General features: G+C 68.9%; 45 protein-coding genes and 2 tRNA genes. 30 read left to right on the top strand and 17 right to left on the bottom strand.

Going from position 1 to position 57,671, the window contains the following annotated elements; translation table 11 throughout:
- Positions 1 to 173 precede the first annotated feature (173 nt).
- Positions 174 to 680: an HD domain-containing protein gene (locus LK06_RS09945; protein WP_039649566.1), complete on the top strand. Its 507-nt coding sequence runs from the start codon at positions 174 to 176 to the stop codon at positions 678 to 680.
- On the opposite strand, the gene LK06_RS09940 is transcribed toward LK06_RS09945, so the two are convergent.
- Positions 667 to 1,860, bottom strand: coding sequence for an acyltransferase family protein (locus LK06_RS09940; RefSeq protein WP_043408062.1), 1,194 nt, complete (start codon positions 1,858 to 1,860; stop codon positions 667 to 669). The two genes, LK06_RS09945 and LK06_RS09940, sit on opposite strands and share 14 nt — an antisense overlap.
- A gap of 440 nt (positions 1,861 to 2,300) precedes the next feature.
- On the opposite strand from LK06_RS09940, the gene LK06_RS09935 reads away from it, so the two are divergent.
- Positions 2,301 to 2,495 (top strand): hypothetical protein, encoded by a 195-nt coding sequence (locus LK06_RS09935; protein WP_039649565.1) that lies wholly within the window; start codon positions 2,301 to 2,303, stop codon positions 2,493 to 2,495.
- Between the two features lie 403 nt (positions 2,496 to 2,898).
- On the opposite strand, the gene LK06_RS09930 is transcribed toward LK06_RS09935, so the two are convergent.
- Positions 2,899 to 2,969, bottom strand: a tRNA-Gly gene (locus tag LK06_RS09930).
- A gap of 161 nt (positions 2,970 to 3,130) precedes the next feature.
- Here LK06_RS09930 and LK06_RS09925 point away from each other — a divergent pair.
- The 5 genes from LK06_RS09925 (at position 3,131) to clpX (ending at position 7,917) form a co-directional block, all read left to right on the top strand.
- Positions 3,131 to 3,207, top strand: a tRNA-Pro gene (locus LK06_RS09925).
- A 180-nt stretch (positions 3,208 to 3,387) separates the two neighbouring features.
- Positions 3,388 to 4,761 (top strand): trigger factor, encoded by a 1,374-nt coding sequence (tig, locus tag LK06_RS09920; protein WP_039649563.1) that lies wholly within the window; start codon positions 3,388 to 3,390, stop codon positions 4,759 to 4,761.
- A 357-nt stretch (positions 4,762 to 5,118) separates the two neighbouring features.
- Positions 5,119 to 5,724 (top strand): ATP-dependent Clp protease proteolytic subunit, encoded by a 606-nt coding sequence (locus LK06_RS09915; RefSeq protein WP_052269761.1) that lies wholly within the window; start codon positions 5,119 to 5,121, stop codon positions 5,722 to 5,724.
- Between the two features lie 69 nt (positions 5,725 to 5,793).
- On the top strand, positions 5,794 to 6,459 hold the full coding sequence (locus LK06_RS09910) for an ATP-dependent Clp protease proteolytic subunit (protein WP_039649559.1): 666 nt from the start codon (positions 5,794 to 5,796) through the stop codon (positions 6,457 to 6,459).
- A 171-nt stretch (positions 6,460 to 6,630) separates the two neighbouring features.
- Positions 6,631 to 7,917, top strand: a complete 1,287-nt coding sequence (clpX, locus tag LK06_RS09905) for an ATP-dependent Clp protease ATP-binding subunit ClpX (protein ID WP_039649557.1) — start codon at positions 6,631 to 6,633, stop codon at positions 7,915 to 7,917.
- Positions 7,918 to 7,996: 79 nt separating this feature from the next.
- Here clpX and LK06_RS09900 read toward each other — a convergent pair whose 3' ends face one another.
- Positions 7,997 to 9,088: a hypothetical protein gene (locus tag LK06_RS09900; protein WP_043433647.1), complete on the bottom strand. Its 1,092-nt coding sequence runs from the start codon at positions 9,086 to 9,088 to the stop codon at positions 7,997 to 7,999.
- Between the two features lie 292 nt (positions 9,089 to 9,380).
- Between LK06_RS09900 and LK06_RS09895 the strand changes: the two genes are divergently transcribed.
- The 11 genes from LK06_RS09895 (at position 9,381) to LK06_RS09845 (ending at position 24,783) form a co-directional block, all read left to right on the top strand.
- Positions 9,381 to 12,005, top strand: coding sequence for a valine--tRNA ligase (locus LK06_RS09895; protein WP_039649552.1), 2,625 nt, complete (start codon positions 9,381 to 9,383; stop codon positions 12,003 to 12,005).
- Between the two features lie 91 nt (positions 12,006 to 12,096).
- Entirely contained in the window at positions 12,097 to 13,611 is a 1,515-nt protein-coding gene (gene folC, locus LK06_RS09890) for a bifunctional tetrahydrofolate synthase/dihydrofolate synthase (protein ID WP_039649550.1), read from the top strand.
- A gap of 7 nt (positions 13,612 to 13,618) precedes the next feature.
- Positions 13,619 to 13,978, top strand: coding sequence for a DUF4233 domain-containing protein (locus LK06_RS09885; RefSeq protein WP_039649547.1), 360 nt, complete (start codon positions 13,619 to 13,621; stop codon positions 13,976 to 13,978).
- Positions 13,979 to 14,081: 103 nt separating this feature from the next.
- The gene (gene ndk, locus LK06_RS09880) at positions 14,082 to 14,495 is read left to right on the top strand and encodes a nucleoside-diphosphate kinase (protein ID WP_039649545.1); all 414 of its coding nucleotides are present in this window, start codon (positions 14,082 to 14,084) and stop codon (positions 14,493 to 14,495) included.
- A 272-nt stretch (positions 14,496 to 14,767) separates the two neighbouring features.
- On the top strand, positions 14,768 to 15,787 hold the full coding sequence (locus LK06_RS09875; protein WP_014672705.1) for a rod shape-determining protein: 1,020 nt from the start codon (positions 14,768 to 14,770) through the stop codon (positions 15,785 to 15,787).
- Positions 15,788 to 15,951: 164 nt separating this feature from the next.
- Positions 15,952 to 16,887 (top strand): rod shape-determining protein MreC, encoded by a 936-nt coding sequence (mreC, locus tag LK06_RS09870; protein ID WP_039649541.1) that lies wholly within the window; start codon positions 15,952 to 15,954, stop codon positions 16,885 to 16,887.
- A gap of 13 nt (positions 16,888 to 16,900) precedes the next feature.
- Positions 16,901 to 17,578: a rod shape-determining protein MreD gene (mreD, locus tag LK06_RS09865; RefSeq protein ID WP_039649539.1), complete on the top strand. Its 678-nt coding sequence runs from the start codon at positions 16,901 to 16,903 to the stop codon at positions 17,576 to 17,578.
- Between the two features lie 114 nt (positions 17,579 to 17,692).
- Positions 17,693 to 19,954, top strand: a complete 2,262-nt coding sequence (mrdA, locus tag LK06_RS09860) for a penicillin-binding protein 2 (protein WP_043433648.1) — start codon at positions 17,693 to 17,695, stop codon at positions 19,952 to 19,954.
- Complete coding sequence (gene rodA / locus LK06_RS09855) at positions 19,951 to 21,147, top strand: rod shape-determining protein RodA (RefSeq protein ID WP_039649536.1); 1,197 nt, start codon at positions 19,951 to 19,953, stop codon at positions 21,145 to 21,147. Before mrdA ends, rodA begins: the two co-directional genes overlap by 4 nt.
- Before the next feature lie 107 nt (positions 21,148 to 21,254).
- A complete protein-coding gene (locus LK06_RS09850; RefSeq protein ID WP_039649534.1) occupies positions 21,255 to 22,751 on the top strand; it encodes a CYTH and CHAD domain-containing protein in 1,497 nt (498 codons plus the stop codon).
- Positions 22,752 to 22,821: 70 nt separating this feature from the next.
- The gene (locus tag LK06_RS09845) at positions 22,822 to 24,783 is read left to right on the top strand and encodes a TIGR03960 family B12-binding radical SAM protein (RefSeq protein WP_043404893.1); all 1,962 of its coding nucleotides are present in this window, start codon (positions 22,822 to 22,824) and stop codon (positions 24,781 to 24,783) included.
- Between the two features lie 501 nt (positions 24,784 to 25,284).
- On the opposite strand, the gene LK06_RS09840 is transcribed toward LK06_RS09845, so the two are convergent.
- The gene (locus LK06_RS09840; protein ID WP_039649530.1) at positions 25,285 to 26,493 is read right to left on the bottom strand and encodes an alpha/beta hydrolase family protein; all 1,209 of its coding nucleotides are present in this window, start codon (positions 26,491 to 26,493) and stop codon (positions 25,285 to 25,287) included.
- Positions 26,494 to 27,042: 549 nt separating this feature from the next.
- Here LK06_RS09840 and LK06_RS09830 point away from each other — a divergent pair.
- The 7 genes from LK06_RS09830 to obgE all read left to right on the top strand — a co-directional run bounded on the left by LK06_RS09830 (position 27,043) and on the right by obgE (position 36,695).
- Positions 27,043 to 27,813 (top strand): TIGR03936 family radical SAM-associated protein, encoded by a 771-nt coding sequence (locus tag LK06_RS09830; RefSeq protein WP_039649529.1) that lies wholly within the window; start codon positions 27,043 to 27,045, stop codon positions 27,811 to 27,813.
- Between the two features lie 261 nt (positions 27,814 to 28,074).
- Complete coding sequence (locus LK06_RS09825) at positions 28,075 to 32,340, top strand: Rne/Rng family ribonuclease (protein ID WP_043433650.1); 4,266 nt, start codon at positions 28,075 to 28,077, stop codon at positions 32,338 to 32,340.
- A 199-nt stretch (positions 32,341 to 32,539) separates the two neighbouring features.
- On the top strand, positions 32,540 to 33,292 hold the full coding sequence (locus LK06_RS09820) for a phosphocholine cytidylyltransferase family protein (protein WP_039655443.1): 753 nt from the start codon (positions 32,540 to 32,542) through the stop codon (positions 33,290 to 33,292).
- Positions 33,280 to 34,341 carry an iron-containing alcohol dehydrogenase family protein gene (locus LK06_RS09815; protein WP_043434580.1) on the top strand — a complete coding sequence of 354 codons (1,062 nt, stop codon included), beginning with the start codon at positions 33,280 to 33,282 and terminating at the stop codon, positions 34,339 to 34,341. The genes LK06_RS09820 and LK06_RS09815 overlap by 13 nt, the downstream gene beginning before the upstream one ends.
- A 186-nt stretch (positions 34,342 to 34,527) precedes the next feature.
- Positions 34,528 to 34,848, top strand: coding sequence for a 50S ribosomal protein L21 (gene rplU, locus LK06_RS09810; RefSeq protein ID WP_030653874.1), 321 nt, complete (start codon positions 34,528 to 34,530; stop codon positions 34,846 to 34,848).
- Positions 34,849 to 34,862: 14 nt separating this feature from the next.
- Positions 34,863 to 35,117 carry a 50S ribosomal protein L27 gene (rpmA, locus tag LK06_RS09805; RefSeq protein ID WP_039649526.1) on the top strand — a complete coding sequence of 85 codons (255 nt, stop codon included), beginning with the start codon at positions 34,863 to 34,865 and terminating at the stop codon, positions 35,115 to 35,117.
- Positions 35,118 to 35,249: 132 nt separating this feature from the next.
- Positions 35,250 to 36,695 carry a GTPase ObgE gene (gene obgE / locus LK06_RS09800; protein ID WP_043434583.1) on the top strand — a complete coding sequence of 482 codons (1,446 nt, stop codon included), beginning with the start codon at positions 35,250 to 35,252 and terminating at the stop codon, positions 36,693 to 36,695.
- Between the two features lie 18 nt (positions 36,696 to 36,713).
- Here obgE and LK06_RS09795 read toward each other — a convergent pair whose 3' ends face one another.
- On the bottom strand, positions 36,714 to 37,460 hold the full coding sequence (locus LK06_RS09795; RefSeq protein ID WP_089516724.1) for a hypothetical protein: 747 nt from the start codon (positions 37,458 to 37,460) through the stop codon (positions 36,714 to 36,716).
- A gap of 63 nt (positions 37,461 to 37,523) precedes the next feature.
- Complete coding sequence (locus LK06_RS09790) at positions 37,524 to 38,615, bottom strand: phage baseplate protein (RefSeq protein WP_234367386.1); 1,092 nt, start codon at positions 38,613 to 38,615, stop codon at positions 37,524 to 37,526.
- A gap of 368 nt (positions 38,616 to 38,983) precedes the next feature.
- On the opposite strand from LK06_RS09790, the gene LK06_RS09785 reads away from it, so the two are divergent.
- On the top strand, positions 38,984 to 45,928 hold the full coding sequence (locus tag LK06_RS09785; RefSeq protein WP_086083254.1) for an RHS repeat-associated core domain-containing protein: 6,945 nt from the start codon (positions 38,984 to 38,986) through the stop codon (positions 45,926 to 45,928).
- 13 nt (positions 45,929 to 45,941) lie between these two features.
- Positions 45,942 to 46,271, top strand: a complete 330-nt coding sequence (locus LK06_RS09780; RefSeq protein WP_052318855.1) for a hypothetical protein — start codon at positions 45,942 to 45,944, stop codon at positions 46,269 to 46,271.
- Positions 46,272 to 46,377: 106 nt separating this feature from the next.
- On the opposite strand, the gene LK06_RS09775 is transcribed toward LK06_RS09780, so the two are convergent.
- From LK06_RS09775 to LK06_RS09755, 5 genes are all read right to left on the bottom strand, one after another.
- Positions 46,378 to 47,646, bottom strand: a complete 1,269-nt coding sequence (locus tag LK06_RS09775) for a tyrosine-type recombinase/integrase (protein WP_043432601.1) — start codon at positions 47,644 to 47,646, stop codon at positions 46,378 to 46,380.
- Positions 47,643 to 47,828 (bottom strand): helix-turn-helix domain-containing protein, encoded by a 186-nt coding sequence (locus LK06_RS09770; RefSeq protein ID WP_043432604.1) that lies wholly within the window; start codon positions 47,826 to 47,828, stop codon positions 47,643 to 47,645. The genes LK06_RS09775 and LK06_RS09770 overlap by 4 nt, the downstream gene beginning before the upstream one ends.
- Positions 47,821 to 49,176: a replication initiator gene (locus LK06_RS09765; protein WP_043432608.1), complete on the bottom strand. Its 1,356-nt coding sequence runs from the start codon at positions 49,174 to 49,176 to the stop codon at positions 47,821 to 47,823. Before LK06_RS09765 ends, LK06_RS09770 begins: the two co-directional genes overlap by 8 nt.
- A gap of 138 nt (positions 49,177 to 49,314) precedes the next feature.
- The gene (locus LK06_RS09760; RefSeq protein WP_052318856.1) at positions 49,315 to 50,643 is read right to left on the bottom strand and encodes an FtsK/SpoIIIE domain-containing protein; all 1,329 of its coding nucleotides are present in this window, start codon (positions 50,641 to 50,643) and stop codon (positions 49,315 to 49,317) included.
- The gene (locus tag LK06_RS09755) at positions 50,643 to 50,969 is read right to left on the bottom strand and encodes an SCO3933 family regulatory protein (protein ID WP_234367591.1); all 327 of its coding nucleotides are present in this window, start codon (positions 50,967 to 50,969) and stop codon (positions 50,643 to 50,645) included. Before LK06_RS09755 ends, LK06_RS09760 begins: the two co-directional genes overlap by 1 nt.
- A gap of 236 nt (positions 50,970 to 51,205) precedes the next feature.
- Between LK06_RS09755 and LK06_RS09750 the strand changes: the two genes are divergently transcribed.
- Positions 51,206 to 52,075, top strand: coding sequence for a GntR family transcriptional regulator (locus tag LK06_RS09750; RefSeq protein WP_234367385.1), 870 nt, complete (start codon positions 51,206 to 51,208; stop codon positions 52,073 to 52,075).
- A 70-nt stretch (positions 52,076 to 52,145) separates the two neighbouring features.
- On the opposite strand, the gene LK06_RS09745 is transcribed toward LK06_RS09750, so the two are convergent.
- Positions 52,146 to 52,868, bottom strand: coding sequence for a GntR family transcriptional regulator (locus tag LK06_RS09745; RefSeq protein ID WP_043432614.1), 723 nt, complete (start codon positions 52,866 to 52,868; stop codon positions 52,146 to 52,148).
- Positions 52,869 to 53,024: 156 nt separating this feature from the next.
- Here LK06_RS09745 and LK06_RS09740 point away from each other — a divergent pair, with 156 nt between their 5' ends.
- Together LK06_RS09740 and LK06_RS09735 are read left to right on the top strand one after the other, a co-directional pair.
- Positions 53,025 to 53,222 carry a hypothetical protein gene (locus LK06_RS09740; protein WP_043432616.1) on the top strand — a complete coding sequence of 66 codons (198 nt, stop codon included), beginning with the start codon at positions 53,025 to 53,027 and terminating at the stop codon, positions 53,220 to 53,222.
- Positions 53,219 to 53,449, top strand: a complete 231-nt coding sequence (locus LK06_RS09735) for a DUF7848 domain-containing protein (RefSeq protein ID WP_043432618.1) — start codon at positions 53,219 to 53,221, stop codon at positions 53,447 to 53,449. The genes LK06_RS09740 and LK06_RS09735 overlap by 4 nt, the downstream gene beginning before the upstream one ends.
- A 1,599-nt stretch (positions 53,450 to 55,048) precedes the next feature.
- On the opposite strand, the gene LK06_RS09730 is transcribed toward LK06_RS09735, so the two are convergent.
- The 5 genes from LK06_RS09730 to LK06_RS09710 all read right to left on the bottom strand — a co-directional run bounded on the left by LK06_RS09730 (position 55,049) and on the right by LK06_RS09710 (position 57,646).
- Positions 55,049 to 56,314: a tyrosine-type recombinase/integrase gene (locus tag LK06_RS09730; RefSeq protein WP_086083252.1), complete on the bottom strand. Its 1,266-nt coding sequence runs from the start codon at positions 56,312 to 56,314 to the stop codon at positions 55,049 to 55,051.
- Positions 56,314 to 56,538: a helix-turn-helix domain-containing protein gene (locus tag LK06_RS09725; RefSeq protein ID WP_052269735.1), complete on the bottom strand. Its 225-nt coding sequence runs from the start codon at positions 56,536 to 56,538 to the stop codon at positions 56,314 to 56,316. The genes LK06_RS09730 and LK06_RS09725 overlap by 1 nt, the downstream gene beginning before the upstream one ends.
- Positions 56,538 to 56,735 (bottom strand): hypothetical protein, encoded by a 198-nt coding sequence (locus LK06_RS34255; RefSeq protein WP_107067943.1) that lies wholly within the window; start codon positions 56,733 to 56,735, stop codon positions 56,538 to 56,540. Before LK06_RS34255 ends, LK06_RS09725 begins: the two co-directional genes overlap by 1 nt.
- A gap of 426 nt (positions 56,736 to 57,161) precedes the next feature.
- Positions 57,162 to 57,407, bottom strand: a complete 246-nt coding sequence (locus LK06_RS09715) for a DUF7848 domain-containing protein (RefSeq protein ID WP_039649178.1) — start codon at positions 57,405 to 57,407, stop codon at positions 57,162 to 57,164.
- Positions 57,395 to 57,646 (bottom strand): hypothetical protein, encoded by a 252-nt coding sequence (locus LK06_RS09710; protein WP_039649377.1) that lies wholly within the window; start codon positions 57,644 to 57,646, stop codon positions 57,395 to 57,397. The genes LK06_RS09715 and LK06_RS09710 overlap by 13 nt, the downstream gene beginning before the upstream one ends.
- Between the last annotated feature and the right edge of the window lie 25 nt (positions 57,647 to 57,671).

Raw genomic sequence — 57,671 nt, 5'->3', positions numbered from 1 at the left:
AAGGCGGACCGGATCGGCTCCGCCGGGCGAAGGGGGCGGTGTGCGGGCCGCCGGCAGGGCCCGGTGGTCTCCCTGTCCCGCCGGAGCGGCACCGGCCGGACGACTGCGCCAGGGACCGAAACCACCAGAGGTGACTTTGCCGGTGGACGGTTGTCCTGGGGGAGACTGGGGCGATGACAGACCAAGCCACCGGGCGGACGCCACGAGGAGCCACCGGCGTCGGACCGCAGCTCACCCTCGCCGAGGTCGAGGCAGTCGCGCGTGCCGCTCACCAAGGGCAGACCGACAAGGCCGGACGGCCGTACAGCGAGCACCTCGCGGCCGTCGCCGAGGGCGTTCGGGTCCGCGGCGGCGATCCGGATCAGATTGCGGCGGCCTGGCTGCACGACTCCGTCGAGGACGACGCGCTCACGGCGGAGTGGCTGGACGCTGCCGCCCTGTCCCCACGCACCAAGGCCATCGTGGACGCCCTCACCAAACGACCGGGTGAGGAACCGGAGGTGTACGCCCGCAGGATCCTGGCAACCCCGGGCGCGCCGTTGGTGAAGGAGTCCGACCTGGCACACAACGCCGACCCCCGGCGGCTCGGCGTCCTGCCAGAACCGACCCGGGTGCGGCTGACCGAGAAGTACGCCCGGATGCGTGCGCTGCTCGGCCTCGGACCGGTCAGGAACGGCTGAGCGCGGCCTTCTCCGGCTCGCGCATCTCCTGCCGCCCGCGTGCCAGTGCGGCCGCGTCCTGGGCGAACGCCCATTCCATCCGCGGTTCCACGGCGAAGCGGAAGACCCGCTGCACTGGCCGGCTGCACAGCACCGTGACGGCGGAGCCGGCGAGGGCGGTCACCAAGAGCTCGCCGAGCGGACGGTGCAGCCAGTCGTAGTCGAACCAGCCGCGGTAGTCGGCGAACTTCACCAGGAACCCGTGCAGCAGGTAGCCGTACAGCGTGCCCGCGCCGAGCGCCGTGAACCACGTCTTCCGGCGGGGTACCCAGGCGAAGAAACAAACCGTCAACAGCAGTGCACAGGCCATCAGCGCGAGCGTCATCACCGGGCCGCACCACCAGGGGGCGCCCAGTTCCTGTGCGGAGTCACGATGGTAGAACCACGCGGTTTCCACGTGCGGCACCGCCCACCAGGCAGCCGCCAGTGCCGCCGCGAACACCGGAACCGAGGCGATCCGCACCGCGCGGCGGCGCATCCGCCGGAAATGCTCGGGCTTCATATACAGGCCGAGCACGAAGTACGGCAGGAACTGCAGGACACGCTGCAGGTCGAGGTCGTTGCCGATGTCCGGGGCGATGGTCGCCAACATGGCGATGCCGACGGCCAGTGGTAGCGGCCGGCGCAGCAGCCTCCAGATCGGTGTGGTGAGCCGCCAGACGAACAAGGCGATCAGGAACCAGGTCAGGTACCAGGGATCGAGGAGGCTGATCGCGTCATGGGAGCCGGTGACGAGGTTCTTGAAGAGCGTGTACGCGGTCTCGAACAGGATGTACGGCACGGCGACGCCGGTGATCAACCGCTTCAGCTGGTCCGGGCGCATGTCGAAAGTGCGCGAGAAGTAGCCGGAGATGACGATGAACGCCGGCATGTGGAAGGCGTACACGACCATGTACATGCCTGCCAGGAACCGGCTCTCGCTCTTCAGCGGCTCCCATGAGTGCCCCATCGCGACCAGCACGATGGCCAGGTACTTGGCGTTGTCGAAGAACGCGTCGCGCTGCTTGCCGGGTCTGTCCGGCCCCGGCCGGTGCTCCTGCGCACTCACGGGCATGCGCGGGCCGGTCGCTCCGGCCGCCGGCGGCCGTGCCGGGGGGAGCGGTTCGGTGTTCTGACCGGGGGACGAGGCGGCGTCAGACATCTCAGGCACCATAGCGGCGTCCCTGGGATTCCGTAAAACTCCCGCAGTCATTACTGTCTATCGCCTTCGAGGCCCGCCGATTTAACGGACTCGACTTCTCGATTCAGGGCACGATGTCCGGGGAAGGGTCGCCAGTTCACCCTTGATGTCCCGATTCATCCCGACTAATTGGGGCATATCTTGCCCTCTGTGTCATCAATTCGAATCACCTGTGCGAGAGTTGTGCGGCAGTGAAAATGAAGGCGCCCAATTCTTGGGGGAGTCATGGGTGGGCGCCCTGTCGAATTGCTGTGCGGAGCGTCGCCCGCGCCGGGCGGTTACCCGATGTTGTGTCACGAGCCGCATACGGGGGCCGGGTTGGTGGCACGATGGTTCTGGCGGGGGTGCGCGGGCCGTACCTCCGGGCCGGGAGAGCGGACCGACCTAGGGTGTGATCAGTTGTGGCCATTTCACTGTCTGTGGTGCTGCTGTTGGCGATCATCCTGGCGGTGTTGATCCGAGGGGGGAACATCAAGGCCGGCCCCGCCATCGTCGCCATCCTCCTCGGCTTCTTCCTCGCCTCGACCGGCATGGCGCCCTCCATCACTCGCTTCCTGAACTCGATAGCGGACTCCATCAACTCGATCAAGTTCTGACCCGGCGAGGTGGCCCTCGGGCGAACGGGGACTCGGCGGGGGACGCAGGGGCGTGGCGCCGCGCGACTCCGGCCTGGCGGGGAGCGTCGATCGTGGGTCGGGGCCGCGTCGTCGGTTTGGCATCGGTGTGGGCCGTGTGGCGCCCCCACTCCCGGCACCGCTCGCCCGGGAGGGCGCTCCCACCACCTCGTCCGCGGACATGTCCTGGAGGGCGTGCCCCCAAGACGGTTCCGGCCGCGACTCGGGCGGCACCGCCGTCCCGTCGCGTACCCCTGGCCGGTCACGCTCCGTGTCCCAGGTCGGGAGCCCGGATCTGGAGTTCCCGGGAAAGGCCGGGTCCTGGTGGAACAGCCCGGGGCCGGGCCGGAGGCACGATCCTCCGGTCCGGCCCCGGGCTGGACAGAGCGGGCGACGGGAATCGAACCCGCGTAGCTAGTTTGGAAGACTAGGGCTCTACCATTGAGCTACGCCCGCACGAGTGCGCCGCAGGTCGGTGACCGCGGCACTGGAGGCATCCTAGCGGGTCGCCCGCCGCTGAGGCCAACGAGTGCGGTCACGAGGGGGCGACGCGCGCCGCCGCGGAGAATGCGGCCGACGCGAGCGGCCAGGGCATGTACCCTACGTGTCGCACCAGACGGGGTGTGGCGCAGCTTGGTAGCGCGTCCGCTTTGGGAGCGGAAGGCCGTGGGTTCAAATCCCGCCACCCCGACCACCGGCTCGCGGGGCCGTGAAGATCGCCTTTTGGGGCGCTGACCGGCTGCGGTTACTATGCAAGCTGCGCGCCCGTGCGGCCCGGCCCATTCGGCCTACGAACTCCTTCGGGCGGCGAAATCCGCCGGAACCAGTCTGGCTCCGGCAGAACCCAAGCAGTCAGCCACAAGGAGACCGAACCGTGAAGAGCGCCGTGGAGACCCTGAACCCGACCCGGGTTCGGCTCACTGTCGAGGTGCCCTTCGAGGAGCTCAAGGACAGCCTCGACGCGGCGTACAAGAAGATCAACCAGCAGGTCACGGTGAAGGGGTTCCGCAAGGGCAAGATCCCGGCCCGCGTCATCGACCAGCGGTTCGGCCGGGGTGCAGTGCTGGAGGAGGCCGTCAATGACGCCCTGCCCAAGTTCTACACCGAGGCGGTGAACGAGGCCGAGCTGAGCCCGCTCGGTCAGCCCGAGGTCGACATCACCGAGCTGAAGGATGGCGAGACGCTCAACTTCACCGCCGAGGTCGACGTCCGCCCCGCCCTGGAGATCCCGGACTACTCCGGCATCGAGGTCGAGGTCGACGCCGTCGAGGTCACCGACGAGGACCTTGAGAAGTCCGTCGAGCAGCTGCGTGAGCGCTTCGCCTCCACCTCCCCGGTCGAGCGGGCCGCCGAGGACGGCGACGTCGTCACCATCGACCTTGAGGCCAAGGTCGACGGCGAGGTCCTGGAAGACGGCATCGCCAGCGGCGTCTCCTACACCATCGGCTCCGGTGAGCTGCTGGACGGCATCGACGACGCCGTCAAGGGCCTGGAGGCCGGCGGCGAGGCCACCTTCACCTCCGAGCTGAAGGGCGGCTCCGCCGCGGGCAAGGAAGCTGAGGTCACCGTCAAGGTCACCCAGGTCGCTGCCCGTGAACTGCCTGAGCTGGACGACGAGTTCGCACAGCTCGCGTCCGAGTTCGACACCCTGGAGGAGCTGAGGGCCGACAGCCGCAAGCGCCTCGCGGACATGAAGCAGTTCGACCAGGCCACGCAGGCGCAGGAGCGCGTCCTGGAGAAGCTGCTCGAGCTGGTCGAGGTCCCCGTCCCCGAGAAGCTGCTCGAGGATGAGATCAACACCCGCAAGCACAACCTGGAGCACCACCAGCTCGGCCAGATGGGCCTCGACCTCGACAAGTACCTGGAGATCCAGGGCAAGACGGCCGAGGAGTTCGACACCGAGACCCGCGAGGCCGCGGTCAAGGGCATCAAGACCCAGTTCGTCCTCGACGAGCTGGTCAAGAAGGAGCAGCTGAACGTCAACCAGGAGGAGCTCACCGAGCACCTCATGCGACGTGCGGCGTCCTCCGGCATGTCGCCCGACCAGTTCGCCCAGGCCGTCGTCGAGGGTGGCCAGGTGCCGCTCCTGGTCGGCGAGGTGGCCCGCGGCAAGGCCCTGGCCGTCGTGGTCGAGTCCGCCACGGTCAAGGACACCAACGGCGAGATCGTCGACCTGGACGACGAGGAGGAGACCGAGGCCGCCGAGTCCGAGGTCGCCGAGTCCGCCGCGGAGAAGACCGAGGGCTGAGCGGTCCCGCGGCATCTCCGACGTACCTACGACGGGCCCTGGGGACTTCCCCGGGGCCCGTTCGTCGTGCACGGACGGGGCGCGGATTCCGAGGCGGCGGAGCCGCCCGGCGGGCCCGGCTCGGCGGTGGTCCGGGGATTCCCGCACCACTCCCCGCAAACCGCACCGGACCCCCTCGGCGGAGTCCGTCGCTACGCCCCCGGCGAACACTCCCATCTCCGGGATTCCCCGAAGGGGCCTGAGCGTTAGGGTCCATGAATACGAGGGCAGGGGAGTCCCCTGAAGCCCCCGGCACGAACACGTGAAGACGGCCCCGGCGCCGTCGTAAGACGAGCAGGTGGATACGTGACGAATCTGATGCCCTCCGCCGCCGGCGAGCCTTCCATCAGTGGTGGTCTCGGCGACCAGGTCTACAACCGGCTGCTCGGCGAGCGGATCATCTTCCTCGGCCAGCAGGTCGATGACGAGATCGCCAATAAGATCACCGCGCAGCTGCTGCTGCTCGCCGCCGACCCGGACAAGGACATCTACCTCTACATCAACAGCCCGGGCGGCTCGGTGACGGCTGGCATGGCGATCTACGACACCATGCAGTACATCCCGAACGACGTGGTCACGATCGCCATGGGCATGGCTGCCTCGATGGGCCAGTTCCTGCTCACCGGTGGTGCCGCGGGCAAGCGCTTCGCGCTGCCGCACGCCGACATCATGATGCACCAGGGCTCCGCGGGCCTCGGCGGCACGGTCTCGGACATCAAGATCCAGGCCGAGTACCTGATGCGCACCAAGAAGCGCATGTCCGAGTTGACCGCACTGCACTCCGGCCAGACGGTGGAGACGATCGTCCGCGACGGTGACCGCGACCGCTGGTTCACCCCGGAAGAGGCCAAGGAGTACGGTCTCATTGACGAGATCATTACGCACGCCTCGGGTGTTCCGGGAGGCGGCGGCACCGGTGCCTGACCGGCCCGGCCACGCCACGCACCGCCGAGACCCCAGCCCCCAGAACGCCATCAGGACGGTGAACACACCATGAGTAACTTCCCCGGCGCCGCGAGCGGCATGTACGAAGGGCCCCGCCCCGACAGCCGCTATGTCATTCCGCGCTTCGTCGAGCGCACCTCCCAGGGCGTCCGCGAGTACGACCCCTACGCGAAGCTCTTCGAGGAGCGCGTGATCTTCCTGGGCGTCCAGATCGACGACGCCTCCGCCAACGACGTCATGGCGCAGTTGCTGTGCCTGGAGTCGATGGACCCGGACCGGGACATCTCCATCTACATCAACAGCCCCGGCGGCGACATGACCGCCCTGACGGCGATCTACGACACGATGCAGTTCGTGAAGCCCGACATCCAGACGGTCTGTATGGGGCAGGCGGCCTCCGCCGCGGCCATCCTGCTGGCCGCCGGCACCCCGGGCAAGCGCATGGCGCTGCCGAACTCACGCGTGCTGATCCACCAGCCGGCCGGCTCTACCGGCCGCGGCCAGCTCTCCGATCTGGAGATCATCGCCAACGAATTCACCCGAATGCGTGAGCAGCTGGAGAACATGCTGGCCAAGCACTCGAACCAGCCGATCGAGAAGATCCGCGAGGACATCGAGCGCGACAAGATCCTCACGGCCGAGGAGGCGCTGGAGTACGGCCTCGTCGACCAGATCATCTCCACCCGCAAGCTCAACAACTCCGAGGTCCGCTGACCCGGAGGGCGTACTTTCTGCCCCCTCTTGGCACGGTGCACGTCAAAGTGAACCCTGCCAAGGGGGGCCCGAACACGGGGCCCGGCAAGGTACCGTCGGACATAAGGCAGCACCAGGAGCCGCTGGATTCGAAAGTGTCCAGGCGGCTCCCAGGCGAAGGGGAAGCACACCGTGGCACGCATCGGTGACGGCGGCGATCTGCTCAAGTGCTCGTTCTGCGGCAAGAGCCAGAAGCAGGTCAAGAAGCTCATCGCAGGGCCCGGTGTGTACATCTGCGACGAGTGCATCGACCTCTGTAACGAGATCATCGAGGAAGAGCTCGCGGAGACCAGCGAAGTCCGCTGGGAGGAACTGCCCAAGCCCCGTGAGATCTACGAGTTCCTGGAGGGCTACGTAGTCGGTCAGGAGGCAGCCAAGAAAGCGCTCTCCGTCGCGGTGTACAACCACTACAAGCGCGTCCAGGCAGGCGAGAACGGCGGCGCGGCCGGCAGGGACGACGCGATCGAGCTGGCGAAGTCCAACATCCTCCTCCTCGGCCCCACGGGCTCCGGCAAGACCCTCCTCGCACAGACCCTGGCACGCATGCTGAACGTCCCCTTCGCGATCGCCGACGCCACGGCGCTCACCGAGGCGGGCTACGTCGGCGAGGACGTGGAGAACATCCTCCTCAAGCTCATCCAGGCGGCCGACTACGACGTCAAGAAGGCCGAGACCGGGATCATCTACATCGACGAGATCGACAAGGTGGCCCGCAAGAGCGAGAACCCCTCGATCACCCGGGACGTCAGCGGGGAGGGTGTTCAGCAGGCCCTGCTCAAGATCCTGGAGGGCACCACCGCCTCGGTCCCGCCGCAGGGTGGCCGCAAGCACCCGCACCAGGAGTTCATCCAGATCGACACGACGAACGTCCTGTTCATCGTGGGCGGCGCCTTCGCAGGGCTGGAGAAGATCATCGAGGCGCGGGCCGGCGCCAAGGGCATCGGCTTCGGCGCCACCATCCTCTCCAAGCGCGAGCTGGACTCCAAGGACGTCTTCGAGGACGTCATGCCGGAGGACCTGGTCAAGTTCGGCATGATCCCCGAGTTCATCGGCCGCCTTCCGGTGATCACCTCGGTCCACAACCTGGACCGCGAAGCCCTGCTCAAGATCCTGGTGGAGCCCCGCAACGCCCTGGTCAAGCAGTATCAGCGGCTCTTCGAACTCGACGGTGTGGAGCTGGACTTCGAGCGTGAGGCCCTGGAGGCCATCGCCGATCAGGCCATCCTCCGCCAGACCGGCGCCCGCGGCCTGCGCGCCATCATGGAGGAGGTCCTCCAAGGCGTGATGTACGAGGTCCCGTCCCGGAAGGACGTCGCCCGCGTCGTCATCACGGCCGACGTGGTCCTGTCCAACGTCAACCCGACCCTGATCCCCCGGGACGCGCGGGGTCGTGGCTCGGGGGAACAGAAGACGGCGTAGGCACAGTCGCACGCACGACCGACGTGGGAAGGGCCCAGGTCCATGGACCTGGGCCCTTCCCACGTCGCCGCCGTCGGGGTCAGGCCTTGACCCGAACCTCGTTGCGGAGCTTCGCCGTCAGTTCGGCATCCGTGGCGGGGTCGCTGGACCGGCCGGCCGCAAGGGTGGCGATGTCCATCGGCATGACGACGCCGAGGGTGCTGTGGTCACCCCAGATGCAGAAGTCGACGCTGAACTCCTTGGGCCCTCCGGAGTCGCTCTCGGAGTTCGCGCCCTTGGCCTGCTGGCACTTCAGGACCGCACCGTTGAGTCCCGCCGGCTTGTACGTCACCGGTTCGCCCTGCAGCGTGTACTTGTCCTCGTCGTCCTTCGTGCTCTGCGCCTTCAGGTAGGCGAACATCGCGTCGACGGTCTTCTCGGGGTCGTCGATCGTGCCGTAGACGCCGGCGAACTCGATCATCTTCTTGCTCAGCGGGTTGTTGTCGTCCCCGGACTCGTACTCGGCGGTGACGTCCTTCGGGTTGTGCACGCCCCACTTCTCGGCGTCCTTCAGGTCCTTCTCCGTCATGCTGCCGCTGTCGCTCTTCGACTTCTTGTACTCGCTGAGCACCGTTGCCGGAGTCGTCAACTTGTGCGGTCCGTCGTCCGCGATGCCGCCCCCGCTGCTCCCACCGCTTCCGCTGACCACGAAGTACACGCCCACCGCCACGGCGGCTACCACGGCCACCGTGCCTATGATCAACCCGGTCTTCTTCTTGCCGCCACCCGGCACCGGTGCCTGAGGCATGCCGTAGGGCTGCTGGCCGTAAGCGGGCTGCTGCTGCCCATAAGGATTCGGCTGCTCCGGCACGCCCTGCTGCGGGTAGCCGTAGCCGTAGCCGGGCTGAGGGGCTTGCGGCTGTTGGCCGTACGGGCCGGGCTGAGGGGCTTGCGGCTGTTGGCCGTACGGGCCGGGCTGAGGGGCTTGCGGCTGTTGGCCGTACGGGCCGGGCTGAGGGGCTTGCGGCTGTTGACCGTACGGGCCGGGCTGAGGGGCTTGCGGCTGTTGACCGTACGGGCCGGGCTGAGGGGCCTGCGGCTGTTGACCGTACGGACCCGGCTGTCCCGGCTGGCCGTACGGGCCCGGCTGCTGTGGCTGCTGACCGTATGGACCCGGCTGGTTGCTGCTCATGACGTTCTCAGTCCCCTCCGTTGTTTATGCGCTTTTCACATCTTGGCGTGCCGTGCCCGGAGGCAGAATGGCGGGGGTTCGGTTGGTCCTGGGGGTTCGGTCGGTACCCGGTCGTCGACGTGCTGCGCCGCTCGCCGGTCGTGCACGACCGGCGAGCGACTGCGGGCACGGGCGCCGCCGACGGGCCCGGGGCAGGACGGAGGCCGGGAACCCGCAGCGGATCGTGCAGGAGAGGACGCCGGAGAGCAAACGCGTTTCGGGACCGCACGGCGACACCTCTAAACTGACCCCCGTGACCGAGAACGCTCAGCAGCAGCCACCCGCGCCCGACCCCGAACTGCCGACCCAGTACGCGCCGGCCGATGTAGAGGGGCCGCTGTACGAGCGCTGGGTAGAGCGCGGTTACTTCGAGGCGAACGCGCAGAGCGACAAGCCGCCTTACACGATCGTCATCCCGCCCCCGAACGTCACCGGCAGCCTGCACCTGGGGCACGCCTTCGAGCACACCCTCATCGACGCGCTGACCCGCCGCAAGCGCATGCAGGGCCACGAGACGCTGTGGCAGCCCGGCATGGACCACGCGGGCATCGCCACGCAGAACGTGGTCGAGCGCGAGCTGGCCAAGGAGGGCAAGTCCCGCCACGACCTGGGCCGTGAGGCGTTCGTCGACCGGGTCTGGCAGTGGAAGGCCGAGTCCGGTGGCCAGATCGGCGGGCAGATGCGTCGCCTCGGTGACGGCGTCGCCTGGTCCCGGGAGCGCTTCACCATGGACGAGGGCCTGTCCCAGGCCGTCCAGACCATCTTCAAGCGTCTCTACGACGACGGCCTGATCTACCGTGCCGAGCGCATCATCAACTGGTGCCCGCGCTGTCTGACGGCCATCTCGGACATCGAGGTCGAGTACCAGGACGACGACGGCGAGTTGGTCTCGATGCGTTACGGCGACGGGGAGGACTCCATCGTCGTCGCCACCACCCGTGCCGAGACGATGCTCGGCGACACCGCCGTCGCCGTCCACCCGGACGACGAGCGCTACAAGCACCTGATCGGCCAGCTCGTCAAGCTTCCGCTGACCGACCGTTCCATCCCGGTCGTCGCGGACGCCCACGTCGACCCGGAGTTCGGCACCGGCGCCGTCAAGGTCACCCCGGCCCACGACCCGAACGACTTCGAGATCGGCCAGCGGCACGACCTGCCGTCCATCACCGTGATGGACGAACACGCGGTCATCACGGCCCACGGACCGTTCCAAGGCCTGGATCGGCTGGAGGCCCGCTCCGCCATCGTCGCTGCCCTGCGCGCCGAGGGGCGGATCGTCGCCGAGAAGCGGCCCTACGTCCACTCCGTCGGCCACTGCTCGCGATGCAAGACCAGCATCGAGCCGCGCCTGTCCATGCAGTGGTGGGTCAAGGTCGGCCCGCTGGCGAAGGCGGCGGGCGATGCCGTCCGCGACGGTCGCGTCAAGATCCATCCCCAGGAGATGGAGAAGCGGTACTTCGACTGGGTCGACAACCTCCACGACTGGTGCATCTCACGGCAGTTGTGGTGGGGCCACCGCATCCCCGTCTGGTACGGCCCGAACGGTGAGACCGTGTGCGTCGGTCCCGACGAGGAGCCTCCGGCCGGCGAGGGCTGGCACCAGGACACCGACGTCCTCGACACCTGGTTCTCCTCCGGCCTGTGGCCCTTCTCCACCCTCGGCTGGCCGGAACAGACCGAGTCGCTCGCGAAGTTCTACCCGAACTCCGTCCTCGTCACCGGCTACGACATCCTCTTCTTCTGGGTCGCCCGGATGATGATGTTCGGTCTGTACGCGATGGACGGCACCCCGCCGTTCCACACCATCGCCCTGCACGGCATGGTCCGCGACCAGTTCGGCAAGAAGATGTCGAAGTCCTTCGGCAACGCGGTCAACCCGCTGGACTGGATGGACAAGTACGGCTCCGATGCCCTGCGCTTCACTTTGGCCCGCGGCGCCAACCCGGGCGTCGACGTTCCGATCGGCGAGGACTGGGTCCAGGGCTCCCGCAATTTCGCCAACAAGATCTGGAACGCCACTCGCTTCGCGCTGATGAACGGCGCCACGGTCCAGGGCCCGCTCCCCGCGCCGTCAGCGATGTCGGCGACGGACCGCTGGATCCTCTCCCGTCTCAACTCCGTCGTCGCCGAAGTCGACGCGCACTACGACGACTTCCAGTTCGCCAAGTTGTCCGACACCCTCTTCCACTTCGCGTGGGACGAGGTCTTCGACTGGTACGTCGAGCTGTCCAAGACCGTCTTCCAGGCGGGCGGCGAACCGGCTGAGGTCAGCAAGCGCGTCCTGGGCGAGGTCCTCGACGTCACCCTCAGGCTGCTGCACCCGGTGGTCCCGTTCGTGACCGAGACCCTGTGGACGACGCTGACCGGCGGCGAGTCGGTCGTCATCGCCGACTGGCCGCAGGACAGCGGCTTCCGTGACGCCGACGCCGAGCGGGAGATCGAGACCCTCCAGTCCGTCATCACGGAGGTCCGCCGTTTCCGCGCCGACCAGGGCCTCCAGCCCGGCCAGCGCGTCCCGGCCCGCCTGATGCTGGACGGCACCGCCCTCGCCCCGCACGAGGCCGCTATCCGCCAACTGCTGCGCCTGCAGCCGGAGGGCGAGTCCTTCACGGCCACGGCCACCTTGCCGGTCGCCGGTGCCGAGGTCGCCCTCGACCTCTCCGGCACGATCGACGTGGCCGCCGAGCGCAAGCGCCTCGCGAAGGACCTGGCGGCGGCAGAGAAGGAGCGCCAGCAGGCCGATGCCAAGCTGGGCAACGAGGCGTTCCTCGCGAAGGCACCGGACCATGTCGTGGACAAGATTCGCACGCGTCTGGCCAAGGCCGAGGAGGACATCGTGCGCATCGAGAACCAGCTGGCCAAGCTGCCGGCCAGCTGATCGGCAGCTGCTCCCCGCAGACGCGGAGGAACGCGGGCCCGGCGCGGAGTAGGCGCCGGGCCCACAGCCGTGAGTACGTACACTGGGCCCCGTGAGCGACCACCCCGGCACCAGTGACACGCCCGACCCCCTCGACCACTTTGACGAGATCGTCGCGGCCGAGACCGACCGCGACCCCGACCTTGCGGTGATCGAGGCGGGCAGCCGCACCCTGCGCACCCAGGGCGGCCCGCCGCAGGCCGATGCGCCCGCGCGGCCGGAGGATCCCGAGGTCGACAAGGCCCTGCGCGAGGTCGAGACCGAGCTGGCCGGACGCTGGGGGGAGACCAAACTGGAGCCGTCCGTCAGCCGTATCTCCGCCCTGATGGACGTGCTGGGCGAGCCGCAGCGGTCGTACCCGTCCATCCACATCACGGGAACCAACGGCAAGACCTCCACCGCCCGCATGATCGAGGCCCTGCTCGGCGCCTTCGAATTGCGCACCGGCCGCTACACCAGCCCCCACGTGCAGTCGGTGACCGAACGGATCAGCCTGGACGGCGCCGCGATCTCCGCCGAGCGGTTCGTCGAGACGTACAGGGACGTCAAGCCGTACGTGGAGATGGTCGACTCCGCGCAGGACTACCGCCTGTCCTTCTTCGAGGTGCTCACCGGTATGGCATACGCGGCCTTCGCTGACGCGCCGATCGACGTCGCCGTCGTCGAGGTCGGCATGGGCGGCAGCTGGGACGCCACCAATGTCATCGACGGCGATGTCGCCGTGATCACCCCCATCGACCTGGACCACACCGACCGCCTCGGCGAGACTCCCGCGGAGATCGCCGCAGAGAAGAGCGGCATCATCAAGCAGGATGCGACCGTCATCCTGGCCCAGCAGCCGGTGGACGCGGCGCAGGTGCTGCTGAAGAAGGCCGTCGAGGTGGACGCCACGGTGGCCCGCGAGGGTCTGGAGTTCGGGGTCGTCTCCCGGCAGGTCGCCGTCGGCGGGCAGTTGCTCACCCTGCGCGGCCTGGGCGGCGAGTACCCGGAGGTGTACCTCCCGCTGCACGGCGCTCACCAGGCGCACAACGCGGCCGTCGCCCTCGCCGCCGTCGAGGCGTTCTTCGGCGTCGGTGCGCAGCGCGCCGAACCCCTGGACATCGACACCGTCCGCAAGGCCTTCGCGTCCGTGTCCTCGCCGGGTCGCCTTGAGGTCGTGCGGCGCTCTCCGACCATCGTCCTGGACGCCGCGCACAACCCGGCGGGCGCCCGGGCCACCGCGGAGGCGGTGCGGGAGGCGTTCGACTTCACCCGGCTGATCGGGGTCGTGGGCGCGAGCGGCGACAAGAACGTGCGGGGGCTGCTGGAGGCCTTCGAACCGATCTTCGCCGAGGTCGTCGTCACCCAGAACTCCACGCACCGCGCCATGGACACGGACGAGCTGGCGGCGCTCGCCGTCGAGGTGTTCGGCGAGGAGCGGGTGCAGGTCGAACCGCGGCTGCCGGACGCCCTGGAGGCCGCGATCACCCTGGCCGAGGAGGAGGGCGAGTACGCCGGCGGTGGCGTACTGGTGACCGGTTCCGTCATCACGGTGGGCGAGGCCCGGCTGCTGCTGGGGAAGGGCTGAGGCTCCGGTGCGTACGCTTTGTGCATCCACGCTCGTCGGCGAGTTCTTCATCATCGGCTTCGCCGGGCTCGTCGCCATGAAGGACCCGGGCCTGTCCGTGTCGACGGTCTGGCTGGTCAGCGGCATCGCCATGCTGCTGTGCGTGCTGCTGTGCGGCATGGTGACCCGCCCCGGTGGGGTGGCCCTCGGCTGGGCCCTGCAGATCGCGCTGATCGCCTCCGGTGTCTTCGTCCCGACCATGTACTTCATGGGTGCGGTGTTCGCGGCGCTGTGGTGGGCGTCGGTGCACTTCGGGCGGAAAGTGGACGAGGCGAAGGCCCGTTTCGCGGCCCAGCGCGACTCCTCCTCCGCACCCGGTGCCGTGTAGCGCGGTCGTAGCCGAAAGTTATGACTGACGCTGTGTAACGGGCTCCCCGACACGCCCTGTAACCTCGTTACACCGCACACGCCCGTCGCGTAAGGAGCCTTCCGTGAGCCAGCGCACCCTCGTCCTCCTCAAGCCCGACGCCGTCCGTCGGGGCTTGACCGGCGAGATCGTCAGCCGTATCGAGCGCAAGGCCGGCTGGCAGATCACCGCGCTGGAGCTGCGCACCCTGGACCGCGCCACGCTGGAGCAGCACTACGCCGAGCACGTTGGCAAGCCGTTCTACGAGCCGCTGGTCGAGTTCATGTCCTCCGGCCCGGTCGTCGCCCTGATCGTGGAGGGCGAGCGGGTCATCGAGGGGGTACGCCAGCTGGCCGGCCCGACCGACCCGATCGCCGCCGCCCCCGGTTCGATCCGCGGCGACTACGGCGTCATCGTGCGAGAGAACCTGATCCACGCCTCCGACTCCGAGGAGTCCGCCGAGCGCGAGGTGAAGATCTTCTTCCCCGGCCGCGCCTAACTTCGCGGCAGTCGAGACGGAGCGTCCGGCGGGCGCGGCTCACTGACCTCCGTCTTCTGCTAGGAGTACCGGCGATCGAGGGAACGAGCCTCCCCGAACGCCCGTCTCCACAAGCGAGGTGGCCCGCCATCTGGTGACAATGGCGGAGACCCTCGCGCAGTGTTCGTGCAGGCCCGTTTACGATGGAACCCTTCACGTCACAGCACCCGCCTCGCCGTCCTGACATGTCCTCAAAGCTCGGGAAGGCCAGATGAATCCGGATGGGGAACTCAATGTCGTTCATCGGCCGTGACATGGCTGTCGACCTCGGGACCGCCAACACGCTGGTGTACGTCAGGGGTCGCGGGATCGTACTCAACGAACCGTCCGTCGTCGCGATCAACACCAACACCGGTGGGATCCTCGCGGTCGGTGCCGAAGCCAAGAAGATGATCGGCCGGACGCCGGGCAACATCGTGGCCGTCCGCCCGTTGAAGGACGGCGTGATCGCCGACTTCGAGATCACCGAGCGGATGCTCCGCTACTTCATCCTGAAGATCCACAAGCGGCGCTATCTCGCCCGGCCGCGGGTCGTCGTCTGCGTGCCCTCGGGCATCACGGGCGTCGAGCGCCGCGCGGTCATCGAGGCGTCCTCCCAGGCCGGTGCCCGCCAGGTGCACATCATCGAGGAGCCCATGGCAGCCGCCATCGGCTCCGGTCTGCCGGTCCATGAGGCCACGGGCAACATGGTGGTGGACATCGGTGGCGGCACCACGGAGGTCGCGGTCATCTCGCTTGGCGGCATCGTCACCGCCCAGTCCATCCGCGTCGCGGGCGACGAACTGGACAACGCGATCATCCAGTACATCAAGAAGGAATACAGCCTTCTGCTGGGTGAGCGCACGGCCGAACAGATCAAGATCACGATCGGTTCGGCGTACGACCTCGACACCGACGAGCACACCGAAGTCCGCGGCCGGGACCTGGTCTCCGGGCTGCCCAAGACCGTCGTCATCTCGGCCGCCGAAGTCCGCAAGGCGATCGAGGAGCCGGTCAACGCGATCGTGGACGCGGTCAAGACGACCCTCGACAAGTGCCCGCCCGAGCTGTCCGGCGACATCATGGACAGAGGAATCGTTCTGACCGGCGGCGGCGCGTTGCTGCGCGGACTGGACGAGCGGTTGCGGCGGGAGACCGGCATGCCGATCCACATCGCCGAGGACCCGCTGGACAGCGTCGCACTCGGATCCGGCAAGTGCGTCGAGGAGTTCGAGGCACTGCAGCAGGTCCTGGACGCCCAGCCCCGCAGATGACGTAACTCTTCGATTCCGCCGTACGAGACACACTCCTCTCGTACGGCGGATCGTTGATATAGAGGCAGAAGCTCCCCAAATGGGCTCCTCGGTTTCGCGATTCGCCGATTGCGACCGCTGGGGGGCTCCCGATTTCCTACTGAGGAAGGGCACGGCCGCCGCACGTGAGGGACACGAAAGAGAGCCGGCTGCTCCTGGTCCTGCTGATTGCCGTCGCGTTCGCGCTGATCACGGTGGACATCCGCGGGGGCCGGAATTCTCCGGTCGACGGTGCCCGGCAGGCCGCAGCAGCGGTGTTCGGCCCGGTCGAGAACGGACTGGCCTCGGCGGTCGACCCGGTCGGCAACGCCGTCTCCGCGATCCGTGACTCCGGCAGCCGGCACGACCGCCTCGCCGCCCTGGAGAAGGAGAACGCGGCCCTCAAGGCGAAGCTCGGCAGCGACGACCGCAACCGCAGCCGCCTCAAGCAGCTCGACAAGATGCTCAAGATCGCTGGTGAAGGCCAGTACGGCATCAAGGGCGCCCAAGTCATCGCCATAGGGTCTGCACAGGGCTTCTCCTGGACCGTCACCATCGACGTCGGCGCCCGCGACGGAATCAAACGGGACATGACCGTCCTCAACGGCGACGGACTGGTCGGCCGGATCACCACGGTCGGCCCGGAAACCGCCACCGTGCTGCTCGCCAACGACCCCGACTTCACCGTCGGTACCCGCATGGAGGCCAGCGACGAACTCGGCTTCGCCTCCGGACAGGGCGACCGCCCGCTCCGGGTCGAACTGCTGAACGGCAAGGCCGACGTCAAGAAGGGCGACCGGCTCGTCACCTTCGGCTCGCAGGCCGACAAGCCGTTCGTGCCCGGAGTCCCGGTCGGCGTGGTCTCCCGGGTCGACCCCTCCGGCGGCGGCCTCACCCGCACCCTCTACGTCACCCCGTACGTCAGTTTCACCAAGCTGGACATCGTCGGTGTCGTCGTCGAGGCCCCGAAGAAGGACCCCCGTGACACCGTCCTCCCGGCCAAGCCCAAGCCGGTCCCGACGCCGACGGTGACCGTCACGGTCACACCCCCCGCCGACGGCCAGCAGCAAGCGCAGCAGTAGGAGCTGACTTCCCATGCGTGTCAACCGGATCCTGCTCTCCACCGCGCTGGTCGTCGTGGCCCTGGTGATCCAGGTGAGCGTCCTCGCCCGCCTGCACCTGCCGGGTGCCGTTCCCGACCTGCTGCTGCTCACCGTCCTCGGTCTGGCGATGGTGTACGGCCACGTCGGCGGCGCCCTCATCGGCTTCGGTGCGGGACTCCTCGCCGACCTCGCCCCGCCCGCGGACCACGCGGCCGGCCGCTACGCGCTCGTCCTGTGCGTCACGGGCTACTTCGCTGGCCTCGTCAAACCCGAGAACGGCCGCCTGAAGTCGGCGACCGGCCCGATGACGGTCGTGGTCGCCGCCGCCGTCGGCTCCACACTGCTGTACGCCGGCGTGGGCGCCCTGGTCGGAGACACCGCCGCCCGTCACGTCGGCCTGCCCAGCCTGCTCTTCTCGGCCGCCCTGTACGACCTGCTGCTCGCCCCGTTCGTGGTACCCGCGATCATGTGGCTGGCCCGCCGGGCCGACAACGATCCGCTCACCGAGAGCGGTCCCTCCGCCAAGTCCGGCGACATCTCGTCCGGTTGGCTCTCCTCCGGGACCGGTCTGCGCATCGGTTCCCAGCGCGGCGGCCTCGGCGCCCTGAAGGCCAAGGCTCGCAGCCGCTCCGCCCGGGTCGGCCGGATCAAGGGGGTCAAGCGGCTGTGAGTCCGGGCGAGTTCACCCGAACGGGGCAACCTTCACGGAACGCGACCTCACAGGCTGGTCGTTCATCATCCGTACACGCCGACACATCCGCGCACTGAGAGGGGGGCAACCGCAGTGACCAACATTCCCGAGACCGGCCGGACCCCACGCGTCCAGATCCGGCTCGTAGTGATTCAGATCCTCGTCCTCTCCCTGCTCGGCACGCTCGGCGCCCGGCTGTGGTACCTGCAGATCCGGGAGGGCGCCGAGTACCAGAGGAAGGCCTCCGGCAACCACGTCCAGCAGGTCGTCCAGCCCGCCGTACGCGGTGACATCCTGGACGCCCGTGGCGTACCCCTCGCCGACAACGAGACCCGGCTCGTGGTCTCCGCCTCCCGCACCGACCTGCTCAAACAGAAGGACAACGGCAAGGCGGTCCTGACCAAGCTAGCCGGCATCCTCGGCATGAAGCCCGAGGAGGTCATACAGCGAGTCCGGCTGTGCGACGCCAAGACCCCCCAGCCCTGCTGGAACGGCTCGCCCTACCAGCCGATCCCCATCACCGACGAGGCAACCCCGAAGCAGGCCCTGCAGATCCGTGAACGCTCCGAGGACTTCCCCGGCATCACCGCCGAACCCGAGGCCGTGCGCCGCTACCCGGGCCCCGGCAAGTCCAACACAGCGCAGGTGCTCGGCTACCTCTCACCCGTCACCGACGACGAGATCCAGAAGGCCAAGGACACCGACTCCCCCTATCTGCGCTCCGACGTGGTCGGCCGCTCCGGCCTGGAGCGTGAGTACGACAAGGACCTGCGCGGCAAGGCCGGCGTCACCCGCTACGAGGTGGACAACCTCGGCCGTGTGATCGGCAAGGCCAAGTCCGACCCCGCCGAGGCCGGCTCCAACCTGGTCACCAGCATCGACTCGCGCGTCCAGCGGGTCGCCGAGTACGAGCTGGACAAGGCGATGAAGACCGCCCGCCAGCAGTTCGACAGCATCACCGGCGAGAACTACAAGGCGGACTCGGGCGCCGTCGTCGTCATGGAGGCCAAGACCGGCCGGATCGTCGCCATGGCCTCCGCGCCGACGTACGACCCGAACGTATGGGTCGGCGGTATCTCAGCCAAGGACTACAAGGCCCTCACCGGCAAGGGTTCCAACTACCCGCTCCTCAACCGGGCCATACAGGGCCAGGCTGCACCCGGCTCGACCTTCAAGGTGGTCTCCACGTCCGCCGCGGTCAGAGCCGGCTACCCGTTCGACGGCCGCTACCCCTGCACCAGTTCGTACTCCGTGGGCAGCCAGGTCTTCAGGAACTTCGAAGGGGAGAACTTCGGCGACATCTCCCTCGGCCGCGCCCTGGAGGTCTCCTGCGACACCGTGTTCTACGGCCTCGCCGACAAGGAGTGGAAGAAGGACGGCGGCATCAACCCCAAGAAGGGTCAGCCGAAAGACTACTTCTTCACGACCGCCCACCTGTTCGGCCTCGGTAGCGAGACCGGCGTCGACCTGCCCAACGAGGTCACCGGCCGTGTCCCCGACCGCCAGTGGAAGGAGAGCTACTGGAAGGCCAACAAGGACGCCTGGTGCAAGAGCGGCAAGAAGGACGGCACCTACGTCCAGAAGATCGCCTACGAGAACTGCCTCGAAGGCAACAAAATGCGCGAGGGTGACGAGATCAACTACTCCATCGGCCAGGGCGACACCCTCGTCACACCGATCCAGGAGGCCGTGATCTACGGCGCCGTCGCCAACGGCGGCACCATGTACAAGCCGACGATCGGCAAGGCGATCATCAGCGCCGACGGAAAGACCGTGCGGGAGATCAAGCCCAGGAAGCGCGGCAGGCTGCCGGTCAGCCAGGCCACCATCAAGGGCATGGACCAGGCCTTCGCGGGCGTCATCACCCGTGGTACGGCCGCCTGGAAGTTCGGCGGCTGGCCGCAGGACAAGATCCCGCTGCACGCCAAGACGGGTACGGCCGAGGTCTGGGGCAAGCAGACCACGTCCTGGCTGGCCACCTACTCCAAGGACTACACGGTGATCATGACGATCTCCCAGGCCGGTACGGGTTCCGGGGCCTCCGGTGAGGCCGTGCGCAACATCTACAGTGCCCTTTACGGCGTCCGGAGCGACGGTTCCATCGACAACAAGAAGGCGCTGCTGCCCCACCCGCAGAAGGGCTTGCCGAAGGTCCGCACGGACGGCACGATCGCCGCCCCGAAGATGACCGGCGACCCGGCCAAGGACGCCGAGGCGGCCCAGAAGGACAACCCCACCAACGGGGACACCCCGCAGCCGCCCGCCACCACGGCCTCGCCCAGCACGGGCAACCGCAACACCCGTCGGCGGTCACGCAGGAACCGCAGGAGGGGAAGCCGGAGGATGCCCTCATGACCGGCGCGAACAGCTTCTCCGTCTCCAGGTACGGCCCCGAGCGGTCCGGCTGGACCAGGATCTTCGCCCGCGACTCTCTGACCCGCCGGCTCGACTGGCCGATACTCTTCGCGGCCACCGCCCTGTCACTGCTGGGCTCCCTGCTGGTGTTCTCGGCGACCCGCAACCGCACCGCGATCAACCAGGGCGACCCGTATTTCTTCCTGTTCCGGCACCTGATGAACCTCGGCATCGGCCTCGCCCTGATGATCGCCACCATCTGGCTTGGCCACCGCGCCCTGCGCAACGCCGTGCCCGTCCTCTACGGCCTGTCGGTACTTCTCGCGCTGGTGGTCCTCACCCCGCTCGGTGCGACCATCAACGGTCAGCGCAACTGGCTCGTCATCGGTGGCTTCTCGCTCCAGCCCGCCGAGTTCCTCAAGGTGGCGATCATCCTGGGCATGGCCATGCTGCTGGCCGCCCGGGTGGACGCGGGTGACAATCCGTACCCCGACCACCGAACCGTGATGCAGTCCCTGGGTCTGGCCACCGTGCCGATCCTGGTCCTGCTGCTCATGCCCGACCTCGGCTCGGTGCTGGCCATGGTGGCGATCATCCTGGGCGTGCTGCTCGCCTCCGGAGCCTCCAACCGCTGGATCTTCGGCCTGCTCACCGCCGGCGTCCTCGGCTGCGTCGCCATCTGGCAGCTGCACGTCCTGGACCAGTACCAGATCAACCGCTTCGCCGCCTTCGCCAACCCGGACCTGGATCCCTCGGGCGTCGGGTACAACACCAACCAGGCCCGCATCGCCATCGGCTCCGGCGGGTTGATGGGAGAAGGACTCTTCCACGGCTCGCAGACCACCGGCCAGTTCGTCCCCGAGCAGCAGACCGACTTCGTCTTCACCGTCGCGGGGGAGGAACTGGGCTTCGTCGGCGCTGGCACCATCATTTTCCTGATCGGCCTCATCCTGTGGCGTGCCTGCCGGATAGCACGTGACTCCACCGGGCTGTACGGGACGATCGTCGCTGCCGGGATCGTCGCGTGGTTCGCCTTCCAGTCCTTCGAGAACATCGGCATGACACTCGGCATCATGCCGGTCACCGGCCTTCCGCTGCCCTTCGTGTCATACGGAGGATCCTCGATGTTTGCGGTGTGGATAGCTGTGGGGCTACTGCAGTCGATCAAGGTACAGCGCCCCATGTCGGCATAAGGATCCCGCCACCCGGCCCGCCAGCCGCCCGGCTCACCACCTTCGAAGGGGCCGGACGGCGGCGGCGCCCTCTGCCGTATCGGCCCTCCGCCCACTAGATTCGGTGCATGGCGGATGCGAAACGCGAGATCGAGCGCAAGTACGAATCCGACGACAGCGGGCTGCCAGACCTGACCGGCGTCGCCGGAGTGGCGGCCGTCCTCGACAAGGGCCTGATCGAACTTGACGCCACGTACTACGACACCGCCGACGAGCGTCTGGCCGCCGCCGCCATCACCCTGCGCCGCCGCACCGGAGGCGCGGACGCCGGCTGGCACCTGAAGTTCCCCGTCGCCCCCGGCGTCCGCGACGAGATCCAGGCCCCGCTCTCCGACACCGTGCCCGGGGAGATCGCGGCCCTCCTGCGCTCCCGCGTCCGGGACGCCGAGCTGATCCCCCTGGTCCGGCTGCGCTCCGCCCGCGATGTGCGCCATCTGGTCGACGCCGACGGAACCCTGCTGGCCGAGGCGAGCGTCGACGCCGTGACCGCCGAGCGGCTCACCGGCAAGGGCAGAGCCGCCCAGTGGACCGAGATCGAGGTGGAATTGGCCGACGGCGGCGACCCTGCCTTCCTCGACCAGGTGGAGAAACGACTCCGCAGGGCAGGCGTGCGTCCCTCCGCGTCGCCGTCGAAACTCGCCCGCGCCCTGGAGCAGACCACTGGCCGCCGCCGGAAGGCGAAGCCCCGGCGGCCGGTGACCGCCGGCGACCACGTCCTCGCCTATCTCCGCGTCCAGCGGGATGCCCTGGTCGAACTCGATCCAGCCGTCCGCCGCGACCTCCCCGATTCCGTGCACCGCATGCGGGTCGCCACCCGGCGCGCCCGCAGCACCCTGCGCACCTTCCGCGCGGTCCTCGACCCGGTCGTCACCGACCCCGTCGCCGCCGAGCTCAAGTGGCTCGCCGGCGAGCTGGGTGTACACCGTGACCGGGAGGTGCTGGCCGAGCGTCTGACGACCGCCCTGGCCGCCCTCCCACCCGATCTGGTCACCGGCCCCGTCCCCGAGCGGCTGACCACCTGGGCGAACGCCCAGCACGGTGGTGCCAGCAGCCACCTGAACGGCGTGCTGGACTCCCGCCGTCACCTGACCCTGCTGGACACCCTGGACCGCCTCCTCGCCGATCCACCGCTCGGCAAGGCGGCCGCGAAGAGACCGGAACGGGTCCTCGCCCGGGCCGTGCACAAGGACCTGGCGAAACTGTCCGGACTCATCGGGCACGCGCTGGACCTGCCGCCCGGCCCGGAGCGAGACCTGGCCCTGCACGAGGCCCGCAAGAAGGCCAAGCGCACCCGGTACGCGGCCGAGGCCGCGACGCCCGCCCTCGGCGCCCGTGCACGTTCGCTCACCAGGTCCATGAAGTCCCTGACCACGCTCCTCGGCGACCACCAGGACAGCGTCATGGCCCGTCGTACCCTGCGTGAGCTGTCCGCGGTGGCACACGCGGCGGGGGAGAGCAGCTTCACCTACGGGGTGCTGTACGGCAGGGAGGAAGTCCGGGCGGCGACGGCGGAGGCGCAGCTGCCCGACCTGTGGCGGGAGATCGTCCCGGAAGCGTCTGGCTGAGGGTCCGGGGCAGTCCGCCGGGCGGGTTACGCTTGATGGTCACCCCTGTCAGCTCATGAAGGTTCGCGAGATGCCTGTCGAGTCGGTTTTCCCGCAGCTCGAAGCTCTGCTCCCCCACGTGCAGAAGCCGATCCAGTACGTCGGCGGAGAGCTCAACTCCACCGTCAAGGACTGGGACGAGTGCGACGTCCGCTGGGCGCTCATGTACCCGGACGCGTACGAGGTGGGGCTGCCCAATCAGGGCGTCATGATCCTCTACGAGGTCCTCAACGAGCAGGAGGGCGTCCTCGCCGAGCGCACCTACAGCGTGTGGCCGGATCTGGAGGCGCTCATGCGCGAGCAGGGCGTGCCGCAGTTCACGGTCGACAGCCACCGTCCGGTGAAGGCCTTCGACGTGTTCGGCCTCAGCTTCTCCACGGAGCTGGGCTACACGAACATGCTCACCGCCCTGGACCTGGCCGGCATCCCACTGGAGTCCAAGGACCGCACGGTGGACGATCCGATCGTCCTGGCCGGCGGCCACGCGGCGTTCAACCCGGAACCGATCGCCGACTTCATCGACGCGGCGGTCATCGGCGACGGAGAGCAGGCCGTCCTGGACATGACCCGTGTCATCCGTGGCTGGAAGGCACAGGGCCGTCCCGGCGGCCGCGAGGAGGTCCTCCTCCGCCTGGCCAAGACCGGCGGTGTGTACGTCCCGGCCTTCTACGACGTCGAGTACCTCCCCGACGGCCGCATCGCCCGCGTGGTGCCCAACAGGTCGGGCGTCCCGTGGCGCGTGTCCAAGCACACGGTCATGGACCTGGACGAGTGGCCGTACCCCAAGCAGCCCCTCGTCCCCCTGGCCGAGACCGTCCACGAGCGCATGTCGGTGGAGATCTTCCGCGGCTGCACGCGCGGCTGCCGTTTCTGCCAGGCGGGCATGATCACCCGCCCGGTGCGCGAGCGCTCGATCACCGGCATCGGTGACATGGTCGACAAGGGGCTGAAGGCGACCGGCTTCGAAGAGGTCGGTTTGCTGTCCCTCTCCTCCGCCGACCACTCGGAGATCGGTGACGTCGCCAAGGGCCTGGCGGACCGCTACGAGGACGACAAGATCGGCCTCTCGCTCCCCTCGACCCGCGTGGACGCCTTCAACATCGACCTGGCGAACGAGCTGACGCGCAACGGGCGCCGCTCGGGCCTGACCTTCGCCCCGGAGGGCGGCTCGGAGCGCATCCGCAAGGTCATCAACAAGATGGTCTCCGAGGAGGACCTGATCCGTACGGTCGCCACGGCCTACGGCAACGGCTGGCGCCAGGTGAAGCTGTACTTCATGTGCGGCCTGCCCACGGAGACCGACGACGACGTCCTGCAGATCGCCGACATGGCGACCCACGTGATCCAGAAGGGACGCGAGGTCTCCGGCTCCAACGACATCCGCTGTACTGTCTCGATCGGGGGATTCGTACCCAAGCCCCACACCCCCTTCCAGTGGGCGCCCCAACTCTCCGCCGAGGAAACGGACGCGCGCCTGGCCAGGCTCCGGGACAAGATCCGCGGTGACAAGAAGTACGGCCGTTCCATCGGCTTCCGCTACCACGACGGCAAGCCGGGCATCATCGAGGGCCTGCTCTCCCGTGGTGACCGCCGCGTCGGCGCCGTCATCCGCGCGGTCTACGACGACGGAGGCCGCTTCGACGGCTGGCGCGAGCACTTCTCCTACGACCGCTGGATGGCCTGTGCCGACAAGGCCCTCGCCCCGTTCGGTGTCGACGTCGACTGGTACACCACCCGCGAGCGCACCTACGAGGAGGTCCTGCCCTGGGACCACCTCGACTCCGGCCTGGACAAGGACTGGCTCTGGGAGGACTGGCAGGACGCCCTCGACGAGACCGAGGTCGAGGACTGCCGCTGGACCCCGTGCTTCGATTGTGGGGTTTGTCCTTCCATGGACACGCAGATCCAGGTGGGTCCGACGGGGAAGAAGCTGCTTCCCCTGACGGTCAAGAATGCCGGCCCGGCGCCCGCTTCGGCAGGTCACGCGCACTGACGTGGGTAAGGCCCTGGAATCGGACGGTTGAACCGGATCGAACAGTAATCCGCAGCCAGGAGGGCGCCGCAGCCGAACTTGGCCTGGTCCAGCAGCGCCCAGCAGCCGAGTCGGCACCGCCGCCCGTTCTGTCGGTCCTCACCGTCGATGTCGCCGAGGGGTCCTTCGAGGCGTACACGCAGCGGTACGTCACGTCCTGTTGACCGCGCTCCGTCTGGCCTGCACAGCGGTGTCCGACGACGAAGACCTGCTGGCGGACGAGTTCCCTGATGGGTCCACGGAGGCGTCAAGACGAGTCTGCCCCAGCGGTCGGTGAGGAGCCTCAAGGATTCGTCCGGCCGGTCTCGGTCGGACCTATGCTGCCGCACTCGACGGCAGGGGCGAGGAGGCCCTGCGGGCAGTTGACGACCGAGCACCGGTCGCACCGGCATCCGCTTCTGGAGCACCTTCGCCGGCGGTTGGCAGCGGGCGGCTGGGGCCTACGCCCGGGCGGCTGGGACCCTATGCCGACAGGCTGAGCCGGTCGTCCAGCCAGTCGAAGACACGCTGTTCGAACAGGGCGCGGCCCATCGGTTCGCAGTGCAGGTGGGCTCCCTCCGCCTCGGTGAAACGGACCAGTTGCTTCGGACCGGGCAGGGCGTCGTACAACTCCTGCGAGGCGCCCGGCCAGAACTGTTCGCCCTCCGGGTCGGTGATCAGCAGCGGGCTGGTGATCCGGTCGGTGACGGGGGCGAGGTCGTACCGGGACACCTCGGTGAGCAGGTCGAAGGGGGAGTCGATGCCGTACGGCTTGGTCCGCCAGCGCCAGGTCGCGGCGTGCGCCGGATTTTGGGCGAGAGCTTCCCGGATCACCTGGTCGAAGGTCTCGCGATCACCGGACTCCCACAGGCTGTGCAGGTCGGCGCCCATGTTGTGCCACCAACTGTCCGCCACGCGCATCACGCCGGGGTCGGCGACCGCGGCGGCGATCCGGTGCTCGAAGGCGAGCGCGCGCGGCACCCAGTAGCCGGCCTGGCTGATGCCGGCCAGGACGATCCGCCGGGGGTCGACCTCGGGGCGGGAGAGGAGGAACTCCACGACGGGCGTGATGACGTGCTCCCAGTCGTGCCGGAAGGTGGACCCCTTCTCGAAGAGCATGGACTGCTGGCCAGGACCGTCGAAGAGCAGAACGCGGTAACCACGAGCGACCGCGGGCGCACCGAGCAGTGTCCAGGCTGTGCTGATCGGGCCGTCGCTGCCGTTGTTGGCGATCAGCACCGGCAGCGGGCCGGACACGGCGGACGGACCGACCAGGTATCCGGGCAGGGACGTGTTCTCGTACGGTACGCGGATCGCTTCGGCGGGTGGGCTGCATGCCCTGATGAAGTGGTCGAAGCAGGCGCGGTGTTCGGGAAACACCTCGTCCAGCCGCTTGTCGGGACCGGCGACCGCGTCGACGCCCACCAGGGCGGTACCGAAGTATCCGGCGGCACGCAGCCAGGCGTCCCTGGCGCTTGCCGTGTGGCCTCGGGCAGCGCTGCGCTCGGCCTGCGCGCGGACCTTGCGCGCCAGCTCCACCCAGGTGCTGAACCACGTCTCCCCGTCACCGTCCGACACGGTGGAAGCGGTCGCCAGAACCTCGCCGACGTCGGCGCCCTGCCGCCAGGCCGAGCCCAGGGCGAGCCGGGTCTCGTAGTCGAACTGCTGGTTGTCGTTGAAGTGGTAGGCCATACCGGCTCCCGGGCGTCTCGTCCTGACGCACCCCCTCGCAGCTCCGGACCGCGCTTCTCACCGTAGGAGCGTTTCGGGCAAGGCGCACCACGGGCCGTGTGCGGTCCGTGGTGGGTGAGGGCATGGTCCTCGAATCCGGCTCCGACGTACCAGAGGCGCCGTCCGGCCCGTCCGGCGTAGGGGCACTCGGGGCCCTCGTCCGGTGGATCTTCGTGGAACCGGAGCGTTGGGTCCACCGGTCCGTCCGCTCCGTCCGCACACCGGTCGGTCAGACCGTGCGGAAGGCCGTCCTGCGGCCGGCCGCCCGGGGAGTGCGCGCCGCGGGCCGGGGTGCCCGCGAGGTGCTGGCCACCGCCCGTGACAGGGTGCGACAGGCGTGCGCCGGCCTCCGCCGGATGCTCTTCGGCGACTCACGGCAGCCGGCCGCGGTGGACCGGCGGGAACCCTCGGGCTCCGCGGCACGTAGTCTTGGTAGTAGCACGACCGCTCTCACGAAGGACTAGGACACTGGGCAAGCGACAGCCCGAAGGCCCGCCGCCCGCACCCGCGGTGCAGCGCATCCGACTGCGTTACACCAAGCGCGGCCGCCTGAGGTTCACCAGCCACCGAGACTTCCAGCGCGCCTTCGAGCGTGCGCTGCGCCGTGCCGAGGTGCCCATGGCGTACTCGGCAGGGTTCACGCCGCACCCGAAGGTGTCGTATGCCAATGCCGCACCCACCGGCACGGGCAGTGAGGCGGAGTACCTGGAGATCGCGCTCACCGAGTCGCGTGCCCCGGACACCCTGCGCGTGCTCCTCGACGAGTCGCTGCCCGCGGGCCTCGACATCGTCGAGGCGGTCGAGGCGCGGACCCCGGGCCTCGCCGACCGGCTGACGGCCTCCGTATGGGAGCTGCGGCTGGACGGCGCCGACCCGACCGACGTCGAGCAGGCGGTGGAGGCCTTCACCGAGGCCGAGACCGTCGAGGTGCAGCGGAGGACCAAGAACGGCGTTCGTACCTTCGACGCCCGGCCGGCCGTGGTGAGCCTGGAAACGCACGGTTCGCCGACTGATAGGCCGACCGACCGGCCCTGTGCGATACTGCGGCTGGTTGTTCGGCACGTGACGCCTGCCGTACGACCCGACGACGTCCTGTCCGGTCTCCGCGCCGTGGCCGACCTGGCGCCGCCGGTCCCCGCAGCGGTGACCAGGCTGGCGCAGGGGCTGTTCGATGAAGAGACCGGCGTGGTGACCGACCCGCTCGCGCCCGACCGCGAGGCAGCCGAGGCCCTGACGGCCGTACCGGTTGCCACCGCGACGGCGCCGGAAGGCTCCGCGTAGGGCGGACGTCGTAGCGCCGCCCTGGTACTCGGGAGCCACCTGGGTCGGGCAGCGCACCGACCAGAAGACTTTCGCCAGGCCGTACCGACAAGGGGTACGGAACCGGCGAGACAAGACACAGAGTGCTCCCGTGCGGCGCCCGCGCCCCGGACGGCGGCCATCGCGCAGCGCGCGGGCCGTGGACGTCACCGGCGGACGGCCCAGTGAGGACGTCGCCGGACCAGGCGCGGCGCCCGGGAGCCTGACGGGAGAAACGCCCGCATGCTCAAGCCGACCGAACCCAACGAGGGTTCCGAACTGAACACTCCCAGCGACACCCTGCCGCCGCGCAGGCGTCGCCGTGCCGCCTCCCGCCCGGCGGGTCCGCCCGCCGCCCCGGCCGAGGCGCCCGCCGAGGTCACTGCATCGGCCATACCAGCTGCGGATGTGGACGAGGCCACCGAGGTGCTCGGGACTGAAGACGCCGCAGCGTCCGTGGAGACCGTGCCGACCGGAGAAGCGGGAGAGGCAGCAGTGGCTGCCGAGACGGAGGCTGGTGCGCAGGTGCCCGCCGCCGTTCAGACCACGCCCGCGGGTCGTCCGCGCCGCCGGGCCACGCGCCGGGCGTCCGCGCCGGCCGGTTCACCGGCGTCCGCCGAGGCCACCGTGCCGGCCGTCGACGCCGAGCCTGAGGCCCCTGTCGCCGTCGCGGAGGCGGGCGAGGTCGTCGTCGGTGAGGAGGCCGCCCCGCGTCGTACTCGTCGTCGGGCCACCCGCGCCGTCGCCGCGCCGACCGGTACCGCCACCGCGCCGACCGGTACCGCCACCGAGGCGACCGGCACCGTCACCGAGGCAGCGGGCACCAGGCAGGTCTCCGGCGCCCAGGAGGCTTTCGGTACTGGCGAGGCCGCCGTGGTCGCCGAGGCCGGGTCCGCCGGTCGGCCGCGGCGCCGTGCGACCCGTCGTGCGTCCGCACCCGTCGGGGCCCCGAAGACCGCCGGCACGGTGCCCGCCGAGGATGTGTCGGCCACCGTCGAGGCAGCGCCCGCTGCGGTGACCTCGGCTCAGGACGCTGAGGAGGGCGCCGGAGCCTCCGAGCCGCCCGCTCCGGTCGCCGAGTCGTCCGCTCCGGTCGCCGAGGAGGCCGCCCCGCGCCGTACTCGCCGTCGTGCCACCCGCCGGGTGACCGCGCCCACCAGTGCACCGGTGACCGAGGAGGCTGTCGTGGCCGAAGCCGAGGCCGCCAAGGACACCACCGTGAGCACGCACACTCCGGAGGAGCCCGCTGCGGAGCGTGCCGCCGAGCCCGTCTCCGCCGCCCAGGCGCCGCAGGCCAGCGAGCCACAGGCGCCGGCCGAGACGGCCGCTCCACGCCGCACCCGGCGCCGGGTCGTGCGCGCCGCGTCCGGGTTCTCCGCGCCCGCGCCCGAAGCCGCCGAGGCCGAGGCCGAGACCGGGGCGCCGCGCCGGCCTGCTCGCCCCTCCGTCGCCGTCTTCCAGCCGCCCGTGTTCGCCGAGCCGAAGTTCCAGACTCCGGAGCGGGCAGCCGCCGAGGCCGCCGCCGAGACCGCCGGGGCGGAGGAGCCGGGGGAGCCGGGGGAGTACGCGGAGGAGCCCGCCGAGACCGGTTCGCGTCGCCGGCGTCGCCGTCGTGGGTCGGCCCAGGTCGAGGAGACGCAGACCGCCGTGACCGCGGCCCCGGCCCAGGACGCGGAGCCCGAGGAGGTTCTCCCTGAGGGTGAGGAGACCGACGAGACGGAGGGCGGCGAGGGCTTCGAGGAGTCCGGTTCGCGCCGTCGTCGCCGTCGTGGCGGCCGTCGTCGGCGTCGTGGTGAAGCGGCCGAGGGCGAGACCGGTGAGGGCACGGACGCCGAGGGCGAGGAACCGGCCGCCGAGCAAGCCGTGCAGGACGCCGAGGACGCCGCCGAGCAGGAGGAAGAGGACGCCGACGAGGCGCGCTCCGACGAATCGGCCGGCTCCAGCAGCAGTCGTCGTCGCCGCCGTCGTCGTCGCCGGGCCGGTGACACCGCCGCGGACGGCGAGTCGTCGGCTGACGACCCGGAGCGTACGGTCGTCAAGGTCCGTGAGCCCCGTAAGGCCGCCGAACCGTCCGACGAGGTGCAGTCCATCAAGGGCTCGACCCGTCTGGAGGCCAAGAAGCAGCGCCGCCGGGAAGGCCGTGAGCAGGGGCGCCGTCGTGTCCCGATCATTACCGAGGCCGAGTTCCTGGCCCGCCGTGAGGCCGTCGAGCGCGTGATGGTCGTCCGTCAGCACGGTGACCGTACGCAGATCGGCGTCCTGGAGGACGGCGTGCTCGTAGAGCACTACGTCAACAAGGAGCAGTCGACCTCGTACGTCGGCAACGTCTACCTGGGCAAGGTGCAGAACGTGCTGCCGTCGATGGAGGCCGCCTTCATCGACATCGGCAAGGGTCGCAACGCGGTCCTCTACGCCGGTGAGGTCAACTTCGAGGCGCTGGGCATGGCCAACGGTCCGCGCCGCATCGAGTCCGCCCTGAAGTCCGGTCAGTCCGTGCTCGTCCAGGTGACGAAGGACCCGATCGGTCACAAGGGTGCCCGCCTGACCAGCCAGGTCTCGCTCCCGGGCCGCTACCTCGTGTACGTCCCCGAGGGCTCCATGACCGGTATCAGCCGCAAGTTGCCCGACACCGAGCGGGCCCGGCTGAAGACCATCCTCAAGAAGATCGTCCCCGAGGATGCGGGCGTCATCGTGCGCACCGCCGCTGAGGGCGCGAGTGAGGACGAGCTGCGCCGGGACGTCGAGCGGCTGCAGGCGCAGTGGGAGGACATCCAGAAGAAGGCCAAGAGCGGCAACGCCCCGACCCTGCTGTACGGCGAGCCGGACATGACCGTCCGGGTCGTGCGGGACATCTTCAACGAGGACTTCTCCAAGGTCGTCGTCAGCGGTGACGAAGCGTGGGAGACGATCCACGGGTACGTCTCGCACGTGGCGCCCGATCTGGCCGGTCGGCTGTCGAAGTGGACCAGCGAGGTCGACGCCTTCGCCACCTACCGGATCGACGAGCAGCTCGCCAAGGCGTTGGACCGCAAGGTCTGGCTGCCCAGTGGCGGTTCGCTGGTCATCGACCGGACTGAGGCGATGGTCGTCATCGACGTCAACACCGGCAAGTTCACCGGCCAGGGCGGCAACCTGGAGGAGACGGTCACCAGGAACAACCTGGAGGCGGCCGAGGAGATCGTGCGTCAGCTGCGGCTGCGCGACCTCGGCGGCATCATCGTGATCGACTTCATCGACATGGTCCTGGAGTCCAACCGCGACCTGGTGCTGCGGCGCCTGCTCGAGAGCCTGGGTCGTGACCGCACGAAGCACCAGGTGGCCGAGGTGACCTCGCTGGGGCTGGTGCAGATGACCCGTAAGCGGGTCGGCCAGGGGCTGCTGGAGTCCTTCTCCGAGACCTGCGTCCACTGCAACGGCCGCGGCGTCATCGTGCACGTGGAGCAGCCGGCATCCGGCGGAGGTGGCGGCAAGCGCAAGAAGCGCGGGCGCGGCGGCGACGGACATGTGCAGGAGCACGAGACCGCCGCGGTGGCCGCGGAGACCGGCGAGGCGGTCGAGCCGACTGCGGAGACCGCTGTTGAGGTGGCCGCGGAGCTCGCCGAGCCGGTCGCACTGCCCGCCCCCGACTTCGCCCCGGACGAGGAGCTGTACAGCAGCGTCGCCGAGGCGGAGGCGGCAGCTACCCGTGGCCGTACGCGGCGCCGGGCCAGCCGTCGGGCCTCGGCCCCGGCAGGTACGCCGAAGGTGGAGGCGCCCAAGGTGGAGGCGCCCAAGGCGGAGGCACCGAAGGCGGAGGCGCCCAAGGTGGAGGCGCGCAAGGTGGAGGCGCTCCCTGAGAAGGAGGCCGGGCCGTCCGCGGCTGCCGAGGACCATGTGGCTCCGGTCCCGCAGGCCGAGGCAGCCGAGGCTGCCGCGCCCAAGGGCCGTACCCGCCGTCGAGCGACCCGGAAGGTGTCGGCTCCGACCGGGTCCCCCGCCGGCGCCGAGGCGGCCGTGGTGACGGTGCCCGAGACCACGCCCGAGACCCTGGCATCGGTGGAGCAGCCGGAGGCTCAGGCCCCGGTCGAGGAGGCACCCGTACCCGCGGAGAGCGCCGCCCCGGCCCGCCCGCGCCGTCGTGCCGTGCGCAAGGCCACTGCGCCGACCGCCTCCGAGGAAGCGGCCGTGGTGGTCGTCCCGTCAGCTGCGCCGGAGGAGACCCCGGCCGTGACCGCAGCCGAGGCCCCGGCCGAGGAGGCAGCTCCGGCCAAGAAGACTGCCCGCAAGGCGGCCAAGAAGGCCACGGCGAAGAAGACGGCCGCCAAGAAGACGACGGCGAAGAAGACGGCCGCCAAGAAGACCGCGGCGAAGAAGACGGCTGCCAAGAAGACCGCGGCGAAGGAGCCCGCGGCGAAGAAGACGGCCGCCAAGAAGACGACGGCGAAGAAGACCGCGGCGAAGAAGACCGCCGCCGCGGAGTCGACGGCGAAGCAGACCGCCACGGTCTCCCCCGCCGGCGACGAGGGCTGACCCCTCCGCTGCTCACCGTGTGGTCCTGTGCGAGCGACAGGGCCACACGGTGTATTCGGGGTCCCGAAGACGTCGGGCCCTGAGCCCGATCGGGCCCCGGACCACCGTTGCGACGGACCACGCCTCGACACAGCCATGCCGCAGATGCCTCCGCCATGCCTGGGGGAGGTCGGAACGGGAAACGAAGGAGAAAGAAGCGATGATAGGCCTTGTGCTGGCGGCTGGCGCCGGACGGCGTCTGCGCCCCTACACCGACACCCTGCCCAAGGCTCTGGTGCCGGTGGGCCCCGCGGGCGTGGAGGGTGAGCCGACGGTCCTGGACCTGACCCTCGCCAACTTCGCCGAGATCGGGCTGACCGAGGTCGCGGTCATCGTCGGTTACCGCAAGGAGGCCGTGTACGAGCGCAAGGCGGCGCTGGAGGCGGAGTACGGACTCAAGCTCACCCTCATCGACAACGACAAGGCTGAGGAGTGGAACAACGCCTACTCCCTGTGGTGCGGCCGTGATGCCCTCAAGGACGGTGTGATCCTCGCCAACGGCGACACCGTGCACCCGGTCTCCGTCGAGAAGACGCTGCTCGCCGCCCGTGGCGAGGGCCGGCGGGTCATCCTCGCCCTCGACACCGTGAAGTCACTGGCCGACGAGGAGATGAAGGTCGTCGTGGACCCCGAGAAGGGTGTCCGGAAGATCACCAAGCTGATGGACCCGGCTGAGGCGACCGGCGAGTACATCGGCGTCACGTTGATCGAGGGCGACGCTGCCGCGGAGTTGGTCGACGCGTTGCGGACGGTCTGGGAGGCCGACCCCCAGCAGTTCTACGAGCACGGTTACCAGGAGCTGGTCAACCGCGGTTTCCGGATCGACGTCGCGCCGATCGGTGACGTTCAGTGGGTGGAGATCGACAACCACGACGACCTCGCTCGCGGACGGGAGATCGCGTGCCAGTACTGACCCGGCTGATCCCGTCGCCGGTCGTCGTGGACATCCGCCCGGGTGCCCTCGACGACCTCGCGGGCATCCTCGCCGACGAGCGGATCTCCCACTCCGGCCGGCTCGCCATCGCCGTCAGCGGCGGCTCGGGCGCCCGGCTGCGCGAGCGCGTCGCACCCTCGCTGCCCGGCGCCAGCTGGTTCGAGGTCGGCGGCGGCACCATCGACGACGCGGTGCGCCTGGCCGACAGCATGAAGTCCGGCCACTACGACGCCGTCGTGGGCCTCGGCGGCGGCAAGGTCATCGACTGCGCCAAGTACTCCGCGGCGCGCATCGGCCTGCCCATGGTCGCCGTCGCCACCAACCTTTCCCACGACGGCGTCTGCTCGCCCGTGTCCATCCTGGACAACGACGCGGGCCGCGGCTCCTACGGCGTGCCGACCCCCATCGCGGTCATCGTCGATCTGGACGTCATACGCGAGGCGCCGATGCGTTTCGTGCGCTCCGGCATCGGTGACGCCCTGTCCAACATCTCCGCGGTCGCCGACTGGGAGCTCTCCAAGCGCGTCAACGGCGAGCAACTCGACGGGCTGGCTGCGGCGATGGCGCGCCAGGCCGGTGAGGCTGTCCTGCGGCACCCGGGCGGATGCGGCGACGACGGTTTCCTGACCGTGCTGTCCGAAGGGCTCGTGCTGTCGGGCATCGCCATGTCGATCGCCGGACACACCCGCCCGTCCTCCGGGGCCTGCCACGAGATCAGCCACGCGCTCGACCTGCTGTACCCCGGGCGGGCGGCGAGCCACGGCGAGCAGGTGGGACTCGGCGCTGCCTTCGCCATGCACCTGCGGGGCGATCAGGAGGAATCCCTCCTGCTGGCCGAGGCTCTGCGCCGGCACGGGCTGCCAGTGGTGGCGGAGGAGATCGGATTCAGCGACGACGAGTTCGTCAGGGCCGTGGAGTTCGCGCCGGAGACCCGGCCGGGCCGCTACACGATCCTGGAGCACCTTGAGCTGTCTCCGGCGGACACCAGGAAGGCGTACGGGGACTACGTGGCCGCGGTCGCCGGCTGAGACGGCCCGGTTTGACCCCTACGGTCCGGCCCCGTAACCTTGACCGTCGGCGTGTCCACTGAACATGCCACATCCCCGTAAACCTCTTCCTCCCGGGCACACGGTTGGTCGGGAGAGGTCGTCCGTGGTGTTCCCGGGCGGCTGGCCTGCGGGGGTGCCGTTTCTTCGAGCGAAAGTGAGATCCGCGTGTACGCCATCGTGCGCAGCGGTGGTCGCCAGCACAAGGTTGCTGTCGGCGACATCGTTGAGGTTGACAAGATTTCCACCGCCAAGGTTGGCGACACGGTCGAGCTCTCGACCCTGCTCGTTGTCGACGGCGACTCCGTGACCAGCGACCCGTGGGTGCTGGCCGGCATCAAGGTCCAGGCCGAGGTCGTGGACCACCACAAGGGCCAGAAGATCGACATTCTGCGCTACAAGAACAAGACCGGCTACCGTCGTCGGCAGGGCCACCGCCAGCAGTACACGGCGATCAAGGTCACGTCGATCCCCGCGGCTGCGAAGTAAGGGACTGAGGAGAAATGGCACACAAGAAGGGCGCATCGTCCACCCGGAACGGTCGCGACTCCAATGCCCAGCGGCTCGGCGTGAAGCGCTTCGGCGGTCAGGTCGTGAACGCGGGTGAGATCCTGGTCCGCCAGCGTGGCACCCACTTCCACCCCGGTGCCGGTGTCGGCCGCGGCGGCGACGACACGCTGTTCGCCCTGCAGACCGGTGCGGTGGAGTTCGGTACCCACCGTGGCCGCAAGGTCGTGAACATCGTTCCGGTCGCCTGACCGAACGCTTTCGCGAGGCGGACCTCACTTCCCCTGCGGGAAGGCGGGTCCGCCTTTCGCGTGTTACCAACGAGAGAGATCCTTACTCCCCCCCAGCTCCGGGCCGGGGGTACCCCCAGGAGGCACTGAACCATGACCACCTTCGTGGACCGCGTCGAACTGCATGTCGCCGCGGGTAACGGAGGCCACGGCTGTGCCTCCGTCCACCGTGAGAAGTTCAAGCCGCTCGGTGGCCCGGACGGCGGCAACGGCGGCCGTGGCGGCGACGTCATCCTGACCGTCGACCAGTCGGTCACCACGCTTCTCGACTACCACCACTCCCCGCACCGCAAGGCGACCAACGGCAAGCCGGGCGAGGGCGGCAACCGTTCCGGCAAGGACGGCCAGGACCTGGTCCTGCCGGTGCCGGACGGCACGGTGGTACTGGACAAGGCGGGCAACGTGCTCGCCGACCTCGTCGGCCACGGCACCTCGTACGTCGCCGCGCAGGGCGGCCGGGGAGGGCTCGGCAACGCGGCGCTGGCCTCCGCCCGCCGCAAGGCCCCCGGCTTCGCGCTGCTCGGCGAGCCCGGGGATCTGCATGACATCGTGCTGGAGCTGAAGACGGTCGCGGACGTGGCCCTGGTGGGCTATCCGAGCGCCGGCAAGTCCTCCCTGATCTCCGTGCTCAGTGCCGCCAAGCCGAAGATCGCCGACTACCCCTTCACGACGCTGGTGCCCAACCTGGGCGTGGTGACGGCCGGTTCCACGGTGTACACCGTCGCCGACGTGCCCGGACTGATCCCGGGCGCCAGCCAGGGCAGGGGCCTGGGACTGGAGTTCCTGCGGCACGTGGAGCGGTGCAGCGTGCTGGTGCACGTGCTCGACACCGCGACCCTGGAGTCCGACCGCGACCCGGTCTCCGACCTCGACGTGATCGAGGCGGAACTGCGGGAGTACGGCGGCCTCGGCAACCGGCCCCGGATCGTCGTGCTGAACAAGGTCGACATCCCGGACGGCAAGGACCTCGCCGAGATGGTCCGCCCCGATCTGGAGGCGCGCGGCTACCGCGTCTTCGAGGTGTCGGCGGTCGCCCACATCGGGCTGCGGGAGCTCTCCTTCGCGCTCGGCGAGCTGGTCGCCGAGGCACGCGCCGCCAAGCCGAAGGAGGAGGCGACGCGCATCGTCATCCGGCCCAAGGCCGTCGATGACGCGGGCTTCACCGTCACCCGCGAGGAGGTCGGCGGCGAGCCGCTGTTCCGGGTGCGCGGTGAGAAGCCCGAACGCTGGGTCCGCCAGACCGACTTCAACAACGACGAGGCCGTCGGCTACCTCGCCGACAGGCTCAACCGCCTCGGCGTGGAAGAGCAGTTGATGAAGGCGGGCGCCCGGCACGGCGACGGCGTCGCCATCGGCCCCGAGGAGAACGCGGTGGTCTTCGACTGGGAGCCCTCGGTCATGGCCGGCGCGGAGATGCTGGGCCGACGCGGCGAGGACCACCGCTTCGACGCGGCCCGGCCCGCGGCGCAGCGCCGCAGGGACCGGCAGGCCGAACGCGATGAGTCACAGCAGGAGTTCGACGACTTCGAGCCCTTCTAGCCGTTCCTCCCCGCTTCTTCACACCTCCAGCTGTGCCCTGTCTCCCATGATGACGACGGGGTGCAGTGCGGGATCGAGGGTGCGCAACAGGTACTCCATGGCCGACTTGGACTGGCTCACGCACGCCGAGGTGCCGCTGCCGTGGTCCATGTGCAGCCAGATGTTGCCGCCCTTGGACTGGCCCTGGGGCCGGGTCTGGTCGTTGGGAGAAGTGCCCTTGACGCGGTTGTAGTCGATGGCGATGACGTAGTCGAAGTCGTGCCAGTACCGCTTCTTCCAGTAGTGGGGGGCCTGGAAGGCCGCGGACCGGGTGTACGGCAGCTTGGTGTGCGGCGGGGCCAGTACACCGCCCGCGTCGGTCAGCGTGAACACGCCCACCGGGCTGCGCCGATCACCTTCGTGGTGGTCCGTTGTCCAGCCCTTCCTGCCGTTGTGGGCCGACCAGGAACGCTCCTTCTTCCACACGGAGCCGTGCTTGCTGAACAGCACCACCGTGGAGTCGGGGGAGTTCTTGCCCGCGCCGTACACGGCGACCACCTGTCGGGAGTCGGCCGGTACGCGCTGCCACAGCCGGTTCCCGATGCCGGGCACCCGCTTCAGGACCGTGTTCTTCGGCGGTGCGTCGTCCACATGGCCGCCGCGTGCGGCGGCGCCGGAGTGGCCGGACTCGTGGCCGGAGGCGCTGCCGCACGCCGTCAGAGTAACCGTCAACAACGTACCGCAGGCCGCCATCGCGGCCGTCCGAATCGCACCGCCTGCTCGCATGGGGTCCATGGTCGCAGACGGCTGGGCGGAGCAGGCGCCGCCCCGGCCATACCGGGAGGCAGCTCAGACCAGCGCGTCCTTGTAGTAGACGCTCGCCTTCTTGCGGGAGTCAGTGTCGGAGGCGGTGGACGCGAATCCCATGCAGAGCCTGACCGCTTGGGGGCTGGCCGGGTCGGGGATCTGGATCGCCATGCCCTCCGGCTCGCGGTAGGGGAGGGAGTAGCCGGCCTTGGTCAGCTCCTGTTCGGCGACGGAGCCGGTGTTCCAGTCCACGCAGGTGACGTAGGTGTTGCCGTTCGGGGAGACGGACCCGTCGGTGCCGTAGGCCGTGCCGGCGAGGAGGTAGAGGGAGCTGCCGTAGCTGGCGAAGCCCTGGAAGGTGTCGCTGTACCCGGGCTGCAGGTCGGCCGGCTGGGCCACGTCGGCCAGTGCGGTGCGGCCGCCGGACGTGAAGTCGGCCAGGTCGTAGAGCCGGTACCGGTAGGCGCCGCTGACGCGGCAGCGCACCGCGATCCGGTTGGTGACCGGATCGATGGCGCAGGTGGTGCGGTCGACCCCGGCCTCCAGGGTGTGCTGTGCGACCGCTGGTGAGTCCGGTGTGAGCACCGTGCCGTTGGCGAACTCGAACCGGGCGAGCCGGTCGCCCCACCCGGTGTAGCTGCCGTCGGCCTCCAGTGTGCGCACGCTGTGGGACTCGGTCCACAGGTAGCTGCCGGAGCCGGTCGACTCGACGCCGATTTGCACACCGTGCCCGAAACCGCGCAGGTACATGGTGCCGAGGATCTCTCCCGACAGGTCGAGGCGGGTGACGCACAGGTCGCCGTCGGCGGTGCGGTCACTGCCGGAGAAGGTCTGTGTCTCGCCGGGCAGTTCCAGACCGCCGTCCACCAGCTGGACCGTGAAGAGGTGCCCGCGGGTGTTGTCGAAGGCGAACGACTGAAGGACGCGCGTCCCGCCGAGCCAGACCTCCCTCAGCAGCATCGTGGAGGGTGCGGTGAGGTCGAACCGCTTGCTCGCGGTCACCGAGCCGGGGGCGGTCGTGGAGGCGCGCCGTGCCCGGGTGACGCCCTGCGCGACTCCGACGGCGACCGCGGGAACGGCAGCCACCCCGGCGGCGGCGCCCGCCATGCGGAGGATCTGCCTGCGATTGAGCACGGTGATCGTAGCCCCCTCAGTAGTGGAAAGTGCCGCCGTCCACGCCCCTGTTGCGGTGAGCGGACATGCGGCGTCGAGAGGGCTGGCCGTGATGCTGGCCGGTCATTAAAACATCCTGCGTCGATGCGCGCTAGAGACGATGGAATCTGGTCTTGCGTTGGTCATGGATGAGCAAAACATGAGTGGTTGACCGGAGGTTGTTTGGTAGACGGCGGGGGATTTGCAGGCAATGGCGAAGAGTTAGCTGTGGCTAGCATCCGGCTCACATGTGTTCGCGTTGTGTTGAGCCTGTGTCTCTTTACCGGCGTGAACACTGCTCTTTTGATCGTTTGCGGCTGGTGTGTGGCCGGCCAGGGGGGTGGGGGGCCATGGCCGGGTCGGTCAGACGTGGCTTCGTCGTACTGGTCTCGGGCGCGTTGCTGTCCGGACTCGTGTCCGTGCCGACGTTCGCGGCGTCCGTCGCGGTGGCCAGGCCGAAGGACACAACCGTCAGCGTTGCGGCGCGCAAGGGCGGTGCGGTGCCGGCCCAGCGGGCCGAGCCCACGATGACCAAACCCCCGCACACGAAGTGGCCCGAACCCGCCGAGGCGGCCGTCGACCTGGGCACGTCCAAGCCGGGCCACGCACTGGCCGTGGCTCCGTCGGGTGCCGTAGTCGACGCCGGTGGTGGCAGCAAGGCGGCCAAGTCCGCTGTGGTCTCGGTGCAGACGCCCACGGCCACCCAGATGGCGGCCGCGGGCACACCGCCGCAGACCGACTTCGAAGTCCGCAGAAAAGGTGCCAAGGCGGCCCTGAAGTCCGGCAAGGACTACCGGATCGCCGGGTCGGGCAGTGCTCCGAAGCAGGTGGACGTCGAGGTCCTGGATCGCAGAAAGGTGGCCGGAGCCGGCGGCCTCGGCATGGGCCTGCGCCTGACCCGCGGCGACCGGCAGGCCACTCCCGGCCCGGTCCAGGTCACCCTCGATTACTCGGCCTTCGAGAACGCCTATGGCGGCGACTTCGCCTCCCGGCTGCGCCTGGTGCAGATGCCGGCCTGCGCCCTGACCACCCCCAAGAAACAGGGGTGTTCCCCGGATATCCGCCGCTACCTCCCTGTCCACAATGACGTGAAGCACGGCAAACTGACCGCGACGGTCTACGCCGACGCCGATCCCGACGCGACGGCCCCGAGCGGCTTCCGCACCCAGCTGATGCGCAGCGGTACGACCGCGACCGCCACCACGGGCACGGTGACGACGCTGACGACCGGGTCGTCGTCGGACGGCGGTGACTACCGCGCCACCAAGCTCGGCCCCTCCGGCTCCTGGGACGTGTCGATCGGATCCGGGGCGTTCACGTACAACCTGCCGATCACGCTGCCGAAGGCGCCGTACGGCGCGACGCCGTCCCTGTCCCTGTCCTACAACTCGCAGTCGGTCGACGGTCGGACGTCGGCGACCAACAACCAGGCGTCCTGGGCCGGGATGGGCTGGGACCTGCAGGTCGGATACATCGAGCGGAAGTACAAGAACTGCGCGCAGGACGGCATTCCCACGGTCGGCGACATGTGCTGGGCCTCGCCCAACCACAGCCTGGAGCCGGACGGCGCCGTGTACGTCATCAGCCTCAACGGCGTCGACTCGGAGCTGATCCAGGACAACAACGGCACCGGTTCCTACCACATCAAGGACGATCCAGGCTGGCGCGTGCAACACCTGTCGGGTGGCCACGGCGCCGACGACGAGTACTGGGTGATCTCCCCCCAGAACGGCATGCGCTACTACTTCGGCTGGGGCCGCAGTGAGCGCACCGGAGAGGCGACCGACTCCGTGCTCACCATGCCGGTGGCGGGCAACGACTCCGGTGAGCCGTGCCACTCGCAGTTCCCCGAGCCCTGCACCCAGGCCTGGCGCTGGAACCTGGACCGCGTGGTCGACGCCAACGAGGTCGAGAACGCCTACTTCTACGACAAGTTCGTCAACCACTACCGCTCGGTGATCAACACCGACCAGGCCCGGGCCTACGACGCCGCCAGCTACCTGACCCGCATCGAGTACGGCTGGGCCCCCCAGATCTCCGGCGCCCAGCTGCCCGCCGAGGTCGTGCTGAAGCACGTGGGCCGGTGCGTGGAGCGGATGAGCGAGAGCGATCCGCTGGCCAACGAGCCGGCGGCCTGCCCGGGCATCTCCAGCAACCCCGACTCCTACCCCGACGTGCCGACCGACCTGATGTGCGACGGCACCTCGGCGGACAACTACTGCGCGGGCAAGACGTACTACCCGACGTTCTTCAGCACCGACATGCTGTGGGACATCAAGACGTACGTGCGCAACAGCGACACCGACGCCTGGGCGCCGGCGATGCAGTACCAGATGAAGTACGGCCTCCCGGACCCGTCCGGCTCGGTCGGCAAGACCCTCTGGCTCGACTACGTCCAGCGCAAGGGCTACGGCGACGGTCCCGACCTGACCCTGCCGGTCATCAACTTCAACGGCGAGTGGCTGGACAACCAGGTCGGATCCGGAACCCTCAACTTCCGCCGCGTCAACAAGGTCTACGGCGACCTCGGCTCGGTGACCACCGTCACCTACGGCCAGCCCGACGCCTGCGACATCAACAACCTGCCCAGCGAGTCCTCCAACACCGAGGACTGCTTCTGGCAGAAGTGGACCCCCGAAGGTGGCTCCGAAGAGACCGGCTGGTTCAAGAAGTTCCTCGTCACCCAGGTCTCCGTCGACCCGGGCGTCGGAGCGGGCGCCAGCCACGACGGCGACCCCGTCATGACGACCCGCTACGAGTACCACGGCGGCGCCGGCTGGCGCTTCACCGACGACCCGCTGGTCGCGGACTCCGACGAGAGCTGGTCGGACTGGCGCGGCTACCAGCAGGTCGAGGTCTTCACCGGCACCAAGACCAACGCGGCCTCCACCTACTACTGGCTCTACCGGGGCCTGAGCGCCGACCGCACCTCCAAGACCGACCCGTCGGCGACCCGCACCGTGACGGTCAAGAACGGCTTCGGCGACTCCTTCACCGACCACGCCTGGCTGGCCGGCAAGATCCTGGAACAGTCCCACCGCGACGGCGACGGCCAGTCCCACCAGCGCATCCGCAAGGAGTACTGGGACTACGACACCGCCCAGTACGACGGCCTGCCCGACGCCCGCTTCGTCCGAAACAGCAAGACCACCACGGACACACTGACCTCCCAGGGCTGGCGCGAACACGTCGTCGAGGACGAGTACGACGACACGTCCTCCACCAGTACCACCTACGGACTGCCCCTGCGCACCAACGACTGGGGCCTGGTCAACTACGATGACAACCGCTGCACCACCTACGGCCGCGCCTACAACACCTCCACCTTCCCCAACTCCAGCGTCAAGCGCTGGATGGTCTTCCAGGACGAGGTACGCCACTACGCGGCCGACTGCGCCTCGCGCAGCTCCAGCAACCAGGACTCGTACGCGGTGACGCTGTACGACGGCTCCACATCAGTCGCGAACAACGACGCAGCCCTGGTCGACGGCAACCCGACCGAGCAGCGGGTCTACACCAGCGCCTCCACCTACCGTTCCACCAAGGCGGACTACGACAACGCCGGCCGCGTCATCGCCGCCTACGACGGCAAGGGCAACAAGACCACCACGACCTATTCGCCGGCCACGTCCTGGCCGACCAGCGGCGTCACCGTCACCACCCCCGACCCCGACGGCACCGGCCCCGCGATGTCCACCACCACCTGGTACTCGCGCCTGTGGGGCACCCCCTACAAGATCCTCGACGCCAACGGCCACACCACCCGCCTCGTCCACGACTCCGTGGGCCGCTACGCCCAGATCTTCGAGCCGACGGAGATCGCGAACTACCCGAGCGGCAACCCGTCGATGCAGTTCGCCTACGACACGCCCACCGCCACCAACAGCGACGGCGTACCCGATGCGGTCACCGGACCGACCAGGGTGACCACCGGGGCCCTGCAGTCCGGCACCACGTACGTGGACTCCTACGCCTACCTGGACGGCCTCGGCCGCGCCCGCGAGTCCCAGTCCACGGCACCCGACGGCAGCGGCCGCGACGTGGTCTCCACCCGCTACGACACCTCCGGCAACGTCACCGGCGCCTCCGGGGCCTTCTACAACTCCAGCGCCGCCGGCTCCGGCATGGTGCTCCCGGCGGTGGCGGACCTGCCGTCCTACACCGACCCGATCATCGACTGGGCCGGCCGCACGACCGAGACGCAGATCCTGGTCAACGGCACCGCGCAGCCGAACAACCACACCCGTACCTACTACTACGGCGACTACACCACCACCGTTCCGGCGACCGGCGAGCGCACCGACACCTTCACCGACGTCTTCGGCCAGATCACCCAGGTCGTGGAACACGGCCCGGACGGACCGCAGTCGACGTCGTACGCCTACACGCGCAGCGGGAAGCTGAAGCAGGTCACGGACACCAAGGGCAACGTCACTACCTACGGTTACGACTGGGCCGGTGACCGTACCTCGACCAACGACCCGGACACCGGCGCGAGCTCGACCACGTACGACGAGAACGGCAACGTCGGTACGGCGACGGACAACGGCACGACGCTGACGTACCAGTACGACAACCTCGGCCGTCAGACCGCGGTTTCTCAGGGGTCGACGCTGTTGTCGCAGACGGCCTACGACACTGCTCCCGGCGGTCTGGGCCGGCTCGCTTCGTCCACCAGTTACGCGAACGGCAAGGCCTACACCCAGTCCGTCACCGGCTACGACGACCGTGGCCGTGCGACCGGTAAGAAGGTCACTGTCCCCGACGACGGCTCCGGCTTCACCGGCAGCTACACCTTCGGTTACGGCTACGACCTCGCCGACCACATGACGTCGGTCTCCTACCCCGCGGTCGGCGGCCTGCCCGCGGAGACGGTCACCACCACCTACACCGCCCAAGGACGGCCGTCCAAGGTCTCCTCACCCCTGGCCACCTACCAGTCGTCCATCGACTTCGACCACCTCGGACGCCTGAACGGCCGCGCCTACGGCACCAGCGGCGGCTCGGACGCCACCGTCAACCGCGCCTACGCCTACAACGACACCAACGGCACCGGCGCACTGGCGGGCATCCAGACCACCGTCACCGCCGCCAGCACCACCACGACCGCCCAGGACGACACCTACAGCCGCGACCTCGGCGGCCAGATCACCGGCATCACCGACGGCGTGACCCAGCAGAGCGAGTGCTACAAGTACGACGACCTCGACCGGCTGACCCAGGCCTGGACCACCCAGGCCACTGACAACTGCACCGGCTCCGCAGCACCTGACCTGAGCAGCAGCCTCGACCCCTACGACCAGACCTACACCTACGACGCACTCGGCAACCTGATGTCCATCAAGGACACCACCGCCAGCGGTACCACGACCAAGACCTACCACTACCCCGGCTACAGCACCGACAACTCCACCTACACACCCGGACAGGCCCACCCGCACGCGGTCACCCAGGCCGGTTCCGACACCTTCACCTACAACACCTCCGGCCAGATGACCTCCCGCACGGTGGGCGGCGTCACCTCCACCCTCGACTGGAACCCACAAAACCGCGTCAACCAGATCACCCAGCACAAAACCACCGGCGACGAAACCTCCACCTACGTCTACGACGCCGGCGGCACCGTCCTGCTGCGCACCTCACCGCAGGAGAACGTCCTCTACCTCGACGGCCACGAACTGCACAAGGCCGCGGGCGGCAGTGTCAAGGCCACCCGCATGTACTCCGCGGCCGGTACCACGGTCGCGATGCGCCAGGACGACGGCACCAGCGACGGCAAGCTGACCTGGCTGCTCAGCGACACCCAGGCCTCCACCTCCCTGTTGATCGCCGCGGACGGCACGGTCACCCGCCGCAGGTACACACCCTTCGGCAAGCAGCGCGGCAGCACCGACCTGCCCTCCACCACCGACCGGGGCTTCCTCGGCAAACCGGAGGACGACTCCACCGGCCTGTCCATCCTCGGCGCACGCATGTACGACCCGACCCTCGGCCGATTCATCAGCCCCGACGAACTCACCTCGCCGTACGACCCCCAGGGCCTTTCCGGCTACTCCTACTCCGGGAACAACCCGATCGCTTTCAGTGATCCCAGCGGCCTGCATCCGGTGACGCAATGTGATGGCGGTTGCAGCAGCCCGGGTGACCAGGTTTATCGGGACTGGATGACGCCGAACGGTGACGGCACATGGGGTTACCACTACGAGAACACCGTCTACAACTACAGCAATACGGGTGCTGTTGAGAGCGCTGCGAAGGCTGGCAGCGACCTGCCGTACGGCAAGAAGGTCGTGTACAAGCCCCAGGGCACAGGGGTGGGCAAGTTCCTCAAGGTCATCGCCAAGGCCATCTACCACGCATCTGGCCTTTCCGATGGCGTCGGATGCGTCACCGATCCGACTTGGGGGCAATGCCTTCAAGCGGGAGCCCTCATCACCGCCACCATTCTCTCCGGCGGCGAAGATGACCTCGCCATCATGGGTGCCCGCGGACTCGAAGAGGGTGTTGAAGGCGAGGTCGCCGGTGATGCCGCCCGCCTGCTCAAGAACTGCAGCTTCTCCCCCGACACCAAAGTCGTGATGGGCAGCGGCAAGGCAAAGCCCATCGGCAAGATCAAGGTCGGCGACAAGGTCCAGGCAGCCGACCCCGAGAACGGCAAACACCAGGGCGCCCGCACCGTCCAGCACGTCTGGATCAACCACGACCACGACCTCCTCGACCTCACCATCCGCACCAAGGACGGCCACACCGCCACCCTCCACACCACCGCCAACCACCCCTTCTGGGACGACACCACCCACACCTGGGTCCCCGCCGGCGCACTCCACCACGGCGACGCCCTCAACACCCCCACCAACCACCACGCCTACGTCATCACCACGCACGTCACCCCCGGCGCCGCCAACCGCTGGAACCTCACCGTCCAGCAACTCCACACGTACTATGTGCTGGCGGGGAAGACGCCGGTCCTGGTTCATAACTCTGGCGGATGCATTTCGATGTCGTCTGCTATCGGTCAGGATTCGCTACTGGCGAAAGCGGCGCAGCAAGCAGGGAAGAACCAGGATGTACAAAGAGACTTGGACCACCTGTTTGAACAGCTTTCCCGCGGAAACATGAATCCGGGTAGGGGAAGTAAAGCGTTGACTGGCACGGATGTGACCTACGCGCGAGGGCGAAACGGTGGGCGACTCTTCTTCCGGAATGTTGACGGCGGAATACAAGTTGTCGGCAAGGCGGACAAGGGGAACGAGTCCAAGGTGATCGCGAGGCTGAAGCAGATTTATGGACAGTAATCACGTAGAACCTGTGGAAGACGACATCTACCACGTCGTCAGGGAACCTGAGTTCACTGCGCTTTTCATGCTCGGTGCTGATGACTCGGCGGAAACAGTAGAGGATGTTGATGCCGAGTTGCGACTCCCCGACGGCACCCGGTGGAGTGCGAGTTTCATGACTCTCGGTGCGATCGAAACGGTGATGAATCGATGGGGGGAAACCGGCGAGTATGGCGGTGGAGTCTTCTTCCAGTGTTCTGATCTGGTGATCGTGCCCGAGGGCGGAGTGGCAGCCATGGTCGAGGCTTTCCGCGCGATCGTGGCGGAGGGTCCGCAGGGGACTCTCGGTAATCTGGAGTAGCGCGATTCTGGCCCTCTTGCCGGGCCCTTCCGTCAAGTCTGGAAGCTCCACCGACGCATTGTTCGGTGGAGCTTCCGGTCGTTTGACGGCAACGCTGACGGCAACGTCAGCGGACGACGGGTGCGCAGGGCGGGTCGTCGGGGTCGTTGTCCGTCGGGCTGAGGGCGTTGCCGAGGGCGTCGATGGCTTGGCGTTGGAGGCGGAGTCGGACGTGGGCGTAGACGCCAGCGGTGACGCCGATGTGGGCGTGGCCGAGGAGTTCCTTGATCACGACAAGGTCGACCCCCTGTTCCAGGAGCAGGGTGGCGGTCGAGTGCCGGAGGTCGTGGAAGCGGACGCGTCGGAGGCCGGCCCGGTCGAGGAAGCTGCGGAAGCGGCGGGTGAGGTTGGCCGGGTCGAGAGGCCGGCCGGTAGGGGTGGTGAAGACGAGGCCGCTGTCCTGCCAGGCTGACCCTACGGTCCCGCGCTCAGTGTCCTGCTGCTGTTTGTGCTCCTTGAGGGAGTGGAGGCATTCGGTCGGGAGCGCGATACGGCGCTCAGACGCCCGGGTCTTGGTGGGCAGATGCGTGAGGCCGCCGGTGCGGGTGCGCTGGAGCGAGCGGCGGATGCTGGCCGTTCCGGTGGTGAGGTCGAGGTCTTCCCAGAGGAGGCCCAGGAGTTCGCCCTTGCGGAGTCCGGTGCGCAGCGCGAGTTCGTACAGCGCGTGGAGCCGGTCCGTGCGGGCGGCGTCGAGGAACTGACGAGCTTCCGTCGCAGTCAGAGGCCGGAAGCGCCTGGGCCGGGGCGTGGCGGCTTTGACGTTCCGGGCGACGTTGCGCGGCAGCTCGTCCTCGCGGACGGCGTGTTCCAGAGCCGACTTGAGCACCGAGTGCACGTAGGTCACGGTCAAGGGGGACAGTCGTTTCTGGCAGCACTCGCCGATCGTGCAGCACTTCTTTCGTTCGGTGTCCAGGCCCTGGGTACAGCACTGGCAGGTGGTGCGGAGCCGGTCGAGGAAGGTGCGGACGTCCTTGGCCGTGAGGCGGGCGACCTTCTTGGCGCCGAGGCCCGGTATGAGGTGGAGGCGGACGCAGGCGGCGTAGCGGGTGTGGGTGTTCTCCCGAAGCCGGTGGACGGCGACGCTGCCGAGCCAGTAGGTGAGGTAGTCGCCGACGGTGCTGTCGGCGGTGGCGACAGGGAGGCCGCGGTTGCTGTCGGCGATCTTCTCGGCGAGTTTGTCGGCGGCTTCTCTCCGGGTGCTGCCGTAGACGCGGACGCGTTTGCGGCTGCTGTCGGCGGCGAGGACGTAGCCGGCGGCTTCCCAGCGGCCGTCCTGGCGCTGGTAGATGGTGCCTTCGCCGTTGGCGCGGGCTTTCTTGCACTTGGGGGCGGTCATCGGGCGGCCTCTTCCAGGTGGTGCTGAACGTAGTCAGCGAGGGCGTGGGCGGGGATGCGGCGGGCGCGGCCGATGGTCAGGGAGGCCAGGCGGCGGGTGCGTAGGAGGTCGTACAGGGCGGAGCGGCCGATCTTGAGACGGGCCATCGCCTCGGGGACGGTGAGGAGTTCGTCATCACGCACTGGTTGTCACCTCCTGCTCGCGCGTCGGGCCGCCGCCGATGAGGGCGGCGAGGCGTTCGAGGTCGGGGGTGAGGCCAGCGCCGTCGTAGGCCCAGTGGGCGAGGACGAGGGTGGTCGGTGAGGGCGGAGGGGTGTGGCGGCGTTGCCAGGCGGCTCGGGCGGCCCGGAGGGCGCCGAGGGTGGTGGAGTAGGCACGGGTCTTGGTGGAGAAGTGGCCGCGGAATCCGAGCATGTGGGCCCACTTGCGCAGGTTCAGGTGCTTGAGGTCGTCGCGGGCGCCGAGGGCCCAGGCGGTGCGGATCATGCGGGCGGCGTGCTCGGGTACGGACTCGAACCAGAGGTCGGTGATCCTCTTCAGGCGGTGGTCGAGGGTGCCGGTCGCGGCTTCGGTGCCCTTGGTGGCGTACTTGGCGACGTATCCGGCGACCTTGCCCTCGGTGATCGTGGTCCCGCCCTGGAAGGCCATGGACCGGATGACCCTGGTGTCGATCTGCTCGCCGAAGACGAAGGCGCGGGCCCGGCCGTTGACCTCCGGCCCGTCGATGCGGGCGCGGGTGGCCGAGATCCGAATGGCATCGGCCAGCAGGTCGGGTGTGGCCCAGGCGGGCGGCGGGGTGTAGGGGCCAGCGGGGCCAGCGGGGCCGTCGAGGCGGATCACGGCGTGGAAGTGGATCAAGCCGCGCTGCTGGTACTCGGCGACCTTGGCGTACGAGACCCGGACGACCTTGGAGAGCAGCCGCTGAGGGACACCTGCAACGGCGGCGATGGTGCGACGCAGGTGGAGCATGAAGCGGGCCCACAGGGCCGGGGCATGGGCGTTCCACAGCACGGCGCCGGTGTAGTCGTAGCGCTCCGGGTCGAGCGCGGTGCCGAGGAGCGGGTCGCCCTTGGCGTGAGTGCGTCCGCAACGGCAGCGGGCGGAGCCGCCCACGCGTCGCCCGTGGACCGGGCCGTACGAGGGCGCGGTGAGGGTGGCGAAGACGCGGGGGTGGGTGGCGACCTGGTCGGGGATGTTCTTGCCACCGCGCAGGCCGGCGGCGATGAGCTGGTAGGTGTCCTGACGGTAGAGCTCGGCGCAGGAGGGGCAGCGGGTGGCGCGGCGGTTGCCGCAGCGGACCAGCAGGTGCCCGGCGGGCAGCTCCTTGGACTTCAGTTCGCGCAGGATCTCGCCGGTGAAGGCGTCGACATCGATGCGCTGGCCTTCGAGGCGGACCGGCTGGGAGCAGCCACCCAGGGAGGACAGCTGCCGTACCAGGCCGAGCAGGTCCCGGTACCCGGTGAACGTGGGCAGCGCGGCCGTGGCGAGTTCGGGGCGGGGGATTGTGGTGGTCGGGTCGTGCGGTGGCATGCTGGCGGGACCTCTCTGCACTGCGGCACACACGTGTGCCGTGAACGGGTATGGGAGGGAGGCCCCGGCAGGGGCGAGGGTTTGGCGACTACACGCCCTTGCCGGGGATCACTGCGAAACGGGACCAGGAGGCGGCGGTCACGCGACCTTGTCCAGGTCGACGCGGTCGGGCAGCTCGCGGACCTTGAGCCCTTCGGCGCACATCAGGTCGTTGATCTGCCAGCAGGCTTCGGTGGGCAGGTAGACCGAGCGCAGCCGGACGGGGGTGCACATGTCGCCGACGGAGGCGATCGAGACGCCCTGGGGCATGGTGCGGTCGGCGGCGGTGATGTCCAGTTCCCGGCCGTCGGGGAAGAGGTGCAGGAAGTCCTCGACGGTGTCGACGCGGTGGCAGATCCGGGCGGACAGGTTGGTTCGTACGGCGGTGGTGAGCACGTCGGCGGAGGGCTTCTGAGTGAGCAGCCACAGCCGGATACCGAACTTGGCGCCCTGGCTGGCGATGGCCAGCAGCTCGGCCTCGAAGCGTTCGCGGGCCTTGCGGTCCGGGTGCCGGGTGTAGTTCGCCACCTCGTCGATCACCACCAACAGAAGCGGCAGCTCGCGACTGAAGTCGGTGATGCGGTCGGTACGGCCGGACCAGAACAGCCGCTCCCGGCGCTGCATCTCCTCGCGCACCCAGCGCAGGATCTCGGTCGGCTCGTCGGGGTGGATGGCGTCGGAGACCTTGTAGGCGGTACGCCACCAGGGCGCGACCGCACCGAGGTTGGGGTCGATCACGATCAGACGCACGTCCCGCATGAGCGAGGCGTAGGCGAGCAGGGTGTTGACGGTGATCGACTTGCCGGAGCGGGTGACGCCGGCGACGAGGGCGTGCGCGGAGTACGCGAGGTTGAGCACGATGGGGGTGCCGTCCTCGTCCCAGCCGAGCAGCACATCATCGGTGGAGACGAACTGCCCCGGCCGGCAGACCGGGGAGCCGTCCGGACCGAGGAGCGGCGAGCGGATCACCGCCTTCAACGGCTCACGCCGGAAGCCGCGCGCGACGATCACTCCGGGCTTGGGCTGACTGATGCGGATGCGCCGCATGCCCCAGGCGTCGCACAAGCCCTCGCTGGCGTCCTGCCAGGCGCTGAGCCCCACCTGCGGCAGGGCATCGGCAGTGACGGTGACGCCGAAGGCATCGGCGCGGGTGTGCAGGCGCGGCACCAGCGCGCGCGGCTTCGGTGATTGCTCCTGCGGGCCGTACTGCTGGAGCACGGTCGGGGTGGCGTCCTTGACGGCCAGGCCCAGCATCGGGGCGAGCCGCTTCCAACCCCAACGCATCCGCCGCGCCTGCCGCAGACTGACCCGGGTCTCGGCATCGGCCCGGTACCAGCGGGCGAAGCAGTACCCGGCCCAGCCCAGCAGCCCGAGCCCGCCGAGGACGACCACGGCCAGGAGCGCGAGCCCGAAGGGGCTGCCGGTCATCAGGCGCCCGCCTTGGCGGTGACGGCGTCGGCGCGCAGGGAGATGCCGTGCCGGTCCTTGCCGTTGATCTCGTTCTCCCATGCCGAGGCGACCAGGCCGGTGAAAACGACCGGCAGGCCGACCTTCAGGCCCTTGCCGAGACCCGGCTCCGGGACCTTCGCGGTGATCACTTCGGCGCGGCCGTTGAAGGCGAACATCACGTCCACCAGGTGCAGGTGGGCGCCGGTGGCCCGGTCGATCGCGGGCTGCTGGCCTTCGCGGTCCTTGAAGTGCGGCCGGGACTCGGAGGCCAGGATCACCAGGGCCGGAGTCTGGTCGATGGGCATGGTCTTCACGGCAAACCTCCAGGTAGAAGGGGTGCAAGTCACCCGTGTGGGTGATCGCGTGCCGCAACCCTACATTCATTCCATCCAAAGTCCATCCCTATTGAGTTCCATCCGTTCGTGGGGTGGTCCATCCATACGGCGGCTACCCTGACCCCGTGAGGCCGCTGAACTGGTGAAACGCGACAGGCAGCGAGCGGCCCGCGGTGGGTGGAATCGGACTGGGACCGGGGATGGACATGGCTGCTGCTGACGAAGCGCGCTTGACGTTCGAGCGCATCGCGGACGACCTCCGGCAGCAGATCCGGGACGGAGGACTGCGGCCCGGCCAGCTCCTGCCGACCCAGAGCCAGCTCATGCAGACCTACAAGGCGTCGAGCCTGACCGTGCAGAAGGCGATCCGGCTGCTCAGGAACGAGGGCTGGGTCATCGCCCGCCAGGGGCGTGGCACATTCGTCACGCGCTCGGCCGACTTCGAGGACGCCTTCGAGAAGGTCGCCGGCGATCTCACACAGCAGATCTACTCCGGCACTCTGGCTCCCGGCTCCCGGCTCCCGGCCCGCGAGGTCCTGGCGGAGCACTATGCGGTGCCGCTCAACGTGGTCACCAATGCCATCGCCCTGCTGGCCGGTAACTTCCTCCTGCGTTACCTCGGTGAGCTGCCCGGCGACGAGGTCTACGTACGCGACTGGGACGACCACGGCTTCGCCACCCAGCTCACCCACGGCCGCCTGGTCCGCAAGATCAGAGACGGATCACTGGCCAGGGGCGCCACGGTCACCGTGGACGAGGTGGTCGACGCGATCGGCGGCGACCCGGAATCCGCAGACCAGGCCCTGACCTTCCTCGCCCTGGAGGGCAGGATGAAGAAGGTCCATCAGCGCAACGGCTCGATGGCGTACGTCGTCGTGGGGGGCGAGTTCGGCACAGAGGTACCGGTCGCGGTGCAGCCGGTGGACGAGCCGGACGAAGCGTCGACTGCCCCGCCGAACGAGTTCCCGGCGGCGGCCGGAGTGGCGGATCTCGCCTACAAGCTGGAACGCGCCCTGGAGCGCATCGAGGAGCTGGAGGAGCGCGTCGAACGCCTCGAAGGCCGCGACACCAACTGAGGCGGGTACGTGGACGGCAGCGTCCCCGAAGGCCGCAGGCTGGCTTTCGGGGACGCTTCGCGTGGATCGGTCAGGGCTGGTACTCGTAGCCGATGGTGAATCGAGGCGGCAGGCACCATTCCCCGTACTCGATGATCCCTTCCGCGTCCGACCAGCGGTGGGCGCCGGCCAGGATCGGGGAGCCGACTGGCAGACCGAGCGCGCTCGCCTCGCGGGCGTCGGCGGGACGGGCGTGCATGTCGTCGCGGGCGTGGGTGATCGTGCGCCCGGTGGCTTCCAGGACCCGGGCGGACAATCCGTGGTTGCGGCCCGGGGCGGTGTTCAGCAGGTCGGGTACGAGGGCGGCGAACGGGGCCGGGTACCAGGTCACGGCGAACACGGTCCGGGTCTTGCCCCGGCCTGCCAGCCACTCGCGCCGCACCACCTGATCCCCGGGCTCCAGGTCGAAGATCTCTGCCACGTACAGCGGCGGGATGATCAGCTCGGCGGCCGTCACCCGGCTCGTCTCACCCTCGGCCAGGAACGACTTCACCCGCTGGACCCGGGCCAGCCGGTCCCGCGCCGACAGCGTCCAGCGCGGGTCATCGGCGACGTAGGTGCCCCGGGGGGTGGTGCGGATGAAGTTCTCCACCTGGAGAGCCTGCAAGGCGCGGGAGACGGTGGCGGCCGCGGCCTGCCATTGCCCGGCGATCTCCCGGTTGGTCGGCAGCTTGGCGCCGGGCTCAAGCTCTCCGGACAGGATGCGCTCCCGGAAGTGATCCGCGATCTTCGTGAACGTCTTGGGACTGGGCATAAGGCTTGCCCCTCCGTTGAGTTGACGTGCTGTCAGTGAAGGCACACTAGTGCACTACGAACCGTAGCGGGAGTGCTTCGGCCACTCGAATACTGAACTAGAGCACCGGCCTGTCAAGAGGTCGGCCATGTGACGTTCGAGAGGTGGCGATGTGCAGTGACGGAGCCGACCAGATACTCCACCCAGCCGGTCGAACTCCCCTTGCGCCTGGAACTGGAGCCGACTCCCGTTGAAGGCTGCGCGGGCTGTACCGAACTGGCCAACGTACGCGACCGGGCCCGCGTGGTCGGAGACATGATCACCGTCAGCGACTGCAACGTCTACATGCGACGCCACCCGGAGGGTCACCAGTGAGCCCCCGCGCTATCTACCGGCACGTCGTTCACACCATCCGCCACGCGCCCGAAGGGGGCATCACCTACGAGGCGTTCTGCGTCACCGGCGGCTGCGGAGCCGAATCCGGACCCCACCCCGAGCAGGAAGCCGCACAGGACTGGGCACTCCGCCACAGCGGACGCACCGGCCACGACCTGTTCAGGCGCGTCTTCACCGACCATGCCAAGGTCACCCGAGCCGAGTAGAACCACCACCGCCAGCCGGAACAGGACCCACAACCCGCAGGCCATCGCACCAGGCCAGCAGCCCAGCCGAACGCTCAACCGACAGCCACGGCGTACCGCCGAAGCGGGATGCGTCCAAACTTTCTCTACGTCTTCAAGGCGACCCGCTGACGCGGGTCGCGCGCGGCGCGGTCGCCCACCCGGCCCGCTCTCGGCTCCGCCACCGCGGGCCGGCCAGCGACCAGGCCGCGCAGAGACAGCGCAGCGGACGACCGGAAGCGCAGGGGGAGCCGGACGTGCCCGCACAGCGAACGCCAGGCCGACGGCGAGGCGACGGCGGGGAGTTGGTCGGGCCGTAGGCCCGGGGGTGGGGCCGGTCGGTTCCGTGGGCTTTACCCACCTCCCCGGGCCGGGGCCCGCGTCGGGCAAGGCCAGGGGGCCACTCGTTCAAATTCCGGGCAGGATCACAACCTGCCCGAGTTGCCGGGCCAGCGTACGGCCCCCTGACCATGCCCGACCCCAACCCGGGCAGGACATCGGCCAAAGCCCACTCCACCGCCCTCACGCGCGTAGCCGTCTGACGGCAACACTGACGGCAACAGGGGCGAACAGCACGGCACTTCCACGCACCCCCGCGGACTGGCTGAATTCCGCTGACCTGCGAAAACGCAGATGACAGCACCTCAGCACGCACACGTACTATGTACTCGCCGGGAACACGCCGATCTTGGTTCACAATTCCAACGGTTGCGGGGGGATTGCACTCGGACTTAGCGAGGTCGATGGCGACCCGATGGCCCTTCATGAATTTTCGGATTCGGTTGGCGCTAAGTCGTACCATGATTGGCCCTCCGCTGGTGATAAATGGGTCAGCGAGTTCAAGGGCTATGTCAATGACGGGAAGACACCGATCCACTTCAACCTGAATGGCATTGACGACCCGGTGGCAGCCGCCCGCACCGGAAGGGGTCTGGATCCGATCTTCGATGGGCATGCGACTGGGTGGGAGCTAAGCTACATCCAGGACAACCCGAGCGCGTGGTCTCGCGTGACCTTCTACAGAAACGGAAGTCCCGTTGCCAACCCATTCGGTCCCTGACGAGGCGTCACCGCAGCCGACTGCGAGCCTTCCCATCTCCTTCGATCGGAAGTTCCGGCCGTGGCGATACAGTGTCAGCCATTCTGAGCTCAAGCTGCGAAGCGTCGATCCAGCTTCCGTACACGAGTTCATTGAGGTGACGTTCTACGGCGTCATTGGGATGAAGCTGAAGACGGTATACCAGCCGCTCACTATTGCCATTGCAGAGCCAGTGCAGGTCGAAGAGATGTTGGAATTCTCCGGTGTGCGAGAATCTCATGCCTCGCGCGTTCGTTGCTTGGCGCTGAAGTCGGACAGCGGCGACGGCCTTGTAGCGTGCCTCAGCTATAGCATCTGGTCACATCCCAGGGACTCGGATAATGACGCTCTGGGGGTGCCGAACCCGGATTCTGTGCTGATTCTTAGAACGTAGCCGAGAGCCCCGCCGGAAGATATCCGGCGGGGCTCTTTGGCCTCTTGACGGCAACGGTTGACGGCAACGTCAGTGGACGGGTGCTGCACAAAGTGGCGGATCGCCACCATCATCCGTCTGCGAAGCCTTCTGACGGGTCGTTCAAAGCTGCGCTGAGGGCGTCGATCGCTTGACGCTGGAGGCGGAGGCGAACGTGGGCGTACACCGTTGCGGTGACACCGATGTGGGCATGACCAAGTAGCTCCTTGATCACAACCAGTTCGACGCCCTGTTCCAGGAGGAGTGTCGCGGTCGAGTGGCGGAGGTCGTGAAACCGGATCGGCCGCAGGCGGGCGTCGCGGAGCAGGACGTCGAAGTGTCGGGTGAGGGTGGCGGGTTCGATCGGGTGCCCATCGGGCCGGGTGAAGACGTACCCGCTGCCCTGCCAGTCTGCGCCCGCCCGCTCCTTCTCTCGCGCCTGCCGGGCCCAGTGCGCGCGGAGGGAGGCGAGGCAGGATGCCGGCAGAGCGATGCGGCGCTCGGAGCTGATGGTCTTGGTGGGGAGCGTGGTCAGGCCGTTGGTGCGGGTGCGTTGAAGGGTGCGGCGGATGGTGGCAGTGCCGCTGTCGAGGCCGAGGTCGTCCCAGCGCAGGCCGAGGAGTTCGCCCTTCCGCAGGCCAGTGCGCAGGGCGAGCTCGAACAGGGCGGCGAGCCGGTGCCCTTGGGCGGCGGTGAGGAAGCGGCGGGCTTCGTTGGTGGTGAGGGGGTTGAAGCGGTGGGGGCGTGGTGTCCTGGTGCGGACGTTGCGGGCGACGTTGCGCGGGATCTCTTCCTCGCGCACGGCGTGCTCCAGGGCGGATTTCAGCACGGAGTGGATGTAGGCGAGCGTCAGCGGGGAGAGCAGCTTGTGGCAGCACTGGCCGGCGGCGCAGCAGCGGGGCTGGTCGCGGGCGGTGTCGAGGCCGCGTGTGCAGCACTGGCAGGTGGTGCGGAGCTGGTTGAGCCAGGTGCGGACGTCCTTGGCGGTGAGCTTGGCGAGCTTCTTCTTGCCCAGGCCCGGGATGAGGTAGCGGTGGACGCAGGCGGTGTAGCGGGTGTGGGTGGTTTCGCGGAGGTGGTGGACGGCGACGTTCTCCAGCCAGTAGGTCAGGTATGCGCCGACGGTGCCCTGTGCGGAGGGGACGGGGAGGCCGCGGTTGCTGTTGGCGATCTTCTCGGTGGGCTTGGCCAGGGCCTCCTTCCGGGTGGTGCCGTAGACGCGAACACGGCGGCGGGTGTTGCCGGGGGCGAGGACGTATCCGGCGGCTTCCCAGCGGCTGTCCTTGCGCTGGTAGACGGTTCCGTCACCGTTGGCGCGGGTACGGCGGGAGCCGGGAATGTCTCGGGGCGTGGCCATCAGGCAGCTTCCTGTTCGAGTCGGGTGCGGATGAAGTCGGTGAGGGAGTGGGAGGGGATGCGGCGGGCGCGGCCGAGGGTGATCGAGGCGAGCTGTCGGGTGCGGAGCAGGTCGTAGACGGCGGAGCGGCCGAGCTGGAGGCGGTCCATGACCTGGGGCACCGTGAGCAGATCCAGCACCGGTGCCGCCTCCGCGTGGAGGACGGTGGGCGGGGGCGAGGCCATCAGCAGCCCCCTTCGGCCGCGAACTGCCGTTCCAGTTCCTTGCGATGCCAAACGCCAGCGGCGAGGAGGGCCGCGCCGGGGCTGTAGCCCGAGCCGAGATAGTCCCCGCGCCGGCGGCCGGTGACCGCCGCCCGCTCCTGTCTACCGCCCCGCTGGCGACGGCCGCCGACCACTCGGCGCGCAGGGCCCAGAGGCATAGGCTGGACTGCCGATCGGAAGCTCCGCTGTCCGACCGCTCAGCAGCAGACCGGCCGGGTTCCCGAGAGGCCGTCCGGCGAGCTCGTACCGTGCGGCGTCGACACCCCGGCGGAGCTGTCGTCCGGAACGCGGCCGTTGTGCCTGGCTGGGACCTTGACGATGGAGATAACTGGGCTGATGCCGGTGCGGGGTTGAGCGAGACACACGTGACGGATGATCGGTCGGCTTACCCGCCGTCGTGGCTGACTTTCTGTGGCTGACTTTCTGTGGCTGAGGCCAGAACCTCATGGCCATGGGCACGGCACGCACGTAAGGGCCCGCCCTTGCCAGGGCTGACGAGGAGGGGGAGCCTCGATCGGCCGTGCCCGGCAGGGACGGGAGTTGGGTGGGTCAGCGCGGTGCGACGCTTGGTCGAGAGAGGCGGGTCACGTTCGCCGCCAGGCCCGCCAGGGCCGCGTGATGATCTCCCGGTAGGTGTGGTGGGACGGGTTCTGGCCGCAGTGCCGCAGTACCCAGTCCTGCGGTTCGGCGAAGTCCTCGCTTGACGGTGAGGTCTCTCCGTCCACGGCGCACTGCATCGCGTACAGGACCGGCTCCGCGTCCGGCTCGCGGTCGGGCTGGAGAGTCCAGGTCTCGTAGCGCAGGACCGAGCGAGGGGTCACCGTCCCCACCTCCGGTTGGCCACGGCCACCTTCGCGCTCAACTCCTCCGTCGGAGTCGGTGGGCGAACGTCCTCGGGCGGCACGTCCCACTCCCGGCCACCGCGTGGCGGTCGAAGCTGCACGTACGGCCCCACATGCCCCATCACCACGCCTACCTTGCCGTTCCGCCGGTCGACCACCAGGGCGCCGGTATCGGGCGAGACGGTGTGCTCGCCGGTATCAGGGGTGGGGGCCGTCATCGTGACCACCCCGGCGAGGCGGCGCGCGACCGGC

Source organism: Streptomyces pluripotens, from assembly GCF_000802245.2.
In the GTDB taxonomy this organism is placed as follows: Bacteria; Actinomycetota; Actinomycetes; order Streptomycetales; family Streptomycetaceae; genus Streptomyces; species Streptomyces pluripotens.
The sequence above is the reverse complement of the archived record's forward strand: the minus strand, read 5'-3'. Positions and strand labels throughout refer to the sequence as shown.

Coding starts and splice junctions, on each gene's coding strand:
- LK06_RS09755 (WP_234367591.1), bottom strand. CDS start 50,969: ATGCCCATCGACCAGACTCCGGCCCTGGTGATCCTGGCCTCCGAGTCC.
- LK06_RS09775 (WP_043432601.1), bottom strand. CDS start 47,646: ATGACCGCCCCCAAGTGCAAGAAAGCCCGCGCCAACGGCGAAGGCACC.
- LK06_RS09845 (WP_043404893.1), top strand. CDS start 22,822: ATGCCTGTCGAGTCGGTTTTCCCGCAGCTCGAAGCTCTGCTCCCCCAC.
- LK06_RS09725 (WP_052269735.1), bottom strand. CDS start 56,538: ATGGCCTCGCCCCCGCCCACCGTCCTCCACGCGGAGGCGGCACCGGTG.
- LK06_RS34255 (WP_107067943.1), bottom strand. CDS start 56,735: ATGCCTCTGGGCCCTGCGCGCCGAGTGGTCGGCGGCCGTCGCCAGCGG.
- LK06_RS09745 (WP_043432614.1), bottom strand. CDS start 52,868: ATGCCCAGTCCCAAGACGTTCACGAAGATCGCGGATCACTTCCGGGAG.
- LK06_RS09910 (WP_039649559.1), top strand. CDS start 5,794: ATGAGTAACTTCCCCGGCGCCGCGAGCGGCATGTACGAAGGGCCCCGC.
- LK06_RS09875 (WP_014672705.1), top strand. CDS start 14,768: ATGTCGTTCATCGGCCGTGACATGGCTGTCGACCTCGGGACCGCCAAC.
- obgE (WP_043434583.1), top strand. CDS start 35,250: ATGACCACCTTCGTGGACCGCGTCGAACTGCATGTCGCCGCGGGTAAC.
- LK06_RS09750 (WP_234367385.1), top strand. CDS start 51,206: ATGGCTGCTGCTGACGAAGCGCGCTTGACGTTCGAGCGCATCGCGGAC.
- rpmA (WP_039649526.1), top strand. CDS start 34,863: ATGGCACACAAGAAGGGCGCATCGTCCACCCGGAACGGTCGCGACTCC.
- LK06_RS09785 (WP_086083254.1), top strand. CDS start 38,984: ATGGCCGGGTCGGTCAGACGTGGCTTCGTCGTACTGGTCTCGGGCGCG.
- LK06_RS09900 (WP_043433647.1), bottom strand. CDS start 9,088: ATGAGCAGCAACCAGCCGGGTCCATACGGTCAGCAGCCACAGCAGCCG.
- LK06_RS09915 (WP_052269761.1), top strand. CDS start 5,119: ATGCCCTCCGCCGCCGGCGAGCCTTCCATCAGTGGTGGTCTCGGCGAC.
- LK06_RS09940 (WP_043408062.1), bottom strand. CDS start 1,860: ATGTCTGACGCCGCCTCGTCCCCCGGTCAGAACACCGAACCGCTCCCC.
- mreD (WP_039649539.1), top strand. CDS start 16,901: ATGCGTGTCAACCGGATCCTGCTCTCCACCGCGCTGGTCGTCGTGGCC.
- LK06_RS09730 (WP_086083252.1), bottom strand. CDS start 56,314: ATGGCCACGCCCCGAGACATTCCCGGCTCCCGCCGTACCCGCGCCAAC.
- LK06_RS09795 (WP_089516724.1), bottom strand. CDS start 37,460: ATGCGAGCAGGCGGTGCGATTCGGACGGCCGCGATGGCGGCCTGCGGT.
- LK06_RS09945 (WP_039649566.1), top strand. CDS start 174: ATGACAGACCAAGCCACCGGGCGGACGCCACGAGGAGCCACCGGCGTC.
- LK06_RS09840 (WP_039649530.1), bottom strand. CDS start 26,493: ATGGCCTACCACTTCAACGACAACCAGCAGTTCGACTACGAGACCCGG.
- LK06_RS09820 (WP_039655443.1), top strand. CDS start 32,540: ATGATAGGCCTTGTGCTGGCGGCTGGCGCCGGACGGCGTCTGCGCCCC.
- LK06_RS09825 (WP_043433650.1), top strand. CDS start 28,075: ATGCTCAAGCCGACCGAACCCAACGAGGGTTCCGAACTGAACACTCCC.
- LK06_RS09765 (WP_043432608.1), bottom strand. CDS start 49,176: ATGCCACCGCACGACCCGACCACCACAATCCCCCGCCCCGAACTCGCC.
- rodA (WP_039649536.1), top strand. CDS start 19,951: ATGACCGGCGCGAACAGCTTCTCCGTCTCCAGGTACGGCCCCGAGCGG.
- LK06_RS09760 (WP_052318856.1), bottom strand. CDS start 50,643: ATGACCGGCAGCCCCTTCGGGCTCGCGCTCCTGGCCGTGGTCGTCCTC.
- LK06_RS09850 (WP_039649534.1), top strand. CDS start 21,255: ATGGCGGATGCGAAACGCGAGATCGAGCGCAAGTACGAATCCGACGAC.